Source organism: Neisseria musculi (assembly GCF_014297595.2).
GTDB classification, from domain to species: Bacteria; Pseudomonadota; Gammaproteobacteria; order Burkholderiales; family Neisseriaceae; genus Neisseria; species Neisseria musculi.
Map to the genome: position 1 here is coordinate 2,164,127 of NZ_CP060414.2, position 57,671 is coordinate 2,221,797.

At 54.3% G+C, this 57,671-nt stretch carries 57 protein-coding genes and 1 pseudogene (2 of these 58 running past the window's edge); 16 read left to right on the forward strand and 42 right to left on the reverse strand.

The features are described 5' to 3' along the window. The 28 genes from nuoN to H7A79_RS11340 form a co-directional block, all read right to left on the reverse strand. Positions 1-71 carry the start of an NADH-quinone oxidoreductase subunit NuoN gene (gene nuoN / locus H7A79_RS11205; protein WP_187000283.1) on the reverse strand. The gene continues 1,372 nt to the left of window position 1, outside the view, so 71 of the gene's 1,443 nt are visible here — the first part of the coding sequence; its start codon is at positions 69-71; its stop codon lies beyond the left edge, outside the window. A gap of 9 nt (positions 72-80) precedes the next feature. Next, complete coding sequence (locus H7A79_RS11210; RefSeq protein ID WP_187000284.1) at positions 81-1,580, reverse strand: NADH-quinone oxidoreductase subunit M; 1,500 nt, start codon at positions 1,578-1,580, stop codon at positions 81-83. A gap of 193 nt (positions 1,581-1,773) precedes the next feature. Next, the gene (locus H7A79_RS11215) at positions 1,774-2,016 is read right to left on the reverse strand and encodes an OST-HTH/LOTUS domain-containing protein (RefSeq protein WP_228068121.1); all 243 of its coding nucleotides are present in this window, start codon (positions 2,014-2,016) and stop codon (positions 1,774-1,776) included. A gap of 228 nt (positions 2,017-2,244) precedes the next feature. Next, positions 2,245-2,436 (reverse strand): PIN domain-containing protein, encoded by a 192-nt coding sequence (locus tag H7A79_RS11220; protein WP_187000285.1) that lies wholly within the window; start codon positions 2,434-2,436, stop codon positions 2,245-2,247. Then, positions 2,429-2,767 (reverse strand): AbrB/MazE/SpoVT family DNA-binding domain-containing protein, encoded by a 339-nt coding sequence (locus H7A79_RS11225; protein WP_246407904.1) that lies wholly within the window; start codon positions 2,765-2,767, stop codon positions 2,429-2,431. The genes H7A79_RS11220 and H7A79_RS11225 overlap by 8 nt, the downstream gene beginning before the upstream one ends. Before the next feature lie 135 nt (positions 2,768-2,902). After that, positions 2,903-4,933: an NADH-quinone oxidoreductase subunit L gene (nuoL, locus tag H7A79_RS11230; RefSeq protein WP_187000286.1), complete on the reverse strand. Its 2,031-nt coding sequence runs from the start codon at positions 4,931-4,933 to the stop codon at positions 2,903-2,905. Positions 4,934-5,102: 169 nt separating this feature from the next. Next, on the reverse strand, positions 5,103-5,504 hold the full coding sequence (locus tag H7A79_RS11235) for a hypothetical protein (protein ID WP_187000287.1): 402 nt from the start codon (positions 5,502-5,504) through the stop codon (positions 5,103-5,105). 170 nt (positions 5,505-5,674) lie between these two features. After that, entirely contained in the window at positions 5,675-5,980 is a 306-nt protein-coding gene (gene nuoK / locus H7A79_RS11240) for an NADH-quinone oxidoreductase subunit NuoK (RefSeq protein ID WP_085365830.1), read from the reverse strand. Then, entirely contained in the window at positions 5,977-6,633 is a 657-nt protein-coding gene (locus H7A79_RS11245; RefSeq protein WP_135033995.1) for an NADH-quinone oxidoreductase subunit J, read from the reverse strand. The genes nuoK and H7A79_RS11245 overlap by 4 nt, the downstream gene beginning before the upstream one ends. A 12-nt stretch (positions 6,634-6,645) precedes the next feature. Then, complete coding sequence (gene nuoI / locus H7A79_RS11250) at positions 6,646-7,125, reverse strand: NADH-quinone oxidoreductase subunit NuoI (protein WP_085365827.1); 480 nt, start codon at positions 7,123-7,125, stop codon at positions 6,646-6,648. A gap of 57 nt (positions 7,126-7,182) precedes the next feature. Continuing rightward, positions 7,183-7,725 carry a toxin-antitoxin system YwqK family antitoxin gene (locus tag H7A79_RS11255; protein WP_187000288.1) on the reverse strand — a complete coding sequence of 181 codons (543 nt, stop codon included), beginning with the start codon at positions 7,723-7,725 and terminating at the stop codon, positions 7,183-7,185. A gap of 122 nt (positions 7,726-7,847) precedes the next feature. Then, complete coding sequence (gene nuoH, locus H7A79_RS11260) at positions 7,848-8,924, reverse strand: NADH-quinone oxidoreductase subunit NuoH (protein WP_187000289.1); 1,077 nt, start codon at positions 8,922-8,924, stop codon at positions 7,848-7,850. A gap of 2 nt (positions 8,925-8,926) precedes the next feature. After that, entirely contained in the window at positions 8,927-11,188 is a 2,262-nt protein-coding gene (gene nuoG, locus H7A79_RS11265) for an NADH-quinone oxidoreductase subunit NuoG (protein ID WP_187000290.1), read from the reverse strand. Between the two features lie 190 nt (positions 11,189-11,378). After that, on the reverse strand, positions 11,379-12,344 hold the full coding sequence (locus tag H7A79_RS11270; RefSeq protein WP_246407906.1) for an MBL fold metallo-hydrolase: 966 nt from the start codon (positions 12,342-12,344) through the stop codon (positions 11,379-11,381). Positions 12,345-12,666: 322 nt separating this feature from the next. Next, the gene (locus tag H7A79_RS11275; protein WP_187000291.1) at positions 12,667-13,218 is read right to left on the reverse strand and encodes a hypothetical protein; all 552 of its coding nucleotides are present in this window, start codon (positions 13,216-13,218) and stop codon (positions 12,667-12,669) included. 71 nt (positions 13,219-13,289) lie between these two features. Then, a complete protein-coding gene (gene nuoF, locus H7A79_RS11280) occupies positions 13,290-14,585 on the reverse strand; it encodes an NADH-quinone oxidoreductase subunit NuoF (RefSeq protein WP_187000292.1) in 1,296 nt (431 codons plus the stop codon). 230 nt (positions 14,586-14,815) lie between these two features. Then, positions 14,816-15,289 (reverse strand): NADH-quinone oxidoreductase subunit NuoE, encoded by a 474-nt coding sequence (nuoE, locus tag H7A79_RS11285; protein ID WP_187000293.1) that lies wholly within the window; start codon positions 15,287-15,289, stop codon positions 14,816-14,818. Positions 15,290-15,371: 82 nt separating this feature from the next. Beyond that, entirely contained in the window at positions 15,372-15,689 is a 318-nt protein-coding gene (locus H7A79_RS11290; RefSeq protein ID WP_187000294.1) for a hypothetical protein, read from the reverse strand. 16 nt (positions 15,690-15,705) lie between these two features. Continuing rightward, positions 15,706-16,962, reverse strand: a complete 1,257-nt coding sequence (gene nuoD, locus H7A79_RS11295; protein WP_135034003.1) for an NADH dehydrogenase (quinone) subunit D — start codon at positions 16,960-16,962, stop codon at positions 15,706-15,708. Continuing rightward, positions 16,955-17,545 (reverse strand): NADH-quinone oxidoreductase subunit C, encoded by a 591-nt coding sequence (locus H7A79_RS11300; protein ID WP_187000295.1) that lies wholly within the window; start codon positions 17,543-17,545, stop codon positions 16,955-16,957. Before H7A79_RS11300 ends, nuoD begins: the two co-directional genes overlap by 8 nt. A gap of 9 nt (positions 17,546-17,554) precedes the next feature. Beyond that, positions 17,555-18,034 (reverse strand): NuoB/complex I 20 kDa subunit family protein, encoded by a 480-nt coding sequence (locus H7A79_RS11305; protein ID WP_085365816.1) that lies wholly within the window; start codon positions 18,032-18,034, stop codon positions 17,555-17,557. Next, positions 18,025-18,393 (reverse strand): NADH-quinone oxidoreductase subunit A, encoded by a 369-nt coding sequence (gene ndhC, locus H7A79_RS11310; RefSeq protein ID WP_085365815.1) that lies wholly within the window; start codon positions 18,391-18,393, stop codon positions 18,025-18,027. Before ndhC ends, H7A79_RS11305 begins: the two co-directional genes overlap by 10 nt. A gap of 293 nt (positions 18,394-18,686) precedes the next feature. Continuing rightward, a complete protein-coding gene (locus tag H7A79_RS11315; RefSeq protein ID WP_187000296.1) occupies positions 18,687-20,528 on the reverse strand; it encodes an ABC transporter ATP-binding protein in 1,842 nt (613 codons plus the stop codon). Between the two features lie 424 nt (positions 20,529-20,952). Further along, entirely contained in the window at positions 20,953-21,156 is a 204-nt protein-coding gene (locus tag H7A79_RS11320) for a hypothetical protein (RefSeq protein WP_187000297.1), read from the reverse strand. Positions 21,157-21,518: 362 nt separating this feature from the next. Then, the gene (gene ruvA / locus H7A79_RS11325) at positions 21,519-22,103 is read right to left on the reverse strand and encodes a Holliday junction branch migration protein RuvA (RefSeq protein WP_135034007.1); all 585 of its coding nucleotides are present in this window, start codon (positions 22,101-22,103) and stop codon (positions 21,519-21,521) included. 112 nt (positions 22,104-22,215) lie between these two features. Beyond that, positions 22,216-22,932, reverse strand: coding sequence for a septal ring lytic transglycosylase RlpA family protein (locus H7A79_RS11330; RefSeq protein WP_377057924.1), 717 nt, complete (start codon positions 22,930-22,932; stop codon positions 22,216-22,218). Between the two features lie 96 nt (positions 22,933-23,028). After that, the gene (trmL, locus tag H7A79_RS11335) at positions 23,029-23,493 is read right to left on the reverse strand and encodes a tRNA (uridine(34)/cytosine(34)/5-carboxymethylaminomethyluridine(34)-2'-O)-methyltransferase TrmL (RefSeq protein ID WP_187001706.1); all 465 of its coding nucleotides are present in this window, start codon (positions 23,491-23,493) and stop codon (positions 23,029-23,031) included. A gap of 64 nt (positions 23,494-23,557) precedes the next feature. Next, the gene (locus H7A79_RS11340; protein ID WP_246407908.1) at positions 23,558-24,271 is read right to left on the reverse strand and encodes a ComFC family protein; all 714 of its coding nucleotides are present in this window, start codon (positions 24,269-24,271) and stop codon (positions 23,558-23,560) included. Here H7A79_RS11340 and bioH point away from each other — a divergent pair. Together bioH and H7A79_RS11350 are read left to right on the forward strand one after the other, a co-directional pair. Further along, positions 24,270-25,013 carry a pimeloyl-ACP methyl ester esterase BioH gene (gene bioH / locus H7A79_RS11345; RefSeq protein WP_135034010.1) on the forward strand — a complete coding sequence of 248 codons (744 nt, stop codon included), beginning with the start codon at positions 24,270-24,272 and terminating at the stop codon, positions 25,011-25,013. The two genes, H7A79_RS11340 and bioH, sit on opposite strands and share 2 nt — an antisense overlap. Positions 25,014-25,419: 406 nt before the next feature. Further along, positions 25,420-25,839 (forward strand): META domain-containing protein, encoded by a 420-nt coding sequence (locus H7A79_RS11350; protein ID WP_187000301.1) that lies wholly within the window; start codon positions 25,420-25,422, stop codon positions 25,837-25,839. Positions 25,840-26,407: 568 nt separating this feature from the next. Here the strand turns inward: H7A79_RS11350 and pyrH are convergent. The 4 genes from pyrH to H7A79_RS11370 all read right to left on the reverse strand — a co-directional run bounded on the left by pyrH (position 26,408) and on the right by H7A79_RS11370 (position 29,681). Continuing rightward, positions 26,408-27,127 (reverse strand): UMP kinase, encoded by a 720-nt coding sequence (pyrH, locus tag H7A79_RS11355; protein ID WP_187000302.1) that lies wholly within the window; start codon positions 27,125-27,127, stop codon positions 26,408-26,410. Positions 27,128-27,478: 351 nt separating this feature from the next. Further along, positions 27,479-28,333, reverse strand: a complete 855-nt coding sequence (gene tsf / locus H7A79_RS11360) for a translation elongation factor Ts (RefSeq protein WP_135034013.1) — start codon at positions 28,331-28,333, stop codon at positions 27,479-27,481. 155 nt (positions 28,334-28,488) lie between these two features. Next, positions 28,489-29,214, reverse strand: coding sequence for a 30S ribosomal protein S2 (gene rpsB / locus H7A79_RS11365; RefSeq protein ID WP_135034014.1), 726 nt, complete (start codon positions 29,212-29,214; stop codon positions 28,489-28,491). A gap of 266 nt (positions 29,215-29,480) precedes the next feature. Further along, positions 29,481-29,681, reverse strand: a complete 201-nt coding sequence (locus tag H7A79_RS11370; protein ID WP_187000303.1) for a hypothetical protein — start codon at positions 29,679-29,681, stop codon at positions 29,481-29,483. Here H7A79_RS11370 and H7A79_RS11375 point away from each other — a divergent pair. From H7A79_RS11375 to H7A79_RS11385, 3 genes are all read left to right on the forward strand, one after another. Further along, a complete protein-coding gene (locus tag H7A79_RS11375; RefSeq protein ID WP_187000304.1) occupies positions 29,680-29,853 on the forward strand; it encodes a hypothetical protein in 174 nt (57 codons plus the stop codon). The two genes, H7A79_RS11370 and H7A79_RS11375, sit on opposite strands and share 2 nt — an antisense overlap. A gap of 276 nt (positions 29,854-30,129) precedes the next feature. Next, positions 30,130-30,702, forward strand: a complete 573-nt coding sequence (locus H7A79_RS11380) for a gamma carbonic anhydrase family protein (protein WP_187000305.1) — start codon at positions 30,130-30,132, stop codon at positions 30,700-30,702. 738 nt (positions 30,703-31,440) lie between these two features. Then, positions 31,441-32,862 (forward strand): alanine/glycine:cation symporter family protein, encoded by a 1,422-nt coding sequence (locus H7A79_RS11385; RefSeq protein ID WP_135034017.1) that lies wholly within the window; start codon positions 31,441-31,443, stop codon positions 32,860-32,862. A gap of 401 nt (positions 32,863-33,263) precedes the next feature. Here the strand turns inward: H7A79_RS11385 and H7A79_RS11390 are convergent, their stop codons facing one another. Next, a complete protein-coding gene (locus tag H7A79_RS11390; protein ID WP_187000306.1) occupies positions 33,264-34,136 on the reverse strand; it encodes a mechanosensitive ion channel family protein in 873 nt (290 codons plus the stop codon). A gap of 599 nt (positions 34,137-34,735) precedes the next feature. Between H7A79_RS11390 and H7A79_RS11395 the strand changes: the two genes are divergently transcribed. Next, positions 34,736-34,987, forward strand: a complete 252-nt coding sequence (locus tag H7A79_RS11395; protein ID WP_135034019.1) for a BolA family protein — start codon at positions 34,736-34,738, stop codon at positions 34,985-34,987. Between the two features lie 366 nt (positions 34,988-35,353). On the opposite strand, the gene sodA is transcribed toward H7A79_RS11395, so the two are convergent. Further along, positions 35,354-35,971 (reverse strand): superoxide dismutase [Mn], encoded by a 618-nt coding sequence (gene sodA / locus H7A79_RS11400; RefSeq protein WP_187000307.1) that lies wholly within the window; start codon positions 35,969-35,971, stop codon positions 35,354-35,356. A 395-nt stretch (positions 35,972-36,366) separates the two neighbouring features. On the opposite strand from sodA, the gene H7A79_RS11405 reads away from it, so the two are divergent. Continuing rightward, a complete protein-coding gene (locus tag H7A79_RS11405) occupies positions 36,367-38,217 on the forward strand; it encodes a BCCT family transporter (protein WP_246407910.1) in 1,851 nt (616 codons plus the stop codon). A gap of 172 nt (positions 38,218-38,389) precedes the next feature. On the opposite strand, the gene H7A79_RS11410 is transcribed toward H7A79_RS11405, so the two are convergent. The 4 genes from H7A79_RS11410 to H7A79_RS11425 form a co-directional block, all read right to left on the reverse strand. Next, entirely contained in the window at positions 38,390-38,638 is a 249-nt protein-coding gene (locus tag H7A79_RS11410; RefSeq protein WP_135034021.1) for a hypothetical protein, read from the reverse strand. A 589-nt stretch (positions 38,639-39,227) separates the two neighbouring features. Continuing rightward, complete coding sequence (locus tag H7A79_RS11415) at positions 39,228-39,983, reverse strand: J domain-containing protein (protein ID WP_135034024.1); 756 nt, start codon at positions 39,981-39,983, stop codon at positions 39,228-39,230. A 445-nt stretch (positions 39,984-40,428) separates the two neighbouring features. Continuing rightward, complete coding sequence (locus H7A79_RS11420) at positions 40,429-41,910, reverse strand: aldehyde dehydrogenase family protein (RefSeq protein WP_187000308.1); 1,482 nt, start codon at positions 41,908-41,910, stop codon at positions 40,429-40,431. 242 nt (positions 41,911-42,152) lie between these two features. After that, on the reverse strand, positions 42,153-43,142 hold the full coding sequence (locus H7A79_RS11425; protein ID WP_187001708.1) for an extracellular solute-binding protein: 990 nt from the start codon (positions 43,140-43,142) through the stop codon (positions 42,153-42,155). A gap of 186 nt (positions 43,143-43,328) precedes the next feature. On the opposite strand from H7A79_RS11425, the gene H7A79_RS11430 reads away from it, so the two are divergent. Next, positions 43,329-44,939 (forward strand): ABC transporter permease, encoded by a 1,611-nt coding sequence (locus H7A79_RS11430; RefSeq protein ID WP_187000309.1) that lies wholly within the window; start codon positions 43,329-43,331, stop codon positions 44,937-44,939. Then, on the forward strand, positions 44,936-45,988 hold the full coding sequence (locus tag H7A79_RS11435) for an ABC transporter ATP-binding protein (protein WP_187000310.1): 1,053 nt from the start codon (positions 44,936-44,938) through the stop codon (positions 45,986-45,988). Before H7A79_RS11430 ends, H7A79_RS11435 begins: the two co-directional genes overlap by 4 nt. A gap of 104 nt (positions 45,989-46,092) precedes the next feature. On the opposite strand, the pseudogene H7A79_RS11440 reads toward H7A79_RS11435, so the two are convergent. Then, a pseudogene (locus H7A79_RS11440) lies at positions 46,093-46,385 on the reverse strand (pseudouridine synthase); the annotation flags it as partial. A 176-nt stretch (positions 46,386-46,561) separates the two neighbouring features. Between H7A79_RS11440 and waaA the strand changes: the two are divergent. The 5 genes from waaA to H7A79_RS11465 all read left to right on the forward strand — a co-directional run bounded on the left by waaA (position 46,562) and on the right by H7A79_RS11465 (position 51,628). Next, positions 46,562-47,830, forward strand: a complete 1,269-nt coding sequence (gene waaA / locus H7A79_RS11445; RefSeq protein ID WP_187000311.1) for a lipid IV(A) 3-deoxy-D-manno-octulosonic acid transferase — start codon at positions 46,562-46,564, stop codon at positions 47,828-47,830. A 545-nt stretch (positions 47,831-48,375) separates the two neighbouring features. Further along, positions 48,376-48,567 (forward strand): hypothetical protein, encoded by a 192-nt coding sequence (locus tag H7A79_RS11450; protein WP_187000312.1) that lies wholly within the window; start codon positions 48,376-48,378, stop codon positions 48,565-48,567. Positions 48,568-48,901: 334 nt separating this feature from the next. Continuing rightward, a complete protein-coding gene (locus H7A79_RS11455) occupies positions 48,902-49,633 on the forward strand; it encodes a dienelactone hydrolase family protein (protein ID WP_187000313.1) in 732 nt (243 codons plus the stop codon). 372 nt (positions 49,634-50,005) lie between these two features. Next, complete coding sequence (locus tag H7A79_RS11460) at positions 50,006-50,164, forward strand: DUF1328 domain-containing protein (RefSeq protein ID WP_187000314.1); 159 nt, start codon at positions 50,006-50,008, stop codon at positions 50,162-50,164. Between the two features lie 891 nt (positions 50,165-51,055). Further along, the gene (locus H7A79_RS11465) at positions 51,056-51,628 is read left to right on the forward strand and encodes a hypothetical protein (RefSeq protein ID WP_135034032.1); all 573 of its coding nucleotides are present in this window, start codon (positions 51,056-51,058) and stop codon (positions 51,626-51,628) included. A 99-nt stretch (positions 51,629-51,727) separates the two neighbouring features. Here H7A79_RS11465 and H7A79_RS11470 read toward each other — a convergent pair whose 3' ends face one another. From H7A79_RS11470 to sstT, 3 genes are all read right to left on the reverse strand, one after another. Beyond that, complete coding sequence (locus H7A79_RS11470; protein WP_187000315.1) at positions 51,728-52,054, reverse strand: hypothetical protein; 327 nt, start codon at positions 52,052-52,054, stop codon at positions 51,728-51,730. A 124-nt stretch (positions 52,055-52,178) separates the two neighbouring features. Next, positions 52,179-52,505 carry a hypothetical protein gene (locus H7A79_RS11475; protein WP_187000316.1) on the reverse strand — a complete coding sequence of 109 codons (327 nt, stop codon included), beginning with the start codon at positions 52,503-52,505 and terminating at the stop codon, positions 52,179-52,181. Positions 52,506-52,709: 204 nt separating this feature from the next. Beyond that, the gene (gene sstT, locus H7A79_RS11480) at positions 52,710-53,936 is read right to left on the reverse strand and encodes a serine/threonine transporter SstT (protein WP_187000317.1); all 1,227 of its coding nucleotides are present in this window, start codon (positions 53,934-53,936) and stop codon (positions 52,710-52,712) included. A gap of 338 nt (positions 53,937-54,274) precedes the next feature. Between sstT and H7A79_RS11485 the strand changes: the two genes are divergently transcribed. Then, positions 54,275-56,101 (forward strand): autotransporter assembly complex protein TamA, encoded by a 1,827-nt coding sequence (locus tag H7A79_RS11485; protein WP_187000318.1) that lies wholly within the window; start codon positions 54,275-54,277, stop codon positions 56,099-56,101. A gap of 273 nt (positions 56,102-56,374) precedes the next feature. Continuing rightward, a protein-coding gene (locus tag H7A79_RS11490; RefSeq protein ID WP_187000319.1) for a translocation/assembly module TamB domain-containing protein crosses the window boundary here: on the forward strand, positions 56,375-57,671 show its beginning. It continues 2,603 nt past the right edge of the window; the window shows 1,297 of its 3,900 coding nt (coding positions 1-1,297); its start codon is at positions 56,375-56,377; its stop codon lies off the right edge, out of view.

The window sequence follows — 57,671 nt, forward strand, 5'->3', positions numbered from 1 at the left end:
ACCGCACACAACGCCGCAAGCAGCACGATTTCAGGCATGGCGGGGATTAAATTCAAATCGGTCCAGTTCATTCACACACCTCAAATCTTGCTTTGCGCCACTTGGCTGATTAAATCGTTGGCAGCCTGGTGGATAACTTCGATAAATGCTGCGGGATACAGACCCATGCCCAACACCGCCACCGCCAAAACCGCCAAAACCGCAAACTCGCGACAGTTGATGTCTTTCATCTCTTTCACTTCGGGATTGGTAATTTCACCGAAAATAACGCGCTTATACATCCATAAGGTATAAGAAGCACCGTAAATCAGCGTCAGCGCGGCCAGCGCGGCCACCCAGAAATTCACTTCCACCGCACCCATAATCACCATAAACTCGCCCACAAAACCCGAGGTTGCGGGCAAACCGGCATTGGCCATACCGAACAGCATCATAAAGGCGGCGAATTTCGGCATCACATTCACCACACCGCCGTAATCGGCGATATTGCGGCTGTGCAGACGGTCATACATCACGCCGATGCACATAAACATTGCGGCAGAAACAAAACCGTGCGAAATCATTTGGATAACTGCACCTTTCAACGCCCAATCGTTCAGACGGCCGTCAACAAACAAGAACATACCCAAAGTAACGAAACCCATATGGCTGATAGAAGAATACGCCACCAGCTTTTTCATATCGGTCTGAACCAATGCCACCATGCCGATATAAATCACCGCAATCAGGCTCAACACCACAATTGCAGGCGCGAAATAACGCGATGCATCAGGAAGAATCGGCAGAATAAAGCGCAAAAAGCCGTAGGCACCCACTTTCAGCGTAATCGCAGCCAGCACCATCGAGCCGCCTGTCGGCGCTTCAACGTGGGCATCGGGCAGCCAGGTATGCACCGGCCACATCGGCACCTTCACCGCAAACGACAGGAAAAACGCGATAAACAGTAACTGCTGCACGCCCAGCGGAATCTGCTTCAGGTTTTGAAAATCCGCAATCGAAAAGCTGCCGCCGGCCTGATAAGACAGATAAACCAAGCCCACCAGCATCAACAGCGACCCCATCAGCGTATAAAGAAACAACTTTACCGAAGCATACACGCGGCGCGGGCCGCCCCACATGCCGATAATCAGGTAGAGCGGAATCAGCATACCCTCAAAAAACACATAAAACAAAATCGCATCTTGGGCAGCAAACGCGCCGTTAATCAAGCCGCTCATGATCAGAAAAGCCGCCATATACTGCGCAGGGCGTTTCTGAACCACTTCCCATCCTGCCAGCACCACCATCAACGTGATAAAGGCGTTCAGAATGATGAACAGCACCGAAATACCGTCCACACCCAGCGCATAATGGATATTCAGCAGGGGAATCCATTGATGGAACTCGGCAAACTGGTAGCCGCCGCTCAAACGGTCAAACTGCACAAACAGCGGCAGCGTGACCAAAAAGCCTGCCAGCGAACCGATAAAGGCAAGAATGCGCGCCAACGGCGCACGGCGATCTGAGCCTGTGGCCAGAACCAGCACGCCGGCAATCATCGGCACCCATATTGCCAAGCTGAGTAGATGGTTGGAAAACATGGTTTTTTCCTGTGGGTTTGTAAATCAAAAGTTGTTATATTGTTGGAGGTTTCAGATAGCCTTAATGCCGTCTGAAACAGTCTTTTCATCAAAGTTTTCTGTTTTCAAGCTGCCTGAAACCGTTTCAGACGGCCTCTTGACAGTTTATTTCCAATATATTTATTTTAAGCTATCGGGTTTAGACTTATCACGCTTATTTTTCACATAAAGTTGCGAATACCCCCATCGGAAGTTTGGTTTCAAAAATATCAATTGCTCTAACTAAGTCTCCAAGTTTGGAGTACCCATAATTTTTACTGTCAAATGAGGATTGGTTTCTGATAATCTGCCCAACCCGATTTAATGGGGCCCAACCCTCATGATCACGACAATGTGCAATTGCATCACACAATAAATTCATCAATGCAGTATCACACTTCAACTCCGTACCCGTCATCTTGCGCTATCTAAAAATAAAAATCTGCTGCACGCTTCCACCAATGATTTTGGTGTCTTCTGCTCCCCGAAGCCTATGACCTGTCTGCTTTTTTCATAAATTAATAAATTACTTAATTATTCCGTTTTTTGAATTTTTCTTTTCTAAACAACCTCGATTTACCTCTATTTTTCAAACTACTTTAAGGTTCCTTCTGAAATATTTTTCAGTATTTACCAACCTATACTGTTACTTCAGCAACCGGGTTTTCATAGCCGTTTCCTGCAATATTCTTGCAGCCTGTTTGTCGAAAGTAGCAAACTGATCCGCACCGAGCATAGCACCGCAGAATGCATTAACACCATCGGCGAAATCGCCGTTGTGCGCCATCACGGAGAAACCTGCTTCGATTTCGTTTTCCTGCGCCACCAACTTAGGCACGGACGAGACGAAATCGCGCAACAGCGCCAAGATGCACGTTGGTATCAATGACAAGCTTACGCTCCATACCCGCGCCCGCCACGGCGGCTTCGGCAACGGCCTGATTTATCTCTTCCACACTCAAATGTACGCCCGCCTCGTTTTTCAGACGGCCTGCGAATTCGCGGATACTTTTGGTTTGTGCAAGCTTGGCTTTGGCCCTAATCCGTAACTCACCGTTTGGCAGTTTGTACACTTCCATTTCGTCGCCCGCACTGATGCCCAAATGGTGAAGAAATTCCTGCTTGAAAGTTACTTGGCTTTTGCTGCTCAGCCGTAAGGTGGTTGCCATGTCGTTACTCCTTTGAGAATCTATCGGTAAGGTTTAGTTTGCCTTACCAATAGACGGCAAACAAGACAGAGGCCATCTGAACTTCTATAACGGTGGCTTGCCACCCTGCCCTCTTGCAAGCCTTTTCAGACGGCCTTATTGGAACCAAATCCCCCTGAAAAACGCTGCAATCAGCACCAACACTCCAAACACCATAGCGGCGGCGTAAGTGTAGATAAAACCGGTTTGCATTTTGCGCACTTGGGCGGCCAGCGCGCCGACAACTTTGGCCGAACCGTTTACGATGCCGTTGTCGATAATGGCGGTATCGCCCACTTTCCAAAAGAAATTGCCCAACGCGCGGCTGCCTTTGGCAAACACGTTGAAGTAAATCACGTCTAAGTAGTATTTGTTGTCGAGCAGGGTATAAACCGGCTTGAAAGCGGCAGCAATCTTGGCCGGCAGATGCGGGGCTTTCACATACAGCAGCCATGCCGCTGCCACGCCGGCGATGGCGAGATAGAGCACAGGCGTGTGCAGGCTGTGCGAAACCATGGCCAGCGGGCCGTGGAAGACTTCGGCCATTTGTGCCATTACGGGATGGGCTTCATGGTTTACATAAATCACATCTTTAAAGAAATCACCGTAGAGCATGGGTTCGACAGCAATATAGCCGATAACCACTGATGGAACGGCCAGCAAAACCAGCGGCAGGGTAACCACCCACGGGCTTTCGTGGGGGGTGTCGTTTCTGCCCAAGCCGTGATGGTGTGCATCGTGGCCGTCTGAATGGTGTCCATGCTCGGCTTCACGCCATTTTTCTTTGCCGTGGAACACCATAAAGTATTGGCGGAAGGCATAGAAAGCGGTAACGAACACGCTGGCGAGCACGGCAAAATAGGCAAAACCGCTGCCGGGCAGATTGCTGAAATGCACGGCCTCGATAATGGAATCTTTCGAGTAAAAGCCTGAGAAAAACGGTGTGCCGATCAGTGCCAGATTACCGATCAGCATGGTGAGCCAGGTAACCGGCATATATTTTTTCAGGTTGCCCATATGGCGCATATCCTGATCATGGTGCATACCGATAATGGCGCTGCCCGCAGCCAAAAACAGCAGCGCTTTAAAGAAAGCATGGGTCATCACATGAAACATTGCGATCGAATAGGCCGATACGCCCAGTGCTACGGTCATATAACCCAGTTGCGACAGGGTGGAATAAGCCACCACGCGTTTGATGTCGTTTTGAATGGTACCCAAAAAGCCCATAAACAGTGCGGTAATCGCGCCCACCACCATAATCACGCTCAAGGCGGTGGTGGAAAGCTCGTAAATCGGCGACATACGCGACACCATAAACAGGCCTGCCGTTACCATGGTAGCCGCGTGAATCAGAGCCGAGATAGGTGTCGGGCCTTCCATAGAGTCGGGCAGCCAAACGTGCAGCGGAAACTGCGCCGATTTACCCATCGCGCCCACAAACAGCAACAGGCAGGTAACAGTTATCAGGCTCCATTGCACGCCGGGAAAAAGCTCGATGGTGGCCGTCTGAATATTGGGCAGATAGGCGAACACATCGGCATAACGCAGGCTGCCGCCGAAATAGGCCAACACCAGGCCGATACCCAAAATAAAGCCAAAGTCGCCCACGCGGTTCACCAAAAAGGCTTTCAAATTGGCAAAAATCGCGCTTTCGCGTTTGAAATAGAAACCGATCAGCAGATACGACACCAAGCCCACGGCTTCCCAACCGAAGAAGAGCTGGATAAAGTTGTTGCTCATCACCAGCATCAGCATCGAAAAAGTAAACAGCGAGATGTAGCTGAAAAAACGCTGGTAGCCCACTTTTTCATCGTGCATATAGCCGATGGTGTAGATATGCACCATCAGCGACACAAACGTTACCACCACCATCATCATGGCGGTCAGGCTGTCAACCAAAAAACCGACCGAGAAATCCAAGCCGCCCATGGTAAGCCAGGTATAAACATTTTCGTCAAACTTGGCGCGCGAGCCGTCAATGAAGCCCCACAGCACATAGGCCGACAACACAGTGGAAGCAGCCACCCCCAAAATAGTAGCCGTGTGTGCGCCCGCGCGGCCGATTTGTTTGCCGAACAGCCCCGCCAGCAGGCAGCCTGCCAGCGGCATGAGTGCAATGATGAGATATAAAGTCATATCGGTCATGGAAATGAACCTTTTTCAGTTTTGATTTTTCAGACGGCATCAAAAGCGGATACCGCCGTGTCGTTATCTTTTTCTGTTTGCAGATTCGGTTTCGAGGGTTTTCTCTTGCCTGCTTCCAAGCAGTTTATTCATTCTGCTGCTCGCCCTTTTTATTTTATGTTATCTGTTTTTAACAACTCACCGGCCATACGGCCATCATCAAGGGGCAACCATCGGCAACAGCAAAAACGGCAGCACCCCGCCGGCTGCATACACCGCCAGCCATAACACCGGCCGGTCGGAAAGCTTCCTGAGCAAAACAAAATAACCCCAAGCATACAGCCCTGAAATTACAGAACCGGCAATCAATATTCCCACATTTCCGCTCATGCTCCACAAAGCAGAAAACAAGGCGAATACCACTGCCCAACACCATGCCGGAAAACGGTTTTGGAAGCTGTCCTGCAACTTTCCCAGCAGTAGCAGAAATACCGTCTGCAATATTTAGCTCTCCAAGTCCGTCTTTTGAAATGTTTTCAGACGGCCTGTATGATTTTTCCCCGACCGGATACCAACCCGTTACCAACCGCAAAAAATGCACCTTTCAAGCCACAGCGTGCCGCCGCCTTGACAACAAACCAGATTAACGAAACCGGGTATCAGCAGAAAAAACGATACCGTTAAGATATATGCCGCCAATACTTCGGTCATGCTTTTCCCCCGTTATTTTCAAAGGGCAGGCAGCAGGCATTAGGCGCGCACCTATCCTTTCAACGTATCCAAATCGGCCACATTAATCGTGTTGCGGTTGCGGAACACCAGCACCATAATCGCCAAGCCGATGGCGGATTCTGCCGCAGCCACGGTTAAGATGAAAAACACGAAAATCTGCCCGGCAGTGTCGCCCAGGTATTGCGAAAACGCGATAAAGTTAAAGTTTACCGCCAACAGCATCAATTCGATGCTCATCAATAAAATCAGCACGTTTTTGCGGTTCATAAAAATGCCCATCGCGCTGATGCCGAACAAAAGCGCGGCCAAAACCAGATAATGCGTTAATGTAATCATGCTTTCCCCTCCTCTTTGCCGCCTGAATCCGTTTCACCTGCCGTTTCAGACGGCCTGACGGCTTCCATTTTCACTATGCGCAAACGGCCTTCTTTGGCACTCACTTTCACTTGGTCGGCAGGATTGACGGCTTTGGGGTTAAACGTTTTGCGGTGCACCAGCGCAATCGCCGCCACCATGCCCAACACCAGCAGCACGCCTGCCAGCTCGAACGGCAGCAGATAGGTAGTGTAGAGCTGGCTGCCCAAATCGCGCACGTTGCTGTAATCGGCGGGAATCTCTTTCATCACACCGAATGCAGCCAGATTGGTTTTCGGGTTTACCAAAATCAGAATCAGCGCCACAGACATCAACACGCCCACCAAGCCGGCCGCCGGCGCATGCCGCCAAAAGCCCGCGCGCATTTCTTCGATGTCGATGTTCAGCATCATCACCACAAACAGAAACAGCACCATCACCGCGCCCACATACACCAACACCAGCGTGATGCCCAAAAACTCGGCCTGCATCAGCATCCAAATCAGCGCACTCACGCAGAAAGTGAGCACCAAATACAGCGCCGCGTGCACGGGGTTTTTCACGGTTACGGTTTTCAGCGCGCCAAACAACACGATGGCCGCCAGAATATAAAACAGGATTGCAGTAAAAGTCATCGCTCTTATCCTTTATCGGTAGGGCGCATCGGCCGCTTTGCGTTTGGCGATTTCGTTTTCGTATTTATCGCCGATGGCCAACAGCATCGGTTTGGTGTAATACAGATCGCCGCGCTTTTCGCCGTGGTATTCGAGAATATGGGTTTCCACGATTGCGTCCACCGGGCAAGCCTCTTCGCAGAAGCCGCAGAAAATGCATTTGGTTAAGTCGATATCGTAGCGCGTGGTGCGGCGGGTGCCGTCTTCGCGCTGCTCCGACTCGATGTTGATGGCCATTGCCGGGCAAACCGCTTCGCACAGCTTGCAGGCGATACAGCGTTCTTCGCCGTTGGGATAGCGCCGCTGCGCGTGCAGCCCGCGGAAACGCACCGACTGCGGCGTTTTCTCTTCAGGAAACATAATCGTTTCTTTGCGGGCGAAGAAGTTTTTGAGCGTTACGCCCATGCCCTTTACCAGTTCGCCGAGCAGAAAGGTTTTAACTAGGTTTGCCATTGGTGTCCCTTTGAAGCAGGTTTTCGTTTTTGAAATCAGGGTGTTCAGACGGCCTTTTTAGCGGCAGGAAACCTTGCCTTTTTCAGCAACTTTTCCGTCTTCCGAATAAATCTCATACTGCCTTGCTTTGCCGTTTTGGTAGAAAAAGCGGGTACGCAGCTTGCCCGAAGGATAATAGCCCTCAGACCAACCTTGTGCTCTGCCGTCTGCAAAGCGGGTATGTGTTTCGGTTTTGCCGCTAGGATACAGCACCTTCAATTCAGGCACCGTGCCGTTGATTATGCGGTAGTGCAGCTTCAGGCCGTTGGGCAGCGTGGTTTCGATTGTACCGCTGCGCTTGCCCTGTGCCGGCGGCGCAGTGATGTCGGCACGGCACAAAAGCTCCATGTTCAATAAAGACTGATGTTGCGCGGGCTGCTCTTTCCAACCGCATTTTCCCGCCAAGCGCTGACGCTCCTGCTGCGGCAGCCTTTGGATACTGTCGGGATGGATGGCGCAGTCTTCGTAAATTTTGTCGTGAATCTGGCCGGCTATGAAACAGCCGTTGAGCAACGACAAAACCGTACTCATCAGCAATATCGTTTTTACAAGCTTTTTCACGGCTCTGTTCCTTTCATTTTCGCCGCATGGCAGCGCAGGCAGGCATCAATCCGCCTTTGGCTTCCCCGTCTGTCCAAACAGCAGATTCGTAACCGCCTCAATATTTTCAGACGGCCTTTAAGTCAATTCCACAAACTCAGCGGTGAAATCATCCACAAGCCGAGCACCACGATGCCGATAAAGCCGATGGGAATCAACACTTTCCAGCCCAAGCGCATGATTTGGTCGTAGCGGTAACGCGGGAAGGTGGCGCGTATCCACAAATAGCCGTAAAGGATAAAGGCCATTTTCACAAACATCCAAAATGCACCGGGTGTGCCGACAAAGCCCCAGCTTTGCGGAAAAGGCGAAAGCCAGCCGCCCAAAAACATCAGCGAAGTAAGCGCGGCAATCAGTATCATAAAAATATATTCGGCCAGGAAAAACAGTGCAAATGCAAAACCTGAATATTCAACGTGGAAGCCGGCTACGATTTCCGACTCGCCCTCGGCCACATCAAACGGAGCGCGGTTGGTTTCGGCCACGGCAGAAATCAGATAAACGATAAACAGCGGAAACAGCGGCAGCCAGTTCCACGAGAAAACCGAACCGCCGGCCATGCCTTTGCTCTGCCCTTCTACGATGTCGGTAAAGTTCAGGCTGCCAGAAACCATCACCACCGCCACCAAAGCCGCACCCATGGCGATTTCGTAGGAAATGGTTTGCGCCGAAGAGCGCATCGCGCCCAAAAACGAATATTTCGAGTTGGAGGCCCAGCCCGCGATAATCACACCATATACCGACAGCGAGGTAATCATCAGGATAAACAGCAGCCCGGCATCAACGTTGGTGAGCCACCATTCACTGCTGAACGGAATCACAGCCCACGCGGCAAACGCAGGGGCAAGCGAGAGCATGGGGCCGATATAAAACAAGGCTTTGTTCGACAGCTTGGGGCGGGTAACTTCTTTAAACAGCAGTTTGAACACATCGGCAAACGGCTGGATCAGGCCGAACGGCCCGGTAACGTTGGGGCCGACACGCAGCTGCATATAGCCGATAACCTTACGCTCGAAATAAGTGAGGTAGGCCACGGTGAGAATCAGCGGAATCAGGATAATCACGATTTTGACGATAACCGACACCACCAGGCCGACATCGTTGCCCGCCGCACCCATTCCGAGCTGTGTGGCAAACAAGGCTTGAAACCACTCCTGCATGATTATGCCCTTTCCAATTCAATGCGGTTCATCAGTGCACCCAGCGCGGCATTTTCGGTATGCAGCGGCAGATACACCACGTTTTCGGGCAGCCCCTTGTCGGCCGCCACGCGCACGGCAACGCGCTCACCGCTTTGCACGGCCTGCGCGCGCGCGCCGTCTTGCAGGCCGAGCGCGGCCAGCGTGTTCGGGTGTACACGGGCGGCGGGAGCCTGCGCATGGCCGGTGGCCTGCAAAGGCGCAGAGCGGCGTACCAGCGCATCGCTGTGGTAAATGCCGACACCGCCCACCCGCACCGGGGCAGAGGCCGTCTGAATGCCTGCCCTGCCCCGCCAAGTGCTTCGGTTGTTTAATTTTGCAGGCAGGCTTTCTTGACTGACCGCTTCTTTCAACACCTGCCCGCTGCTGTCGTATTCAAAACCGGCCAAGCCGAACACATTGCCCAACACGCGTAATACTTTCCACAAGGGGCGGGAATCGCCCCAGCCTTTCACCACGCCGTGAAACGATTGCAGACGGCCTTCCATATTGATAAAACTGCCCGAAGTTTCGGTAAACGGCGCAACGGGCAGCATCACATCGCACACTTCGCGCAAGGTTTCGCTTTCAAACGGGGTAAAAGCCATCACGCTTTGCGCCTGTGTCAGCGCAGCCACGGCTTTGGCGCCGTCTGCCACATCTATTTCGGGCTCCACGTTTAAAAGCAGCACCGCTTTTTTCGGCTGCGCCAGCATCTGCTGCACGGTTTGGCCGCCGTTTACGCCCAATACGTCTGCGCCCACGCTGTTGGCAGCCTGCGGCAGAATACCCAAAACGGCACCGGCAGCATCGGCCAGTTGTTGCGCGGCAGCATAAATCGCGGCGTAGTCGGGGTGGTTCTGCACTTCCGCGCCCAATATCACGGCGGCTTTTTCAGCCTGCTTGAGGCCGTCTGAAAGCGGGTTTTGCGTGTCTTGCGCCAGTTTGTTTAGAAAATCTGCCCAATCGTTGGGGTGCAGCACTTCATGGGCAAACAGCGGCATGTGCAGCTCTTCCCTGCTGCTGGCAACCACGCTTAAGGCCATATGGGATTTGGCGGCACGGCGCAGACGGGCGGTGAGCAGCGGCTGCTCTTTGCGCAGGTTGGCCCCCACCACCAATACGGCATCGGCATTACCCAATTCTTCAATGCTCTGCCCCAGCCATTGTGCGCCTTGCAGGCCGTCTGAAAGGCGGTTGTCCTGCTGCATCAGGCGGGTGTCGAAATGTCGGATGCCCAAGCCGTTAGCCAGTTTTTTCGCCAGAAACAGCTCTTCCACGGTGTTTGCCGGGTTGGCCCAGATGCCGATTTGGTCTTGGCCGTCTTCTCTGGCAATGCAGGCCAGCGTTTTTTCCACATATTCCAGCGCGGTTTGCCAGTCTGTTTCGTGCCATTGGCCGCCGTGTTTGATTTTCGGCGTTTTCAGACGGCTTTCGTGATACAGGCCGGCGTAGGAGAAACGGTCGCGATCCGCAATCCAGCATTCGTTGACGGCTTCGTTTTCCAAAGGCAGCACGCGGCGTACGGTGTGGTCTTTGGTTTGCACAATCAGGTTGCTGCCCAGCGCATCGTGTGCGGAAATAGTTTTGCGGCGGCTCAATTCCCACGAGCGGGCATCGTAACGGAACGGTTTGCTGGTGAGCGCGCCGACAGGACACAAATCAATCACATTGCCCGACAATTCGGTTTCTACCGCTTTGCCGATAAACGGCATGATTTCGGAAAACTCGCCGCGGTTGGCCATGGCGATTTCCTGCATACCGGCGATTTCTTCGGTAAAACGCACGCAGCGGGTACAGTGGATGCAGCGGCTCATTTCTGCGGCAGAAACCAGCGGCCCCATGTCTTTGCCGGTTACCGAGCGTTTTGCTTCGGTGTAGCGGCTGGCGGAATTACCGTAACCCACCGCCAAATCCTGCAACTGGCATTCGCCGCCCTGGTCGCAAATCGGGCAGTCGAGCGGGTGGTTGATCAGCAGAAACTCCATCACGCCGGCCTGCGCCTGCTTGGCTTTGGCCGAATGGGTGTGCACCACCATGCCGTCCGTTACCGGCGTGGCGCAGGCAGGCAGCGGCTTGGGGGATTTTTCCACTTCCACCAGACACATACGGCAGTTGGCGGCAATAGACAGTTTTTTGTGGTAGCAGAAGTGCGGGATATAAGTGCCCAATTCGTGCGCCGCCTCCATCACTGTCGCGCCCTGCCTGACTGCAATCTGTTTGCCGTCTATTTCGATTTGTAACATGGTGTGTTTCCTAGTTACCGATTTTTTAAAGGTTTTGGTTTGAGGCCGTCTGAAAAAATTTTTCAGGCGGGCATTATCATGGTTATGCTGCTTTCAGACGGCCTGATGTTTGCCGTACCGTTTCCGTTGCTTCATTTGAAGAACAGGCCGGGTGGTTCGGCCCGATATTTCAGACGGCCTGTATGCCTGCTTATTTTTCCGCACAGCTTCCTGTTTTCAACCCGCTTTGTACCGAATAAATATCGCAATCCTCTGCAAATGCCAGTCTGCCGCTGTAGTGTGCGCCAACGGCCTCGGCTGTTTGCGGTTTAACGTTTTCGGTGCGCCGCATAAAGTGCGACAATACCGCGCTTTTTACTCCGGCACCGGCGGCAATGCGGCCGATTTCAGACGGCGGCATATGCAGCTTCAGCGCGATACGGTCGGCGCTGCCCTCGGGAACGGCATTATGGGCGACAAACAAATCGGCGTTGCCTGCTATTTTGTCTAACGTGCGCCCCATATTGCCGGTGTCGCCGGAAAACACCACCGAGCAGCCGTCTTTTTCAATACGCCACCCCAGCGCAGGAATGATGCCGTGCGCAACCGGCACGGCGCGGAGGGTAAAGCCGCCCGCTTTAGCCGAAAACACCTGAGGCCGCTTCATATCAAACGGCACGGTAACCGGCTTGAAGCGGAATGCCTCGCTGCCGTCTAAAAAACCCGACAAATAAGCATACGCGCCATTTTCGCCGAACAGCCGCTGCAAATATTGCGGCAACGGGGGTACCGCATGATTGCCTGCAGGGCCGTAAACGGGTAAATCACGCCCGCGTTCGGAGAAAAACGCGCCTTTTACCAACGCGGGAAAATCATTCACATGATCGGCGTGTAAATGGCTCAGCAATACTGCCTGCAAGTCTTCGATCTGTGCACCGGCACGCTCGAAATTCAGCGAAGCGCCCGAACCGAAATCAACCAGAATTCTGGCTTTTTTGTTTTCGCGCAGAATATAGCCGGACGATGCGCGCTTATCGCTCAATTCAGGCCCGCCCGAGCCTAACACCACCACATCGAGATTGGGGTTGGCACACACAGCCTGCGCCGTGGCAGAAATACCCACCGCCAACACCAGGGCCACTGTTTTAATCATTTTTCTCAAATAAATCGAGTTCATATTTTGTTTCCCGCACATCTTGTGCATATCATTGTTAAATGGAACGAGTCATATTATTTTCAGACGGCCTCAACACCGGTTATGCTCCTTCATCGGCTTGCCATACCCGGCACCGTGCTCAAACTCATGGCGGCAATGCTGGTAAATCTGCCATCCATTCCGATCGGTAACATGGTGTGTTTCCCGGTTGCGGTTTTTAAAGGCTTTTGCTTGAACCGTCTGAAACTTTTTCAGGCAGGCATTTTATGTTGCGTTCAGACGGCCCGGTTTATGGTTTGGGTGTTTGCCCGACAGGGTTAAAACCCTGTTCCGCTGCCGCCCTTTACTTCGGGCGGGCGTGTTTCTTCTGTGCAGACAATAAGGCCCGCTTAACCGGTGCCGCCACAACAACCGACTGCTCCCACACGGTTTCTCTGCCTTTCACATCGCGCACGGTAAAGCGGTAAACCTGCCGGGTATCTCCGGCAGCATACAGCCAGGGGGCATCTCTTTCGTTCAGGCCCAATACAGCACTCTGCCCCATCCAAGTAAACCCGTTCGAAGTGCGTGCCAAAGAAGTGCGCGCACCTTTGGGCTGCTGCGGCTGCCATGAAAAACGGGTTGTCGGATTGGCACTATCATCAATAATCGTTTCAGACTGCCCGCCAGCAATGCGCTCGACACGCACCGAAGCAACTTTGGGCGCTGTTTTCAACAAAATAGTAAAACCGTAACGGTAATTGCTTTGCGCAAGGTTGGCCGCAACCCCTGCCAACTCCATTTTATATTCTGCGTTGCTCCAAGGCCGTGCCGGACTTTCTTTCGGCACCGAGCCGCAGGCAGCCAAAACAACCGCTGTTATCAGGCTGAAAAACACTGTTTTCATCAGTTTCATGATAGCTCCCGGGATGTAGGATTGTTTGCAAGCCCCCCGCATTGCCCTGCCTTTATATTTTTCAGACGGCCTCAACACCACTTATGCGCCTTCATCGGCTTGCCATGTTCGATATAGTGCTCAAACTCATGGCGGAAGTGTTTGGTAAAACTGCGCACGGGGAACACGGCGGCATCGGCCAGGGCGCAGATGGTGCGGCCGGCCATGTTGTTGCCGATAGAATCGAGCAGTGCCAAATCTTCGGGTTTGCCTTTGCCGCCGGCGATGCGGTGTACGATGCGGTAGAGCCAGCCTGTGCCTTCGCGGCAGGGGGTGCATTGGCCGCAGGATTCTTCGTGGTAGAAATAGCTTAAGCGTTCCAGTGCCTTCACCATGCACACATCTTCATCCATCACGATTACCGCGCCGGAACCGAGCATGGAGCCGGCTTTGGCAATGGAATCGTAATCCATATTCAAGCCCATCATGATATCGGCGGGCAGCACGGGGGCGGACGAGCCGCCGGGAATCACGGCTTTGAGTTTTTTACCGTCTTTCATGCCGCCGGCCATTTCCAGCAGCTTGGCAAACGGCGTGCCCAGCGGCACTTCGTAGTTACCGGGGCGGTTTATGTGGCCGGAAATGGAAAACAGTTTGGTGCCGCCGGCGTTTTCGATGCCCTGTTCGGCAAAGGTTTTACCGCCATCGCGGATAATAAACGGCACGGAGGCAAGGGTTTCGGTGTTGTTGATGGTGGTGGGTTTGCCGTAGAGGCCGTATGAAGCGGGAAACGGCGGCTTGAAGCGCGGCTGGCCTTTTTTACCTTCCAAACTTTCCAACAGCGCGGTTTCTTCGCCGCAGATGTAGGCACCGTAGCCGTGGGCGGCAAACAACTCGAAATCGAAACCCAATCCCATGATGTTTCTGCCCAAAAAGCCGGCTTGGCGCGCTTCGGCCAGCGCGGCTTCAAAACGTTGGTAGCCTTCGAAGATTTCGCCGTGGATATAGTTGTAGCCTGCTTCGGCACCCATGGCGTAACCGGCGATAACCATGCCTTCGATCAGGGCGTGCGGGTTGAACATGATGATATCGCGGTCTTTAAACGTGCCCGGTTCGCCTTCATCGGTATTGCAGACAACGTATTTGGAGCCGGGGAACGAGCGGGGCATAAAGCTCCATTTCAGGCCGGTGGGAAAACCTGCGCCGCCGCGGCCGCGCAAGCCTGAAGTTTTCACTTCGTCAATCACATCGGTTTGCGGGGTTTTTTCCGACAGAATCCTGCGCAGGGCTTGGTAGCCGCCGCGCTTGACGTATTCTTCCAACGTCCAGCAGTTTGGGTTTTGGGTGTCCACTCGGTTAAAAATAACACCTGATTGGTAAATAGCCATTTGTGTACCCTGTCGGTTAATTTTTGTTCAATCTATATTCGGTCTGCCCGCTCCGGCCGCTTTGGGCTGCGGTTTGCGGTTTATATCGTGCGGCTTGTGCTTTCAGACGGCCTGATGATTTGTTGCCGGATTTTCAAACCAATCCGGCTGTATTTTCCCGCCGCTCTTGAGGCCGTCTGAAACGGTTTGCCAAACTATCTTAATATTGCCGCACGGGTTTCAAACGGCCTTTACCCCAACTCTGCCAATTTCGCGTCAATTGCCTCTTCGGTCATAAAGCTGCACATTTTGTGGTTGTTCACCAGCATCACCGGAGCATCGCCGCAAGCGCCCATACATTCGCCTTCCACCAGTGTGTAGAGACCGTCTGAAGTGGTTTCACCGAAGCCGATGCCGAGTTTTTGTTTCAGATAATCTGCCGCATTCACGCCGCCGCGCAGGGCGCACGGCAGGTTGGTGCAGACGGTGAGTTTGTATTTGCCCACCGGGCGCAAGTCGTACATATTGTAGAAAGTGGCAACTTCATAGGCTGCGGCGGGGGCGATGCCGATATAACCGGCCACATATTCGATGGTTTCGGCGCTGAGCCAGCCTTTTTCGGTTTGGGCGATGCGCAATGCGCCCATAATGGCTGAGCGGCGCTGGTCGGCGGGGTATTTGGCCAACTCGTTATCAATTAGTTTCAAAGATTCTGCGGATAGCATGGTTCGTACCTGATTGATGTTGGTTTTGCGCATGGCGGCTTCATTCTGTTTATTTTCCGATCCAAGCCGCGAAACGCTGTTTTTAACGCTCTATAAATTCATGGCTTTTGAGTACGCCGTTGTTGTCAAAAAAGAATACTGCCCCTTTATTGCCGCCCGTGCAGACATATCCGTCATCCCCGGAAGGATTGGTGATTTTTTCGGTGCATCCCATATTTGAGGTAAACACACGGATTTGGCATTTTAGTGTTTGGCCGTTTTTAATTTCCAGCATACCGTTACCGTCTGTTGCGGGTTTCGGGCAATGCCCGCCCCAAGAAGGCGTGGTTTGAACAGCCCCGCAGGCGGCCAAACCGACTGCTGCGGCCGCGCACATAACCAAAAGGATTTTGTTGTTCATGCTGCACCACCTTTATTTATCTATCTACTTCACCGAATACAATATCCTGCGTTCCGATAATGGCCACCACATCGGCGAGCATATGGCCGCGCGCCATTTCATCCATGCCTTGCAGGTGGGCAAAGCCGGGAGCACGGATTTTCAGACGGTAGGGTTTGTTGGCGCCGTCTGAAATCATATAGATGCCGAACTCGCCTTTGGGGTGTTCTACTGCGGTGTAGGTTTCGCCTTCGGGCACATGCATACCTTCGGTAAACAGTTTGAAGTGGTGGATAAGGTCTTCCATGCCCATTTTCATTTCGGTGCGCTTGGGCGGGGCGATTTTGTGGTTATCGACAATCACCGGACCGGGATTGGCTTTGAGCCATTGCACGCACTGTTTGATGATGCGGTTGGATTCGCGCATCTCGTTGATTCGGCATAAATAGCGGTCGTAACAGTCGCCGTTCACGCCGACCGGGATATCGAAATCTACTTCGGCATAAGCATCATACGGGGCTTTTTTGCGGATGTCCCACTCCACGCCGGAACCGCGCAGCATCACACCGGTAAAGCCTTTTTGCAGGGCACGCTCAGGAGAAACCACACCGATGCCGACAGTACGCTGTTTCCAGATGCGGTTGTCGGTGAGCAGGCTTTCGTATTCGTCCACGCAGCCGGGAAAACGCTCGGTAAAGGCTTCGATAAAGTCGAGCATGGAGCCTTCACGCGATTCATTCAGTTTTTTCAATACTTTGGCATTGCGGAATTTGCTCGATTCGTATTTGGGCATAAAGTCGGGCAAATCACGGTACACGCCGCCGGGGCGGAAATAGGCCGCGTGCATACGTGCGCCGGATACGGCCTCGTATAAATCCATCAGCTCTTCGCGCTCGCGGAAGGCATACAGGAACACGGTCATCGCGCCGATATCGAGCGCGTGCGAACCGATGCCCATCAGGTGATTCAGGATGCGGGTAACTTCGGCAAACATCACACGGATGTATTGGGCGCGGATGGGCACTTCGATGCCGGTAAGTTTTTCCACTGCCAGGCAATAGGCCTGCTCGTTCACCATCATGGAGACATAGTCCAAGCGATCCATATAAGGCAGCGCTTGCAGATAGGTGCGGGTTTCGGCCAGCTTTTCAGTGCCGCGGTGCAGTAGGCCGATGTGGGGGTCGGCGCGGACGATGGTTTCACCATCCAATTCCAAAATCATGCGCAATACACCGTGGGCGGCAGGGTGCTGCGGACCGAAGTTGATGGTGTAGTTTCTTAGTTTATTAGCCACCGTAGTACTCCTCGCGGACGATGCGCGGGGTAATTTCGCGCGGCTCGATGGTTACAGGTTGGTAAATCACGCGTTTTTCGGCTTCATCGTAACGCATTTCGACATAGCCGGAAATCGGGAAGTCTTTGCGGAAAGGGTGGCCGACAAAACCGTAATCGGTGAGAATGCGGCGCAGGTCGGGATGGTTGTTGAACAGAATGCCGTAAAGATCGAAGGCTTCGCGCTCATACCAATCGGCGCTATTGTAGATTTCGGTTACGGAATCCACCACGGGAAAGTTATCGTCCTGACACCACACGCGCACACGGATACGCTGGTTGTTTTTCACGGAAACCAGCTGGCTCACCACGGCGAAGCGTTTGCCGTGCCACGGTTCGTTTTTATAGGTGCTGTAATCCACGCCGCACAAATCCACCAGCGATTCGAAATGCAGATTGGCATGATCGCGCAGAGCCGCCATGATTTCCAAATAGTTTTCAGACGGGCATTCAACGGTGATTTCGCCCAATGCCTCAATGATTTTGCTTACTTTGCCGCCCAACACGCGGGCAACGGTTTCATGCAGGGTTTTCACATCAGCCATCACGCCCTCCTAATCCCGCGCAATCGTTGAAGTACGTTTGATTTTCTGTTGAAGCTGAATCAAACCGTAAATCAGCGCTTCAGCGGTGGGCGGACAGCCGGGAACATAAACATCCACCGGCACAATTCGGTCGCAACCGCGCACCACCGAATAAGAATAATGGTAATAGCCGCCGCCGTTGGCGCACGAACCCATAGAAAGCACCCAGCGGGGCTCTGCCATTTGGTCATATACGCGGCGCAGCGCGGGCGCCATTTTGTTGCATAAAGTGCCGGCTACAATCATTAAATCCGACTGGCGCGGCGACGGGCGGAAAATGATACCGAAGCGGTCCAAGTCATAACGTGCCGCACCGGCCTGCATCATTTCAACCGCACAACATGCCAAACCGAACGTTACCGGCCACAATGAGCCGGTACGCATATAGTTGAGTACAGTGTCTGCACTGGTGGTTACGAAACCTTTTTTCAAAACGCCATCTATTCCCATTCCAGCGCACCTTTTTTCCATTCGTAGATAAAGCCTACCGTGAGTACCACGATAAACACGAACATCGACCAGAAAGCATATTGCCCGTGCGCAGCGGTCAGGTCTTTGAACACCACCGCCCACGGGATCATAAACGCCACTTCCAAATCAAACAGAATAAACAGAATCGCCACTAGATAATAACGCACATCGAACTTCATGCGTGCGTTTTCAAAGGCTTCGAAGCCGCACTCAAACGGCGCGTCTTTCTCGGCATAGTGGCGCTTGGGGCCGAGCAGGTTGCCCAACGCCAAGAATACGATGCCTGCTATCAGGCCGACAAGAATGAACACCAATACGGGGAAGTAGTTTGCCAACATGAGCTACGCCTGGTTTCGTTAACATAAAATACCGCTAAATATCTGATAATTGTATCCAATTTAAGACACGTTTTAAAGTTAGCCTGCTAAAAAAATGCTAGAAAAAACCAATAATTTCAATCATTTTTAGATAACGATTCTCATTAATTTATATTCTTACGAAAATACTGTTTTATTAATATAGATAATTAATAAATTTTCTACGCGGCAATTTATTCCTTATATTCAAATATTACATTAGACTACATTTTCTGCCGCCCCAGTTTTTCAGACGGCTGATTCGTGCTAAGCCGTCAGGCTTCGCTGTTTAAAAAGCCACCGCTCTGATGCGTCCACAGCTTGGCATACAAACCGTTTTTCTCCAACAATTCGGCATGGCTGCCCTCTTCAACAATGCGGCCTTTATCGAGCACAATCAGCCTATCCATTGCCGCGATAGTGGAAAGACGGTGGGCAATGGCGATGACGGTTTTGTTTTCCATCATTTTGTCGAGGCTTTCCTGAATCGCGGCTTCCACTTCCGAATCCAGCGCACTGGTGGCCTCGTCAAGCAGCAGAATCGGGGCATCTTTCAACATCACGCGGGCAATGGCGATGCGCTGGCGCTGGCCGCCTGAAAGTTTCACACCGCGCTCGCCCACATGGGCATCGTAGCCGCGGCGACCTTTGGCATCATATAAATCGGGAATAAACCCTGCGGCTTCGGCGTGTTCGGCGGCATTCGTCATGTCTTCTTCGGTGGCGTCGGGACGGCCGTAAACAATGTTGTCACGCACCGAGCGGTGCAGCAGGCCGGTATCCTGCGTAACCAACCCGATTTGGGCGCGCAGGCTTTCTTGGGACACATCGTTGATATTTTGGCCGTCAATGAAAATACTGCCGCTTTGTGGTTCGTAAAAACGCAGCAGCAAATTAACGATAGTGGATTTACCTGCGCCACTGCGCCCTATCAAACCGACTTTTTCACCGGGTTTGATATACAGATTAAAACCATTGAGCAGCGGTTTGCCGGTTTCGTAGGAAAAGTCAATGTATTCAAAACGTATTGCGCCTTCCGAAACCTTTAACGGCAGGGCATGCTGTTTATCGGTAATGGTGTGCGGCTTCGACAATGTGGCCATGCCGTCATTTACCGTGCCGATATTTTCAAACAAGCGCGCCGATTCCCACATAATATATTGGGACAAGCCGTTTACGCGCAATGCCATAGCGGTGGCGGTGGCCACGGCGCCCACGCCCACCTGGCCGTTGTGCCACAACCAGATGCCCAAAGCGGCGGTGGAAACGGTGAGCGAAGTGTTTACCAGAAAACTGCCCGTGTGGAGCAGGGTGGCAAGCCGCATTTGTGCGTGTACCGTTACCATAAACTCCTGCATCGACTGCTTGGCATAGCGGGCTTCGCGCGCGCCGTGCGAAAACAGTTTCACCGTGGTGATGTTGGAATAGGCATCGGTGATGCGCCCCGTCATAAGGCTGCGGGCATCGGCCTGGTGCTGGGCAGTTTTGCCCAGCTTGGGAATCAGCAGCGCCATCACCGTGCCGAATCCGATCATCCACCCTGCGAAAGGCAGCAGCAGCCAAGAATCCAGCGAAACCAAAATCACACCCGAAGTGATGAAATACACCACCACATACACCGCCATATCGGCGAGAGTCATCACCACATCGCGCACCGCCAGCGCGGTCTGCATCACTTTGGCCGACACGCGCCCGGCGAATTCATCCTGATAAAAACCCAAGCTCTGCCCGAGCATCAAGCGGTGGAAATTCCAGCGCAAACGCATGGGGAACACGCCCTGCAGGGTTTGCAGGCGCAAATTTGAAGCGGCAAACTGCCAAAACACCGCAAACAGCATCATCGCCAGCATGGCCGCAAGCGCCCAACCCTTTTCGGCCAGCAGCGTTTCATGGGAATATCTGCCCAGCCAATCGATGATTTTGCCCATAAACTGAAACACCATTGCTTCCATGATGCCGATGCCGGCGGTGGACACGGCCAGCGCCGCAATCCAACCGCGCATACCGCTGAGATTGCTCCAAATAAAGCGCAACAGCCCTTTATCGGGCGTTTTCGGGGCATCATCGGGATACGGCTCGATGCGCGATTCAAACCAATTGAAAATTTTGTTAACCATAGTTTAAATTATTTTAAGAAAATATAAATTGCATAATATTTTTCGTATATCGGACAATTATACTGTATTAATTGGCATGATAGAGTGGATATGATATTGGCGCTGTATAAAAATATATACAGCGCCAATATTCAAAACAACCAACATTAAATTTTATTTTTTATTACTATCCATCCTAATTTTTCTATATACTACATAAATCAATTCTGCAACCAGCAACCCTGACACCATTATTATGGTAAAACATGGTTCTTTAATACTGTAATATTTTATTATATATGAAAAGCTTATTATAAGAATGGCGTAAATAATAATAGAATCCAAACCGCGCCTTATCTTTTTTTCTTCCACGCTGCCTCCTTATCTTAAATCCCATCCTAAAAACGGAGCTGCTTCATGATATGAAACAGCTCCATACTATAGCTTAATCAGCCACATACTCTCCATTTCTCACTCGATTCTGGATATCATTTACTCTATCGTTTAATTCTTGCCGTGTCATATTAACCTGATTTTCAATATGACGGTCGAACAAATATCCACCCAATGCACCAGGAACACCAAATCTAGATCCTAAAATACCTCCTAAATCTGCAATTGTTCCAGCACCGGAAACTTTTTTCATCATTCAATGTTCTCATAAAAGACTCCTTAAATATGTTTTTAATAAAAATAAAACACAAGCATCGCTTGTGTTTTTCACATTACCCCAGATGATAAAAACCGGTCAATGTTATTGCTACAAGACGCTTAAAAACATCAACTCAAACAACATAAATGTTTGCGGTAAAGCTCATGAATGAAAAACGGGTTAACCGGCATATCCTTATTAAAATAAATATAATTTACTGTATTTACAAAAATATTTAGCATAACAATAAACGACACAGCAAGCTCTTTGTTAACTTTAAATAAATAAAGAAAAGTTTTTCAAGAATTTCAAAAAACACCATCAAATGAAAGAAATTTACTATGCCCAAATTTTTCAAACTATTTCAACAAATTCTTCAATGCCAAACGCACGCCCTCGCCTACATCGGTGCCGGCGGGAATATTTTTCACCGCCGCTTTGGCTTCGCGTTCGTTATAGCCCAGCGCCAGCAGCGTGCTCACAATATCATCGGTTTCATCGGCTGCGGCAACGGGAGCCGGCAGGCCGGCAGCGGCATTTTCCGGCACCAGTTTGCCGCGCAGCTCCAACACCATGCGCTCGGCGGTTTTTTTGCCGATGCCGGGGACGGACGAGAGGCGTTTGACATCTTCCTGCGCCACCGCCTGCGCCAATTCGTCAACACTCATGGCCGACAAAATACCCAGTGCGGTTTTGGCACCGATGCCGCCCACTTTCACCAACTGTCGGAACGCGGCGCGCTCGGCCGCGCCGGCGAAGCCGAACAGCAGATGCGCGTCTTCGCGCACCACCAGTTGCGTGTAAAGCTGAACAGTTTCGCCAAGCGGCGGCAGCAGATAGAATGTCTGCATCGACACTTCCACTTCATAACCCACACCGTTTACATCCATCACGATTTGCGGTGGATTTTTTTCAAGCAGCTTGCCGCTGAGCCTGCTGATCATGGCACTCTTTCATTATTTTTTCAGACGGCCTGCATTATAACCTTTCGCCACGCTTTCCGCCCAAAACAAAACGGCCCGCACACCGGCAGGCCGTCTGAACAAGCGCAACGGTTTAAATGGCAGCCAGCACATGCCCTTTTGCCGTGTCGGCGTGTTCCTGCTGCCTAAACGGGCCCATTCTCACCACATAGCTGCCGTTTTCTTTCACCACAGATACTTTTTGACCGATGTCGGACGATTTCAAATGGTTGCCGGTGTGTTTCAGATACTGCTGCGCTTCGGCCTTGGTATCGAAACTTTTCAGGTTCACATAAATATTGCGGGCTTCGTTTTGCGCCATGCCTTCAGCGGATTGGCTGCCTGGCACAATCTGCTCCACGCGCACTTTGGCCGTACCTTTATTGATGAAGCCGAGCTTGGCAGCAGCGGCTTTCGACACATCCATCACACGGCCGGAATGAAAGGGGCCGCGGTCGTTGATGCGCACCACCACGCTTTTGCCGTTGGCAAGATTGGTTACGCGGGCATAGCTGGGAATCGGCAGGGTTTTATGGGCGGCGGTCATCGCGTGCATATTGTAACGCTCGCCGCTGGAAGTTTTTTTGCCGTGAAACCGGCTGCCATACCAAGATGCGCTGCCGATTTGGCTGAACGATGATACTTTTTTCAGAGGGGTGTAGCGTTTGCCGGCCACTTTGTAGCTCAGGTTGGCAAAAGGGCTGAGTTTTTCGGCTTTCACAACGGCATCGGCCTGAGCCGGCGCAGCAGCAACAGCCAGCGCAAGGGCAGCAAAAGCGGTGGTAAAGAAGTTTCGTTTGGTCGGTATCAAAACAGATTTCCGTTCTTGAGTGAATAAAATGCTTTCAGACGGCCGAACCATTTCATCAATATAAACTCAAACATACATCCAATATTGGTGGAATGGTCAAACACCGCCTGTATAACCGTTTTGCCGCCACGCTTCAAACAGCATCACGGCAACGGTGTTGGAGAGGTTCATGCTTCTGCTCTCCGGCAGCATGGGCAGGCGCAGTTTCCGCGCTGCCGGCAGGCCTTGCAAAATCTCCGCAGGCAGCCCGCGGGTTTCAGGGCCGAACAAAAACACGTCTCCTGCCCGAAACGCCGCCTTATCCGGACGACCGCTGCCTTTGGTGGTCAGCGCGAATATGCGCCGGCCTGCCAGGGCGTTGAGGCAGTCTTCAAAATTTTCATGCACGGCCAGTTTGGCAAATTCGTGGTAATCCAGCCCCGCCCGTTTCATTTTGCTCGAATCCAGCGGAAAGCCGAGCGGCTTCACCAAATGCAGATCGGCACCGGTGTTGGCGCAAAGGCGGATAATATTGCCCGTGTTCGGAGGGATTTCGGGCTGGTATAACACAACGGTAAACATGGTAATTGTTTGCCCCAGCGTGCGCACTATGCCGTAAGCGGCGGCGCGCGTCAAAGAAATTTCGTTATTTTTTCAATTGCGTATGCGCGAGCGCCCAGCAGAAAACCGCTGAAGCGCCCGCCCGTTTTAGTGTTCGCGCCAATTCTTCAAACGTTGCTCCGGTTGTGGCAACATCGTCAACCAATAATATCTTACGATTTTTAACATATTGATTATTTAACACAAAAGCATTTTTTACGTTTTTACGCCGCTCGTTTTGTTTCAACGTACTCTGCGGCGCATGGTGCCGTCTGAAAACCGCCGTGTGCGGCAGCACGGGCAAACCGTAGCTTTTCCCCACCGCCCCGGCCAAACCGTCGCTCTGATTGAAACCACGAAACAGTCTCCGCTGCTTGCTCAGAGGCACGGCCAACACACAATCGACTCCTGCACTTTCCAACCACGGCGGCGGATGGCTCAACATCATGGAACACAGCGGCCGCAACATACTCCTTTCGGCACGGTGTTTGAAGGCATACAGCATATTGCTGGCAGGCGCTTCGTAATACACCGAAGCCCACAGCCGCTCAAACGGCAGCGGCGTTTGTTGGCAGCGGCCGCACACTGCGCCGTTGGTGCTGCTGCGGCCGCAACGCGGGCAGACGGCGGCGGCATCGGTGCGCAGTGCCGACAAATCTTGTGCACAGCCTGCACACAGGCCGTCTGAAACCGCAGCGCCGTGGCATAATAAGCAATCTTTGTTGCCCAAGCATCTCCGCCACCACGAAAGTACTTTCATGACGCATTCCCCGAAAAACGTTTATCTGATACACGGCTGGGCGGCCAACCGCCATATTTTTGATGACTTAATCCCGCGCCTGCCGGCAAGCTGGAATATCCATGCCCCCAACCTGCCCGGCCACGGCGGTGCGCCGTTTGACGGCAGTTTCGATGTGGCCGGCACAGCCGATGCCCTCGCCGGGCAAATCAACGGGCCCGCTTATTTGGCCGGCTGGTCGCTCGGCGGATTGGTGGCGCTGTATCTCGCACACCGCCACCCTGAAAAAGTGCGCGCACTCTGCCTGACCGCCGGTTTCGCCCGCTTTCATGCCGCCCCGGGCTACCCCGAAGGTTTGAGCAGCCCCGCGCTGGCGAAAATGGTTGCTTTGTTTGAGCAAGATTATCACAAATATATGAAACAGTTTCTCCAGTTGCAGTTTGTGTATGCCAAAGACCAACAACCAATTCTAGAAAAAGTGCTGCCCGACATCGTGAAACATGGTGCGCCCACCGCCCTGCTGGCCGCGCTCGATGCCGTTGCCGATGCCGATGCCCGCCCCTTTCTGCCGCACATCCACGCCCCCTCCCTGCTGGTTTTCGGTGCCAAAGACGCCATCACCCCGCCCCGTATGGGCGAATATCTCCACCGCCACCTGCCGCAAAGCGAGCTGCACATCATCGAAAAAGCCGCCCATGCGCCGTTTCTCACGCAGGCAGACCGGTTTGCACAACTGTTGGCAGATTTTGTGGAAGCGCATTAACCATCGGGCGGCCCAATGGAGCGCAACTGCCGGTAACAGGTGGGAAATTTCCGGCAGATTTTGCACAGATGCATCAATTTTGGCGGCTTATCCCGCCAAGCCGCGCCGAATCTTTGCAAATCTGTGCAGGCCGTCTGAAAATATCCTGCATGGTTGTTATTGGGTTATCATGTTTTGCGGATTTTATAAAAATCCCAACCTGCTATTGTGAATCTGCTTCTTTTTTTTGCTGCCGGGCCGCAAGCCGCAGCCGTGCAGTCAAACCGATTCTGTCGGCTGTCTTTCAGGCGGTTTGCCAAACGCTCTCTTTGGGTTAAAGCGCAGAAACACCACAGCGGAAACCAAGCAGGTTCGCCGCAAACCATACCGCCGTACTGCAACTTTATATTTTAAAACAGGAGTTTTTATGAAAATCTATGCCGTGTTACTCACCCCTTTGCTGCTTGGTGCCTGCGTGGTGCCGATTATACTTCCTGTCGGGCTGGACAAGCCCTTGTCCGGCTCGTGGCAGATAACCGAAGCAGCAGGAGCAGACAAAATTGCGCCCCAAACGGTGATTGCATTCAATGACGACAAACTGCAATTCGGCATTGCCACCAACTGTAACAGGCTGTTCGGCGGCTATCAAAGCACTGTGAAAAACAAAATCCTGAAATTCAGTGCCGTTGCTTCCACCCGTAAAGCCTGCCCCGATATGGAAACCGAGCAACGCCTAAGCCGCGCGCTGCCGCAGGTGCGCACATACCGTTTGCGCGGCAATACACTGGAAATGCTGGACGGGCAAGGCCAAACGCTTATCCGCAGCGAGCGGGTTGCCGATAAATAACATCTGCTTTCTGCAAAAATTTAAGGCCGTCTGAAACCGCGCGGCACCGGTTTTCAGACGGCCTTAAACATTGAAACACATACTCCTCCGGGCATTGCCCAATACTATAGTAAAAGTAAAGCCGCCTGCTCCGTTACGGCGCGGCCGTACCCTAACCCAAAAACGGTTTGGAAGCCACCCAAGCGGCAACAGAACCGGCTCTGCCCTACCTGCACGGTCTGCGGCCTGCCCTGTAACGACAATCTGTGGCGTTGCCTGATATTTTCTGCGGGCTGCCTGTTGGAATGCACCAATCCGCTATCAGACAATGCAGCAAGTCATGCCGGATTCGATTGATGCACACGGGCAGATTACCTTTCAAAACACGGCCATAAGAGCATAGGTGGTGGCACAAAGCGGTTGTCGGGAGCTACTTTTCGGCATTGGAGCGGCAAAAGCAGCGTAACCGGCCAACATACCCATCAAGCCTTGTTTTGCCATACCCGGGCGCGTTCCAAGTATGGCAAAAATGTTTGAAAACCGATAAGGGGCTGCGCAACGGTTTTGATGTGCAAGTGTTTTTCTCTGTTTAGCAATGCACCAGCGTGCCTTCGTCTTCACCGGCTATCACGCGCTTGAGGGCGCCGTCTTTAGCGATGCCGAACACAACGATGTTCAGTTTCTGTTCGCGGCAGAGGGCGAAGGCGGTGGCATCCATCACGCGCAGGTTTTTGCTGATGGCTTCATCGAAAGTGATGGTTTGGTAACGGGTGGCGGAAGGGTATTTTTTCGGGTCGGCGGTATACACGCCATCGACATTGGTGGCTTTGAGCATAATGTCGCAGTTCATCTCCGCGCCGCGCAGCGAGGCGGCGGTGTCGGTGGTGAAGAAGGGGTTGCCGGTGCCGGCGGCGAAAATCACCACTTTGCCTTCTTCAAGATATTGGATGGCTTTGGGGCGGGCATAGGTTTCGGCAATCTGCTGCATGGAGAGGGCGGATTGTACGCGGGCTTTGAGGCCGAGCGATTCGAAAGCGTCTTTCAGAGCCAGCGCGTTCATCACAGTGGCCATCATGCCCATATAGTCGGCGGTGGCGCGGTCCATGCCCTGCGCCTGGGTGGCCACGCCCCTGAAGATGTTGCCGCCGCCGATCACCACCGCCACCTGCACGCCCATATCGGCCACTTCTTTCACTTGGCCGACAATCTGCATGATGGTATCGCGGTTGATGCCGAAAGCGTCTTTGCCCATCAGGGCTTCGCCGGAAAGTTTCAATAAAACGCGTTTGTATTTGGTTTGCTGTGTCATGGGATACCTTGCTTTCTCCGGGTTGGGTGGACGGCCGTCTGAACGGGCTTCAGACGGCCTTTGGGTTTATAGCGAACCCACTTTGTTTCCGTTGCGGCATTGCTGTGTCTCAGGTCAAAGAAAACGATTGGATAAGCCGTCAAAGCGGCACCAAAATCGGTTCCACACTGTCTGCGGCTTACTTCCCTGCGCTGAAAACAAAGTGAATCCGCCATATCGGCAGCGGCATTTGCCGAAATAAAGTAATTTTAGTGTGTTCTTATTGGTTTTCAAAGCGTTGTGTAAAACGGATTTCAAAAAAAAGCACCCTGATTCTGTATGAATCGGAGTGCTTTTTTGTTGTGCTGCGGTTTACACCTTGGCTGCAGCGGCCACTTCGGCGGCGTAATCGACTTCTTTTTTCTCAATGCCGTCGCCTACTTTATAACGCACGAAACGCACAACTTCCGTGCCGTTTTCTTTCAGATACCGGGCAACGGTCTGATCGGGGTTCATCACAAATGCCTGGCCGTTGAGCGTAATTTCGGCCAGGAATTTTTTGATGCGGCCTTCGACCATTTTAGCGGCAATATCGGCAGGCTTGCCGGACTCGATGGCCTGTTGGGTGTAGATATGGCGTTCTTTTTCAACGGTTTCGGCATCAACTTCGGCTTCGCTCACGCATTGCGGTTTGGCAGCCACGATGTGCATGCCCACTTTGCGGGCGATGTCTTCCGCGCCTTTGTATTCGACCAAAACGCCTTCGGTGGCCAGCGCGCCGTGGATATAGGCGGTGAGGCTGTTTGCGGTTTCGATTACTTCAAAACGGCGCACCGACATATTTTCGCCCAGCTTGGCGATGATGGCTTTGCGCTCTTCTTCCACCAGCGCGCCCAATTCTTCCAGGGTGGCCGGTTTTTTGGCGGCGGCGGTTTGGGCTACGGAATTGGCGAAAGCCACGAAGCCGGCATCTTTGGCAACGAAGTCGGTTTCGCAGTTCACTTCCACCAGCGCGCCGGTATTGCCTTCGATGGCAAACGCCAACACGCCTTCGGCGGCGGTGCGGCCTGCCAGTTTGCCGGCTTTGGCGCCGGATTTGATGCGCAGGATTTCTTCGGCTTTTTCCATATTGCCTTCGGCTTCAACCAGCGCTTTTTTGCATTCCATCATACCTAAACCGGTGGCGGCGCGCAGGTCGGCGACCATTTTTGCAGTAATTTCTGCCATTTTTCATCTCCTAGAATTTTTGGGGCGCGGCAATATTCAGGCCGCGCTTGGGAATGATGCTTGGGAATTATTTAGAGCCGTCTGAAAAGGTTTGCGGTGTTTTCAGACGGCCTGTTTTGAAAAAAGGGGCATACCGCCCCTTTTTTCAACAAGCCTTATTCGGCTGCAGCTTGGGCGGCAGCGACCATTTCCTGCAAGGCCTGGTTTTTGCCTTCCAAAACGGCATCGGCAATGCCCCTGCAGTATAAGCGGATGGCTTTGGCGGAATCATCGTTGCCGGGGATCACGTATTTCACACCGTCCGGGCTGTTGTTGGTGTCCACCACGGCAATCACGGGGATGCCCAGCTTTTCGGCTTCGACCAGCGTGCCTTTCTGGTAGCCGGTGTCGATCACAAAAATGGCATCGGGCAGGCCCTTCATGTTTTTGATGCCGCCCAAAGAGCGTTCCAGTTTTTCAACATCGCGCTGCATTTCGAGGATTTCTTTTTTGCTGTAACCGCTTTCGGCGGCTTTTTCCAAAGCTGCGGTTTTTTCTTCAAGGCGTTTGATGGACTGTTTTACGGTTTTGTAGTTGGTGAGCATGCCGCCCAGCCAGCGGTAATCGACAAAAGGCATATCGGCGCGGGTGGCTTCTTCGCGCACGATTTCGCGGGCTTGGCGTTTGGTGCCGACAAACAGCACGGTGCCTTTGTTGGCAACCAGGCGGCGCACGGCTTCTTGAGCCTCTTGGAACAGCGGCAGGGTTTTTTCCAAATTGACGATGTGGATTTTGTTGCGCGCGCCGAAAATGTATTGCTCCATTTTCGGGTTCCAGTAGCGGGTTTGGTGGCCGAAGTGAACGCCTGCTTCGAGCATTTGGCGCATGGTAACTTGAGACATGTTTTTCCTTTAAAGGGTTAAGGCATACACTTTCACGCATAGAACCGGCCTGGCGGCGGCACCCTTTCGCGTAAAGTGCGGGCGTTGTATCGATAAAAATGATAAAAAGTTTTCATGAATGAAAACCAGCGGATTATATAAGATTGGCGGCCGTCTGAAAAGGGGTTTTGCCGGATTGCGGATTAGGATTGACAGAAACCCGATACCGCGCTGGTTTGCGCTGCCGCGCTGTATTTGTACGGCCTGCCGTCCGGTTTCTGTTTGGGTTAGTCCGCTCCGTCTTCCGCCTTATCTTCCTGCATTTTCATTAATTTGTTGCGCCGCCGCGTTTTCGCTGCCCAAAAGGCAAACAGGCAGGGCATCACCGACCAAAACAGCAGGTAAATCAGGGCGCGTGCAATGCTTGGCTGGGCGGCGGCAAACAGCACGGTAACGAATAAATAGCCGATGGCAATGATGTGCCACATGGGTTGGTTCCTTGAAATCGGCGGTCTTGCGGGTTTCAGACGGCCTGATGCCGTTATCTCGGGCAGGGCAGCGGTGGTTTTTACGCTGTTTGGCGTTACAATGCATCGGGCACTTGATTATACGCCGAAGCATTTGGGCCGTCTGAACGGCTTTTACCGCCATTCACCATAAAAAATACAGCACTGCCCCGCTCAAACCCGAAGAGCGCGGTTTTGTCTGCCGCCGAAGCGGCGGCAACCCGTTTCCGTATTTTGGCAAACCCGCTTCATTTCCGGCGCAAAGCAGCCGGCCGCAGGCAGTATGGGCAGTACGGCAAAACCAAACCGTGCCGTAACCGAAATGGCAGGGGCGATATTGATACTGCCGGCCGTCTTGTTTTTTTATTTTGAACCACTCCGCCCAATTTTTGCACACCACTTTTTTACACACCACCTTGAGGAGAACACCATGACCAACATCCGCCCTTATTTGGCGCATTATCCGAAAATCGACCCAAGCTGCTATATCGACCGGGCCGCTGCCGTTATCGGCGAAGTTTCGCTGGCCGAAAATGTGTCGGTGTGGCCGTTTGCGGTGTTGCGCGGCGATGTGAACCGCATCACCATCGGCGCGCGCAGCAATGTGCAGGATTTGAGTATGCTGCACGTTTCGCACAAAACGCCGGCCAAGCCCGCAGGCTCGCCGCTGGTTGTCGGCGAAGACGTTACCATCGGCCATAAAGGCATGCTGCACGGCTGCACCATCGGCAACCGTGTGCTGGTGGGCATGGGCACGGTTATTCTTGACGATGCGGTGGTTGAGGACGATGTGATGATAGGCGCAGGCAGCCTGGTTGCGCCGCGCAAACGGCTCGAGAGCGGTTATCTTTATGTGGGCTCGCCGGTGAAGCAGGTGCGCGCGCTCACCGATGAGGAAAAGGCGTTTTTGGTGTATTCGGCCGAACATTATATGCGGGTGTCGGCCAACTATAAAAACGCCGAATCCGGCCGGATAACGGGCTGCCGGAATGGGCGTGATTGAGATTGAGGCCGTCTGAAAACAGTTTCCGCACTTTGATGCTTTCAGACGGCCTGAAAGGCAGCAAACCCCGGCGTTGTTACCCTTTCCGTTTTTTGCTGAAACAATGGCTTTGGATTTTTGAGGGTTGCCGAGAATGCCGGAAGCCACGGCACGGCCGCATCGTTTTTGGGCATACGCAAAATTGCGAAACCCTTGTTTCAGCAAAAAACACAAGCTGTTTGGTATTTTGGTATTGGGTATTAAAAATCAAACAACCCGGCCTTATCCGACACCCCAACATTCAAAAACACCGCAAGAACTTTATTTGCCCGCACCGGCTCCGCAAGCCCGCTGCGCCGTCCCTCGCAGTCGCGAACCCCGGTGTTATCATTGGGATATTTGTTTCATCCCTGCTTCACTATTTTTTCATCACCAAGCCCCGCTTGGGCGGGAATAGCGGTATTGACGGCTTTCAGACGGCCTGAAAGTATCTGCACAACCCATGCCTCTGCCGGGATATGCCATGCCCGGGCGGAAAACCGGTATGTTTATGTTCAATCTTCGATTTTTTAACCGGTTTTCCGGCAGCACCGGGGCTGTTTATCTGCGGGCTGTTGATATAGGGCTTTCATTTTCAAAAGATTAATCAAAATCCTGCGTAAAATTTTCGCTATTTCCGCAAAGGCTATATTAGAATGCGCCTTGCTTTCAGACGGCCTCTTGCCGTTTGGGAAAACATCAAAAGAAAGAAGAGCTTTTATGAATATTCAATCGTTTCATGATTTGGTCAATGCCGTCAGCGGCCCTTTGTGGGAAGGGTTGATTTTTCTGTTGGTCGGCACCGGCCTGTTTTTCACGCTGGCTACGGGTTTTGTGCAGTTTCGGCTGTTCGGCCATAGCATCAGGGAAATGCTGGGCGGCCGCAAAAAAGATACGCCGGACGGCATCACGCCGTTTCAGGCCTTTGTTACCGGCCTGGCCAGCCGCGTGGGGGTGGGCAATATTGCCGGTGTGGCGATTGCGATTTCGCTGGGCGGCCCCGGCGCGGTGTTTTGGATGTGGGTAACCGCGCTGATCGGCATGAGCTCGGCTTTTGCCGAGTCTTCGCTGGCGCAGCTGTTTAAAATCCGCGACCATAAAAGCGGCCATTTCCGCGGCGGCCCGGCATATTACATCTCGCAGGGCATGGGGCAGAAGTGGCTGGGCGTTTTGTTTGCCTTGAGCCTGATTTTCTGTTTCGGTTTGGTTTATGAAGCGGTTCAGGCCAATTCTATTGTGGCGGCAGCCGAAGTGGCCTGGGGTTGGAACAAACACGCCGTGGGTGTGGGGCTGGTGATTCTGACCGCGCCGATTATTTTCGGCGGCATCCGCCGCGTAGCGCATGTTGCCGAGGCAGTGGTGCCCATTATGGCAGTGCTTTATCTGTTGATGGCGCTTTATATCATGGCGGTGAATATCAGCGAAGTGCCGCGCGTGTTCGGCCTGATTTTCAGCACCGCGTTTGATTTCAAAGCGGCCGGCGGCGGCCTGCTCGGCTCGATGATTTCTGCGGCCATGATGAACGGCATCAAACGCGGCCTGTATTCCAACGAGGCCGGCCAGGGTTCCGCCCCGAATGCGGCGGCGGCGGCTGATGTGAAACACCCGGTGTCGCAGGGTATGATTCAGATGCTGGGCGTGTTTATCGACACATTAATCGTGTGTTCGTGCACGGCGTTTATCCTGCTGCTCTCCGATGTGCATACCGCCGGCTCCACGCTCACCGGCGTGCAGCTCACCCAGGCCGCGCTGGTTTACCACGTTGGCGCATGGGGTGCGGATTTTCTGGCGGTTGTGCTGTTTCTGTTTGCGTTTTCAACCATTATCGGCAACTACGCCTATGCCGAGTCGAATATCCAATATCTCAACAACCATTGGCTGCTGATGGCGGTGTTTCGTATGGCGGTGTTGGGCATGGTGTATTTCGGCGCGGTAAACAGCGTGCCGCTGGTGTGGGATATGGCCGACCTGACAATGGGCACGATGGCATTAATCAACCTGATTGCGATTCTGGCACTCAGCCCGCTGGTGTTCCTGCTGTTGAAAGATTATTCGGCCAAGCTGAAACTGGGCAGAGAACCTGAATTCAAGCTCTCCGAACACCCCGGCCTGAAACGCCGCATTAAATCCGATATTTGGTAAGCGGCATCTGCCTGCAAAAACCGCCCGCAATACACTGCGTTTGAAGGCAGTTGGTTGCGGGCGGTTGTCTTGCCGAATCTGCTGTCAAGCACTCAAGCGGGTTCAAACCCGGGCAGAGTCTGTGAGGCCGTCTGAAATATCCGGATACCGTGATGCCCTCTCAAAAGCCACGGAAAGAATGCTTTGGAAAGCAACGCCTTGCGGATTTTGCAAGCTGTTGCGCATCCACTTGATTGACGTTAGGCATGGCTGCGGCCTGCGCCTTGCGGCGGAGCTGGAGCGGATTCGCTATAGGCCGTCTGAAACATTCGGACGGCCGTGGTTCCCGCTCTCTCAAAACCACAAAAATAATTTAAAAACAGATAATTATAATCTTTGCAGACAGCTTGGTTTATTGGCTTTCATGAAGATTCCGACCCGCCGCTGCCGGCGGGATTGAGCAGGCGGTATTGCACGCGGATAAATTCGTCCAACACCGACTGCTGTATTTCCAGCCGCCGCTGCACCGGCGAGGCAAAGCGCACCACAATATTGTAAACCTTGTCATCGCGCGGCACGCGGGTGATGCGCGGCTCGGCGGCGGGCGTGATAAACAGCTTTTGCGTCTGCACCGCCTCCAAATGCCGGTCGATTGCCTTGATATAAGGCGCGCACAAGCGTTCGAGCTGCTTCTCGAGCGCGGGAACAATGGCATCGGAATCCAAATGAATCGGCACCGGAATTTCAAACGTGTGAATCACATAAATATCCAGCACGTTGTCGCGCTGCACCGAATACGACAGCAGCAGGCTGTTGGGAAACGACACGGTTTTGCCGCTCAACTGCCCCACCAGCGGATTGGGACCTATCTGCATCATCAGCGTGTTGAGCAGGTTGATATCGACCACCCGCCCGCGCAGGCCGTTGACTTCGATATAGTCGCCCACCGAATATTGTTTGGTCGATGCCCTCAGCAGGCTGCCCGACAAACACATAATCAGCTCTTTGGTGGCCAGCACGATGGCGGCGGCCACGGCAAACATCGACAACGCCAGCGTTTGAATCTGCGCCGCCCAGATAATCGCCAGCCCGAACACCGCCATAATCAGGGTAATGTTGCGGCTGGTTACCACCCAGCGGCGTTTTTCTTCGATTTCCATCGAGGGGTTTCTGCGGAAATGCGCCTGAAGCACCACGCCGCGCAGCAGCAGTATGCCGACAATCATAACGGCCGATTCCAGCACCTCTGCCTTCACCGGGCCGTTTTGAATATATTGGTTGAATGTTTCCCACATTGTTGTTTGGTGCCCCCCAAATGATGTTTTCAAACGGACCGGCGGCCTTTGCAAAACATCTTCAGGCCGTCTGAAAAGCTTAAATACCGTTTGCCCGCGTAAGCAGAATCCGGATAATAAAAAATATCGAAATATCGATTAAACCCACCCCCGCGCCAAACGCCCGGCTGCGCCGAAACGGCGGCAGGTAAAATCCTTACAGCGTTTTTGCATGCTGCAAAAATTCCGGCCTTTATTATAAGGCCGAGACCTTTGCAAAAATACCCTTCATGCCGTCTGAAATGCTCAAGCCCTCATTCCCGCGCCGGCGGGAATCCGGCCTCAAAACCGTTAAGTATTTTATTTCAATAACTTGCAAAAAACAGCCGGGTGCCGCAGGCGGAAATGGCGATAGTGGAAGATTTCAGACGGCCTGAATGGATTTTCAAAGACCCCGTGCCGTCTGAAAAATAATGAAGCGGCAAACCGGCAACTGTTGCAGATTCACCCTGCTTTTGCGGCGGCGGCCTGCCGCCCTGTGTTGAAAATGCGCCAATCCGCTATATAATGCCCGCATTTTACAGGCACCCCGTGCCGCCAAAAATTTCAAAGGAACCGCCATGCTCAGCCCCGAACAAGTAAAAACCATGATTGAAACCGTGGTGCCGTGCGAATATGTGGAGGTGGAAGGCGACGGCCACCATTTTTTCGCCCGCATCGTTTCCTCTGCATTTGAAGGCAAACCCCGCCTCGCCCGCCACCGCCTGATTAAAGACGGCCTGGCGGAACAGCTCGCCAGCAACGAGCTGCACGCGCTCTCGATTGCCGCAGCCGCCACCCCCGCCGAATGGGCGCAAAAGCAGCCCGGTTGAGGCTTGGCATATCGGGCATTGTTTGCACTTTTCATTTTTGCCCGCCCCCCACTTCCCGAATCCCTGTTTGGAGATTTTTTAGGGCAGCCGCAAATGTCGAAAGCGCGGTAACGCCGCATCATTTCGGGCATACGCCAAACCGCCGGCGCCGGCAAAACAAAAACCTTGCGGTAGCGCAGGTGAAAGCAGACCGGCCTTTTCCGGCAGGCAAAATGTCCGAAAGCCGTCTGAAAGGGTGCAATGCCGCCACCGTGCCGTCAGATAAATTTCCGTGGTGTTTTTTGATTATTGCAAAAGTTGGGGTTGGATTGTCGAAAGGCCGTCTGAAATATTTTTTCAGACGGCCTTCTGCATGGGTGCGGCAGGTTATTGGGATTCGAAACGTTTGGCGGCTTCGTCCCAGTTTACCACGTTCCAAAATTCTTTGATGTAGTCGGGGCGGCGGTTTTGGAATTTCAAATAGTAGGCGTGTTCCCACACGTCCAAACCGATAATCGGATAACCTTTGCAGCCGGCAACGGCTTCGCCCATCAGCGGGGAGTCTTGGTTGGGGGTGGACACCACTTTCAGGCGGCCTCCGTCTGACACCAGCCATGCCCAGCCCGAGCCGAAACGGCTTGCGGCGGCCTTTTCAAATTCGGCCTTGAATGCATCAACCGAGCCGAAATCGCGCTCGATGGCTGTTTTCAGCGCGCCTTTCAGTTCGGTGCCTTTTTTCAGGTTTTTCCAGAAAAAGGTGTGGTTTACGTGGCCGCCGGCATTGTTGCGCAACACGGTTTGTTTGTCGGCGGGCAGCTCGCTCAGGCGTGAAACCAGCTCTTCGGGGCTGAGTGCGGCAAATTCGGGCAGCGATTCCAGCGCGGCATTGGCGTTGTTCACATAAGCCTGATGGTGTTTGCTGTGGTGGATATTCATGGTTGCTTCGTCAAAATGCGGCTCGAGCGCATCGTAGGCATAGCCGAGTTCGGGCAGGGTGTAGGCCATGGTGTTCTCCTTAACATGGGATTCAAAACGGTAAGCTCGAAAACGTGCGGGCACGCTCCGGCAGATTGCTGATACTAGCCAATTATCGGGCGGTGCTGCAAGCGGGAAAGCCCTTATGGTTTGCGGGGTTTTTGATTCTGATTCGGTGATGGTTCAGACGGCCTGCCAGATCCGGGCAAGTTTTTAATAAATTTGTTATTTTTGTTTAAATTCAAAACACTATGGTTTAAATATGATGGCGGCACGTTGATTTTTGTTTACAAACTGTTCATTTTATTATAAAAAACATTCTTACCTTTCCGGCTTCCGCATGAAAATAACGATATCCTGCACCAGGAAGCCCTCAGCGAAAACCGACATTGCACTCACGACATAACCAAATTAAGGAGCCAACATTGTCTGTTCACAAGCAAAATCCCAACCCGTCCGACCCCAAGCGCATCGAGTTCCGCTATAAGCCCGCACGCCGCCAGATGTCTTACCGGCATTTGGGCATGTTTGATGCCGATAAAAATTTCCGCCCGCACGGCGCAACAGCCACACCCGACACCCGCATCGACACATTCACGTTTTTCGGTGTGTTGGTGATTCTGTTTGCCATTACCGTGCCGCTGGTGGTGTTTCCGCAGCAGGGTGCCGACTGGGTGGCGGTTACCAAATCTTTCGTTACCGGCAAGCTCGGTGTGGGCTATTTGGCCTTCGGCGTGCTGGCGTTTATTTTTGTAGTTTATATTTCGTTTTCCGACATCGGCAACATCAAACTGGGCAAGCCCGAAGACGAGGTGGAGTTTAAAACCGGCTCTTGGGCGGCGATGATGTTTTGCGGCGGCATCGGCTCGGGCGTGATGTATTGGGGCATCGTGGAATGGGTGTATTACTGGCAAGGGCCGCCGTTCGGGCTGGAGCCGGGCTCGCCCGATGCCGTGCGCTGGGCCAGCACCTACGGCCTGTTTCACTGGGGACCTGTGGCTTGGGCAATTTATCTGGTGCCTTCGGTGGCCATCGCCTATTTCGCCCATGTGCGCAATTCGCCTGTGTTGAAAGTGAGCCAAAGCCTGATGCCGCTCTTGGGCGAACGCTTTACCAAAAGCAACTGGGGCAAGCTGATAGACGTGTTTTTCGTGTTCGGCATGATAGGCGGCGGCGCCACTTCGCTGGGGCTGGCCTCGCCGATGATAGGCGAAGGGCTCTATGAGCTGTTCGGCATCGCCAACAGCCTCGGCACCCAGCTGGTGGTGCTGCTGGTTACCACTTCCATCTTTGCCTATAGCGCCTACCAGGGCTTGCGCGGCGGCATTCAAAAGCTCTCCAACATCAATTTTTATCTCGCCATTGCCTTTTTGGTGTTTGTGCTGTGTGTGGGGCCTACGGTATTTATTTTAAATGTGGGGCTGGAGAGCCTCGGCCGTTCACTCACCCAAATGGCAGCCATGATGACTTGGACAGAATCGTTTGCCGGGTTTGAGCAGCAGGGTTTCAAAAATACCGGCTTTCCCAAAGACTGGACGATTTTCTACTGGGCGTGGTGGCTGGTGTTTGCCCCCACCATCGGCCTGTTTATCGCCAAAATCTCCAAAGGCCGCACCATCCGCCAGATGACCGTAGGCTCGATGTTTTACGGCTCGCTCGGCTGCGCGGTGTTTTTCATTATTTTGGGCAACTACGGCATGTATCTGCAATTAACCGGCGCGCTTGATGTGGTGTCGGTGTTGAACGACAAAGGCGCCACCGCCGCCATCTTTGCCGTGTTGAACACCCTGCCTGCGGCCAAATTTGTAATCGGCGTGTTTATCGTGCTGGCCGTGCTTTTTACTGCCACCACTTTCGACAGCATTTCCTACATTCTCGCCTCAGTGGTGCAAAACGAAGTGGACGGCGAACCGCACCGCTGGAATCGTCTGTTTTGGGCATTTACCCTGTGCATACTGCCTGCCGCACTGATGTTTATCGGCGGCCTTGCCACCCTTCAGACGGCCTCTATCTTTGCCGGCGCACCCTTGCTGGTGATCATGAGTATGCAGATGCTGGCCGTGATTAAAGCCGCAAAATACGATCTGCACTACCAACCCGATTATTCGCTGAGAACCATCCACATCGAAGAAATTCCCGCCAACGCCCCGTGGGAACGCGGCGAAACCACCCAGGCTCCCGAAGGCTCGGTGTTGGCGCAGCAGGCGGTGTATGAAGAACTGCGCCAAAGCAGCGGCGAAGAAGAAGCCTCTAAAGACAAAAACAGCCGAATCTGAAAAGAGGCCGTCTGAAAAAACCTCCCCAAGCAGCAGAAACAGCATATTGCCGCTTGGGGATGATTGCGGATTAAATCAAACAAAAGCAAGGCGGCCGCCCTGCCCCATAGTTGCTGCAAACGGCTATGGTTCGGCAAAGCAGGCCGATGCCCCATATTTTAAAGCCGTTTTTTCATATTTCGTTTCCGACTCCGTCTATCAGCCATTTTCCCTTTGATTTGATTAATCTCAGTTTCACTTCGATATTGACGGGTTTGCCGTCTGCGTGCACGGCAAATTCAGGTTTTACATTATCCCGCAACACCATGATTCCGGTTTTCCCATTCCGGTTTTTTACTTTGAAATCAAAATGTTCGGGAGAAACATCCAATAATGCCGCGCCCAGTAACGCATCATATTCAATGCCTCTGTATTGATTCAAAAGCTTTCTTTCCGATTTGGAAAGTTTTTTGTTTTCAAGAGCTTGTTCTGCCAATTCCAACGCCCTGCTTCTTTCCTGATAAGTTTTGCGGAAATTTTCCGTAACAGGTAAAGACAGCCGGTGCTTTTCATGGATACGGCCTTTTATAATCATTGATAAATTTTTCGGCTATTGTTGCCGCTTCGTTTTTCTGCCTGATGCTGATGCTTTTACCATCATTTTTTTCCCATCGGTTTTTGCGCCGGAATTTCCGCACCCGCCACCGTTATCCATCCGAATATCAGGCATAAGCCCATGCCGGTTTTCAGCTTGTTCATTTGCTGCTCCTGTGTTTTATGATCGGCATTCATGCCGTTCAACATTAAAAAATTATTTCAAAGCAAACGCCTGACCTCCCAACGCCAACCGGCCATATTGCCCGGCCGCCTTTCAGACGGCCGGCAAACCGTTTTTTTCAATCCCAAACCCGGCAACGCCGCAGCGGTTCACGCTGTCTGAAAGATCCTGCAATCACTGCATAAATCTGAAATCACGGGAGCTTTCTAATCCATCATTGCACCCATTGCACCCGAGCGGCTTTCAGACGGCCTCACGGCACATCGGCACGGCTGTTTTCCAGCCGCACCGCCGCCGCTTGGTTTTGGCCGTCTGAAAGCGTGAAAGCGGCATTTTTCCAACTGCCGCCCTCCGGCGGGCGGTAGCGGACGCGGTAGCTGCCCGGGGGCAGTTTGAATGCGGTAAAGTCTGCTCGCGGGGGGATATAGATAGTGCGGACGGCACTGTTGCCGCGTTCGTGATAAACCTGCACCAACACCGCAGAGCGGTTGGCGCGGTTGTCGATTTTCACCATGCCGTTGCCCGTTTCGGCCAACACGGGGTAGCCGGCCATATATTGCGCAAATTCGGGATAACCGGCCGGAGCGGTGTCGGCGCGTACAACGGGCATATCGGCGGCGGCTTCGCGCTGCCGGCCGGCCAGCAGGAACAGTCCGCCGATTAAGGCGGCAAAAACCAGCAGCCCCAGCCACAAACGCCGCGCACGAAGGGCTTGGGCAAACAGGCCGGGGTTAGGGGGGCGGTTTGGCGGCATCGGTGAAGAAACCGGCTGCCCGCGCTCTGTGTGTGCGGCAATCCACTCATCGTGGGCGCGCCGCTGCCCGGGGTCGGACAGCACGGCATACGAGCGGTTCACCAAACTCATGATGCGGCCGGCATCGGGATTGTCGCGGTTTTGGTCGGGGTGGTATTTTTTGCACAGCGAACGGTAGGCGGCACGAATCACCTCAATCGGCGCATCTTGCGCCACCTTGAGGTTGTCGTAATGGGTGCGTATGCGCTTCGACATCCTGCCCGCCGTATGGAGATGGAAAGCCGTGATTATATTCAATTTTCGGCCAAAACAGGTGGTATATCGGATAAAAGGCCGATGCCTTTGTCAAAATGCCTTCAGGCCGTCTGAAAACGGTTTCAGACGGCCTTGTTGCAACATAGATGCTTCTCAAATGCCCGGGAAGCAAATTTAATACACGCCCCGCGCCCTTCGCTGTGCAGAGGGAATCGGGATGAAAAAATATTAAAATCTCAGTTAAACAATTGCTGATAAACCAAACGTTTGATTTTTCGTCTGTACGCGGGGCAGCTCAGCAGGCTTGCGAAAACAATGGCGGCAGATAAGCGTTTTGCCAAGTTTGTCTTGCCGTGCTTTTTGGATTTTCCAACGATTCAGGCCGTCTGAAAACGGTTTCAGACGGCCTTGTTGCGGGCTGATACTTCACATGCGGAAAACGGCCTTAATACATGCCCTCGCGCTCTTCGCGGGTGCTGATGTAGATGTTTTTCACCTGGGTATAGGCGGCCAGCATCATTTTGTGGGTTTCTCGGCCGATGCCGGAGGTTTTATAGCCACCGAACGGTGCGCCTGCGGGCAGGCGGTTGTAGCAGTTTACCCAAACGCGGCCGGTTTCCAGCGCGCGCGATACGCGCAGGCAGCGGTTGATGTCTTTGCTCCATACCGCGCCACCCAAGCCGTATTCGGATTCGTTGGCCATTTTCACCACTTCCTCTTCGGTTTTAAACTTAATCACAGTGGCCACCGGGCCGAAGATTTCTTCTTGCGACACGCGCGCATCGTTGCTGTCAGCGGCAATCAGCGTGGGTTCGACAAACTCGCCTTTGGCCAGGCTGCCTTCCACTTTTTTGCCGCCGGTGATGATGCGGCAGCCTTCCTGTTGGCCGATTTTCACATAGTTCAGAATGGTTTCCACCTGGTTGGCGTTTACTTGCGCGCCCATTTGGGTGTCGTCTTCCCACGGCAGGCCGACTTTCACTTTTTTAAATTCTTCGGCAAGGGCGGCAACGAATTTATCGTAAATGCCTTCCTGCACGAAAATGCGCGAGCCGGCGCAGCACACTTGGCCCTGGTTGAACAAAATGCCTTTTTGCGCGCCTTCGAGGGCTTTGTCGAAAGGCATGTCGTCAAAGAAGATATTGGCCGATTTGCCGCCCAATTCGAGCGTGGCGGGAATCAGCATTTCGGCAGCGGCGATACCGATGCGGCGGCCTACGGCGGTGGAGCCGGTGAACGCCAGCTTGTTGAAGCCCTTGTGGTGCAGCATATATTCGCCGGATTTCGAGCCTTTGCCGGTGATGATGTTGAGCACGCCTTTGGGCAGCAGGTGGTTCACTTTTTGGGCAAACGAGAGCAGGCTCAGCGAAGTGCTCGAAGAGGGGTGGATAACGATGGTGCAGCCGGCGGCCAGCGCGGGGGCGATTTTCCAGGCGGCCATCAGGAAGGGGAAGTTCCACGGGATAATCTGGCCGACCACGCCGATAGGCTCGCGCAACACGATAGAAAAATCTTCTTCATCAAGCTGGTTGCAGGTGCCCTCTTCGCCTCGTATCACGCCGGCGAAATAACGGAAGTGGTCGGCAGCCAGCGGAATATCGGCGGCACGCGTTTCTCGTATGGGTTTGCCGTTGTCCAGCGTTTCCTGCAGGGCAAACAGCTCGGCGTTTTCATCGATAACATCGGCGATTTTGTTGAGAATGGCGGCGCGCTCGGCAGCGGTGGTTTTGCGCCAGGTTTTGAATGCCTGCTGTGCGGCGGCCACAGCGGCATCCACATCTTCATCGGCAGCATCGATAAACTTGGCCAACGCCCCGCCGTTGGCGGGGTTGTATGAAACCATGGTTTCGCCTTTGCTGCCTTTGGTCCATTCACCGTTGATCAGCAGACCGTATTCTTGATCAAACACATTCAGATTTTTTGCCATGATATTTCTCCTGGTTTTTTGGGGATAAGCCTAGGTCTTGGGGTGCAGAATAATATTTTTTGCGGTCGGATTCAAGCGTTGCCGCCCATAATGTTTTGAAGTGCTTGCACCAAGATGGTTATGGATCGTTGTGTTTTATTGTGTGTTTGGCTGACAAGGTGAAAAGCAAGGCCGGGTAAAAGGCCGTCTGGAAGCCTTTCAGACGGCCTGTCATCAAAACATGCCCGGTTTGAAAGCAAACCTTATTTATATCCGGCCTGCTTCATCAGCATCACGGCTTTTTTCTGGTTGCTGCCGGCCACGGATACATTAATGATGTCTTGTTTGAATCTGCCCCATTTGGCTACTTTCGGGTCGGGGCTGATTTTCGGATTGGCGGGATATTCGTGGTTGAGGTCGGCAAACAGGTTTTGCGCCTCGCTGCCGCTGAGCCATTCGATAAATTTCTGCGCTTGGGCAGCTTTTTTGCTGTGTTTGGCCACGCCTGCACCGGATACGTTTACATGGGTGCCTTTACTCTGTTGGTCGGCAAAAAATACGCCGATGGGCAGATTGGGCTTTTTATCCGACAAACGGCCGAAATAATAAGTGTTGGCAATGCCCACATCACAGCGGCCTTCGCCGATGGCCTCCAGCAGGGAGGTGTCGTCCGGGAAGGGTTGGGCAGCGAGGTTGGCCACCCAGCCTTTAACGGTTTGCATGGTTTTGCCCTGGCCTTGGTTGGCAATCATGGTGCCGACCAAAGATTGGTTATACACATTGTTGGAGGTGCGCAGGCACAGGCGGCCTTTCCATTTGGGGTCGGCCAGCGCGGCATAGGTGGAAAGCTCGGCCGGCTTCACTTTGGCGGTGTTGTAGAAAATGGTGCGGGCGCGCACGGAAAGGCCGTACCAATGGTTTTTGGGATCGCGCAGGTTGGCAGGAATATTGCCTTTGAGCACGGCAGAATCAATTGGCCGCAGCAACCCCATCTGGGTGGCCTGCCACAGGTTGCCGCCATCAACGGTGATAAACACATCGGCAGGGCTGTTGCTGCCTTCGGCTTTGAGCTTTTCCATCAAGGGGCCGGCTTTATCGTTTACCAGCTTGATGTTTACGCCGGTTTTTTTCTGATAGGCTTCGGCCACGGGGCGCAGCAGGTTGTCGGCGCGCGAAGAATACACCACCAGCTCCTCGGCAAACGCAGGCGCGGCTGCCAGCAGGGCAACAGAAACGGCAAGGGCTTTTTTCATCATGATTTTCTCTTTCTATATAGTTACTTAAAATATTTTTATACTGCAGGGGCTATTCTAAATGACATTCCGCATCATAACAATATAAATTATCATTTATTGCTGTATTTGCTTGTTTGGTTTGCATTCTGAAGCAGCGGCAACGATAATACGCGCTGTTTTTTAGCTGAGGCCGTCTGAAAAGTTATGAGTAGCCCTGCATTCAAACTGCTGCCGCGTTTGTGGCTGGCGGCCTGCATTGCGTTTGTTGTGATCCCTCTGGCTGTGATTGTGGCGGCCTTGGGAGAATTTGACGCTGAAATTTGGGCATTTCTGCTCGAATACCAACTGCCCGAGCTGCTGAAAAACACGCTGTGGCTGGTGGCGGGTGTGGGTGCCGGCACGGCAGTGTTGGGCACCACAGCGGCATGGCTGACCGCGATGTATGATTTTCCGCTGCGGCGTTTTTTCTTTTGGGCGATGATGCTGCCGCTGGCCGTGCCGGCTTATGTGTTGGCGTTTACCCAAATCGGTTTGTTTGACTACAGCGGCCCGCTCAACAGCTGGATGCGCACGCATTACGGCATCGTGCAGCTTTTTCCCGACATCCGCAACGGCACCGGGCTGGCTGCGGTGATGAGCCTCACCTTTTATCCCTATGTTTACCTGCTGGCGCGCAATGCTTTTTCCAGCATGGGGCAGCGCGCACTCGAAGCCGGTGCATCGTTGGGGCTTTCGCCCGCGCACGCATTTTTCAGGCTGGCGCTGCCGATGGCGCGGCCGTGGATTGCCGGCGGCGTGATTTTGGCGCTGATGGAAGTGTTGGCCGATTTCGGCACCGTTTCCGTGTTTGGCTATGACACCTTCACCACCGCCGTTTATCAGGCCTGGTTCGATTTTTACTCGCTCGAAACCGCCAAACAGCTCGCCGCCCTGCTGATTGCGCTGGTGTTCGTGTTGCTGGCGCTCGAGCAGCTCGGCCGCGGCAACCGCCGTTTCAGCCAACCGGGCAAGGCGCAGCAACACCGCTGCAGACCGCTTTCAGACGGCCGCAAATGGCTGGCAACACTCTATTGCAGCCTGATTCTGACTTTTGCCTTTCTGATTCCGCTGGTGCAGCTGGGCTTTTGGGCATACGAAACCCGCAACGACGGCTTTAATACCACCCTGTGGCTCAACGCCTGGCATTCGTTTGCCGCCGGCCTGGCCGCCGCCCTGCTCACCGCCGCTGCCGCCCTGCTGCTGGCATTGGCCAAACGCGCCGACAAAAGCCGCTTTGCCGCCGTGGCCGCCCGCATTGCCACGCTGGGTTACGGCATTCCCGGCACCGTGCTGGCAGTGGGCGTGTTTGTGCCGGTGGCGTGGTTCGACAATGTATTGATTAGCTATCTCAAACTACCCGAAGGCACCACTGCCGTTTTCAAAGGCACCCTGGCCGTGATGCTGGCCGCCTACCTGATTCGTTTTCTGGCGGTGGCTTATGCAGCGGTGGAAGCCGGTTTGGAACGCATCAGCCCCTCGCAGGCCGAAGCAGCGCGCTCGCTGGGCTGCACCGGAGCCGGCGTGTTGCGGCGGATTTATCTGCCGCTGCTCAAAGGCTCGCTCGGAACAGCAGTGTTGATGGCATTTGTCGATATCATGAAAGAAATGCCGATAACGCTGATGACGCGCCCCTATGATTGGGACACCCTGGCCGTGCGCGTTTACATGTTTACCATCGAAGGGCAATACGCCAACGCCGCGCTGCCGGCACTGCTGATTGTTTTAACCGGCCTGGTTCCCGTTATCCTGTTTTCGCGCACGGAGCAAAACCCATGATTTTAAACGTTTCGCAACTGAGCCTCTCATTCGGCGCCAAGCCCGTGCTGCAGGATTTCGGATTTAAGCTGGCAGAAGGCGAAATCGCCTGCCTGCTGGGCCACTCCGGCTGCGGCAAAACCACCGCCCTGCGCGCGATAGCCGGCTTCGAGCAGCCAAACAGCGGCAGCATCACCCTCAAAGGGCAAACCCTTTCAGACGGCCGCAGCTTCACGCCGCCGCACCAACGCCGCATCGGCATGGTATTTCAAGACTACGCCCTGTTCCCCCATCTCACCGTAGCGCAGAATATCGCCTTCGGGCTGAGCGGGCAGAGCGCCGCCGCACAAGCGCAGCGCGTTAACGGGCTGCTGGCGCTCACCGGCCTGCCCGAATACGGCAACCACTATCCCCACCAACTCTCCGGCGGCCAGCAGCAGCGCGTTGCACTCGCACGCGCACTCGCGCCCAAGCCCGGCCTGATTCTGCTGGACGAACCGTTTTCCAACCTCGATGCCGATTTGCGCGCCCGCCTGTCCAAAGAAGTGCGCCAACTGCTCAAGCAGGAACAAACCAGTGCCGTTTTGGTTACCCACGACCAGCAGGAAGCCTTCGCCATGGCCGACAAAATCGGCATCATGCACGAAGGCCGTCTGAAACAGTGGGATACCCCCTACAACCTCTACCACCGCCCCGCCGATGCCCACACCGCCCGCTTTATCGGCACCAGCGTGATGCTGCGCGGCCGGGTAAGCGGCACAAACTGCGTGAAGCTGACCGTAGGCGAATTCTGCGGCACCGTGCCTTTGGGCTGCCAAAGCTGCACCGAAGTAGATGTATTAATCCGCCCCGACGACATCGTACACGACCACCACAGCCCCATCACCGCCGAAGTGCTCGACAAAGACTTCAAAGGCAGCCACTTTATCTACACGCTCAAGCTCGACAGCGGCGAAACCGTGCCCGCACACATCGGCGGCCACCACGACCACCCTATCGGCAGCCGCATCGGCATCCGCATGGAAATCCAAGACCTCATCGCCTTCCCCGCAGAAAATCAGGCCGTCTGAACACCCCTGCGCAGCCCGGCGTGCATTCCAAACCCTGCAGAATTTCCGGCCGCAACAGTCAATCCGCAAGCCGTCCAACATTTTGAAACCGGCAAGAGCGTTTTCAGACGGCCCACCCCCAGCGCGAGATAGATTTTTTTCGGGTGGTTGTTGCGGATAGCTTCGTGCAGCTTCACCAGCGCGCTGCGTTTTTTGGCAACCATCAACAGGCCGCTGGTGTCTTTTCGAGGCGGTGGACGAGTTCGAGATATTCGGCTTCGGGGCGGGAGCGGCGGAGTTGTTCGATAACGCCGAAGCTCACGCCGCTGCCGCCGTGCACTGCCGTGCCTGCGGGCTTGTTGATAACCAGCACGGCATCGTCTTCATACACTGTCTCAAACCTGCGCGCGGTTGCTGCGGGGCAGCCCTTATCTGCCGTGTGCAAATCCGCTACAATCAATCCTGCTTTTGCCTGAAACCCCGATGCTGCCGCGTGCACTCGGCATCTTGGCGCGCTGCCCAGCGGCGCAGTTTCAGTTTTGTGGATAACGGATGCCGCCGCAGCGGGCGGCACCCTAACCGTTAGGAGCTTTGATGGACGCTGCACGCCGGCTTTACACGCTGCTTTGGCAGCCTGCCCCGTTTTTTATCCGCCGCTATCTGAAAAAGCGCGCGCAGGCCGCTCCTGCTTATTTGGCGCACTGGGGCGAACGTTTCGGCGGGGCGCAGGCCGATCCCGTGCAGGAGCCGCTGTGGGTACACGCCGTGTCGGTGGGCGAAACCCGCGCGGCCGAGCCGCTGATACGCGGACTGCGCCGCTATTTTCCCGATGCGCCGCTGCTGCTCACCCAAATGACGCCCACCGGCCGTGCCGCCGCACAAGCGCTGTATCCCAATGCCCAATGCCGTTATCTGCCTTATGACAAGCCCGAGTGGGTCGGGCAGTTTCTGCGGGAGCACCGCCCGCGCTTGGGCATTCTGATGGAAACCGAAATCTGGCCCAATCTGATGCACGGCTGTGCCCAAGAGGGCGTGCCGCTGTTTTTGGCCAATGCGCGGCTGTCGGAAAAATCGCAAAACGGCTATTTGAAAGTGCGCCGCCTGGTGGAGCCGGCGATGCAGACGCTGCGGGGCTGCTATGCGCAAACTGCCGCCGATGCCGAGCGGCTGCATTTAATCGGCGCGTCCAATGTGCATGTGTGCGGCAACACCAAATACGACATCACCCCCACCGCCGGTATGCGTGAATTGGCGGCGGTATTGCGCAACCGCACCGGCAACCGCCCGGTGCTGGTGTGCGGCAGCACGCGCGAACATAAGGGCGTGGACGAAGCCGAACTGCTGCTGCGGGCATGGCGCGCCTATCACGGCGATGCGCTGCTGGTTATCGTGCCGCGCCACCCCGAACGTTTTCAGACGGCCTTCGACACGGCGGTGCGGCTGGGTTTTACCGCCCAAAAGCGCAGCGACAATGCTGCAGTCGCCGCCGGCACCCAAGTGTGGATAGGCGACAGCATGGGCGAGTTGATGGCTTATTATCTGGCCGCCGATGTGGCGTTTGTGGGCGGCAGTTTGGTGGATACAGGCTGTCAAAACCTGATTGAGCCTGTGGCCTGCGGCGTGCCGACACTGTTTGGCCCCTCCACCTATAATTTTGACGCCGCCGCCCGCGGCGCGGTGGAAGCGGGCGCGGCCGGGCAGGTGTTCAGCGCGCAGGAATGGCAGTACACCGCCGCGCAATGGCTCTCCGATGCCGCGCTGCGCAGCCGCTATGCCGCCTGCGCCGAAGCGTTTGTGGGCAAACACCGGGGTGCCAGCCGCAGAATGGCCGAGCGGATTGCAGAAACCGTGCAGCAGGCATAGTTTGGCGGTGCAGCCCGTTGCGCGGGCGGCAAACGGCTCGAACCAAGCCTGCATGATGGTGAATCACTTTATTTTCCGCACCGGGCGGCAGCAAGCCGCAGACCATACCAAACCGATTCTGCTGCCGTTTCGGAGGCCGGTAAAACCGTTGTCTGTTAGCCAAGATGCGGCAACGCCGTAACGGAAATAGAAGCAGACTCACTCTGTATCAAGCGGAACCGGCGGCGCAAATGGGCAGAATACCCTGCAACAGCCTGCCTCAGCCCTAAACCCCGTTTCCAAAGCTACAAAGGCCGTCTGAATGTTCAGACGGCCTTTCTACACGGGAGAAAGTGGCCCTATTCCCACACCGGCGCGGCAGAGCGGCTGGAGGGGCGTGCGGAAAAAGCAGGCAGCGGCCGGAAACTGCCGGCCATGGGTTTACGGCTGCGGGGTTTGCGGCTGCGGAGCATTTGCGGCGAACGGGGTTGTGAAAGAGGCCGTCTGAAACATGGTTTTCAGACGGCTCGGGATTCGCGGGCAGGACGGTTTGATTTTCGGAACCGGTGCGGCGGGCTGCTGAAAACGGCAACAATGGCGGCAGGCGGGTGGGTGGGTGCGGCCGTCTGAAACGGCCTGCCGTTATCGGGCGTTTACCGTGGCGCAACGAGCCGCCCCGCTGCCAACATCTGTTTCAGGCCGTCTGTATGCCTGACCCTGCCCAAGCGCGTATAGCGGTAAGCATGGAAAAAGTTTGATCAAACACCACCGGCAGCACTACCCTGCCACGGCGGGACCGCCCGCTGCAATGCTGCCGGCCTTATTCTGTGCCGCCCCAATTTGAAACCGCTGCCGCGCGGCCATTCAGCCATTCAGATATACCGTTTTTTTGTTCTGCCGCGCGCGGCGCACAGGCGGGCGGCAACAGCCGGTGTTTGACTGCCTGCCCCGTTTGTTTGCGGCTATGCGGCGTATCAAGTGATGAGCGAAGCCGCGCAAAACCATGCCGTGCATTTTCCGGCAACCCTTGAATGCCTGCGTTTCATCATTTAAGCTAGAGGCCGTCTGAAACCCAACACAGAGGAGCCTGATATGCCGATTACTGCCCGCACCGTGGAATACACCACCGCCGAGGGTCTTACCCTGCAAAGTTACCTGTGCCTGCCCCAACAGCCCGAAAGCGGTTTGGCCGGCGTGCTGGTGGCCCCTGAGTGGTGGGGGTTGAGCGGACACGCCAAACGCGCCGCCGAACGCCTGGCCGAACAAGGCTATGCCGCAATGGCGATGGATTTATACGGCGGGGCGCGCCTCACCGATGATGCCGCCCAAGCCAACGAATGGATGAGCGCGGCTCTGGCCGACCCTGCCACGCTGGTCGGGCGCACCCGCCTCGGCCTGCAGGCCCTGGCCGCGCAGCCCGAAGTGGACGGCAGCCGCATCGGCGCCATCGGCTTCTGCTTCGGTGGCCGCGTGGTGCTCGATATGGCGCGCCGTGGCGAAGATTTGAAAGCCGTGGCCAGTTTCCACGGCATTCTCGCCACGCCCGAGCCCGCGCGTAAAGGCAGCGTCAAAGGCGAGCTGCTGATAGAGCACGCGGGGCTGGACAGCATGGTGCCGATGGAGGCGGTCGAGGCGTTCCGTCAAGAAATGGATCATGCCCAAGCGCGTTACCATATTGATGTTTTCCCCCATGCCAAACACGGCTTCACCAACCCGCAGGCCACCCGCAACGGTGAAAAAAACGGTGTGGACTTGGCCTACAACGAAGCCGATGCCGAAGCGGCCTGGCAGAATATGCTGGGTTTGCTGGAACGCGCTTTGTGATTTCGCTGCCCAAGCACGGCAACGTTGGCATGGCCTGTGCTGTCGCCGGGGTTTGGGCGTGCAGGCAATATCGGAAAGCATAACGCATCCGCATGATGTTCATACGGCACTGAACATCACGAAACCGCTGCTCGGCAAAACCCGCCCGAACCGCATATCAAAGTGTAGGCCGCCCGGCCGGTGCCGATATGCGGGCGGCAACCGGCGCATTGCCCGGCATATTGAATCACGGGTATTGCCCGAATGCCGATTTCCGTGAAAGTCAGTTTTCAATATATCAATCTGCCGTTTTGTATTATTTTTAAACCCATGCCGAAAGCAGCAGGTTCGGCCTAGATACCGACATTCGAAAAACCACTCAAGGAGAACATCATGCTTCATTACGCTGTAGTGTTTTTTGTTATTGCCATTATTGCTGCCGTTTTCGGTTTCGGAGGCATTGCAAACAGCGCGGCAGGCATCGCAAAAATTTTATTTTTCGGTTTTGTGGTTCTCGGTGTGCTTTCGCTGATTTTCGGCAGAAAACGCTGATGCTCCGCAAACATAACCGGCATATCGGGCACACAACGCCTGTTTCTTAATGCCGCGTAGCCCATCCATCCAAACATCAGGCCGTCTGAAAGAACGTTTGCCCGTTTTTCAGACGGCCTGATGCTTCCCTGCGGTTTTGCGCTTTTCAGGCAACGGCCGCCCTTGCGGCCTGACTGCAGTTGCCGGCCCGTTTTCAAACAACAATCATGGCAGCATCGGCCGGCCGCGCGGCACGGCAATGTATCCGCCCCGTTCCCGCTGCCGCAGGGTGCCGGCAATAAAGAGCCAGCTCTGCTGCCGTTTTAAGCAACCCGCAAAACAAGCCAAACAACGCAAACAAAAAAGGGGTGCTTGGCACTGCCGCCTGCGCCGCGCCGCCTTATGCTTCTTTGAGGTTCGGCTGTCAGTGTTTCAGACGGCCTCCGGCGTAGTTGCCGGGGCTCCGGTGCGCTTGCGCAGGCGGGCTTTTTTCCGTATCCGCCCTTCGCCCGAACTGAAACTTTATTACCCGCGTCCAACCCTGCCGCCGTATGCGTGCCGGCAGGCCATCGGCTTCTCCATGTTTGTCAAACCATTAATACTGATTTTTAACCTTTTTTCAGAAAATTCTCTTTGATTCATACGGCCATTTTAATATCGCACATTCATTACCCGTTACCGTTCCTTTCAGCGCAAGCTCCGTCTTTCAACGCAGGCAGGGCTTGATTTTGACCGCCGGCAGCCTCTCCGGGGCGGGGAAACACACCGGGCTGTGCCCGATATGCACTTCGGGCATGAAAATCTATTACGAAGTTTTCCTACAGAAAACCGCCGCCTGCCCTGAGGCAGGCTCATGCAGACACGCGGAAACACCGTCTCACAAGATTTTTGTTTCAAATTTTTAAGGGAATCATGATGGAAATATATTTCAAAACCGCCCTGGTGTTCACCCATTTCATTCTGGCGGGCATCGTATTGACCAAAGTGCTGCACACCGATTTTCTGTTGTTGAAAAACTATACCTCTCCCCTGGATAAGGATTTGATCCAACAAATCAAACAGGCCAAGCAGGTGGCATTGTGGGGGCTGTTGGGGCTGGCGGCCACAGGCATTGCGCTGGTGGTTTACGGCATACTCACCAGCCCGGGTTATTTAAACAACCCCAAGCTGTGGGTGAAATTTATCTGCGTGGGCGTGTTGGCAGCCAACGGTTTTCTGGTGCACCGGCTCGCCCGTCATGTGCAGGAAAAAACCGTGCTGGCCGACTTCCCCTACGGGCTTTCGGTGCAGATTTCGATTGTGGGCGCAATCAGTTCGGCAAGCTGGATTTTCGCCTGCTGGCTGGGCATTGCCCGCTCTTGGAACAGGGTGCTGCCGTTTTCAGAAGTGTTGGGGCATTACGGCCTGGTGTTGCTGGCGGCCGTGTGCGCCAGCATGCTGGTGAATATCCGCTTTGTGCAACAGCGGCAATATCATGAAGGCTGACCCGTTTTCAGACGGCCTGCATATTGCCCGCAACCGCTGCAAAACACCTTAAGGCCGTCTGAAAGGCCTTGATGCCGCCACTCCCGCGCGGGCGGAAACTCAGATAAAAAATATTGGAGTATGGATGAAAAAATTCTGAAATGCTGAATATCCGGCTTCCCGCGCAGGCGGGCGCAGCGGCAAATAAAACTTCTTGTGGTGTTTTTTTGAATTTTGCAAAGGTTTCGGCGGCCGCCTCTGAATAGGCGTCTGCCCCGATAACGGCGGCAGGTTCCCGCCCTTAGTTTGCATTTGTGGCCGGTGTGCATTGAAACGGCGCTGCCGCACCGCTGCAAACAGCGTCTCCAAGCCGCAGCCTCGCAGTTTTCCGCCCGGCTTTTCAGAATGGCTTTTCAGACGGCCTAGAGCCGGAGCAAGCCGATTCAAGGTTTGTGCTGCCGCGCCGGTGCTGCGGTTGGTTGTCTGAATGTGCCATTGCCGCCGGCGCACAGCATATGGGCGGCCGCCCTGCCCCGCTCTGCCCGCTGCGGCAGATGCTGTTTCAGACGGCCTACGGCTGCTTGCGCGCATCGCGCGAAGCCTGCCAGGCGGCATCCAGGCGTTGGCCTGCTGCCTGCAATGTAGTGTCGGCCTGTGCTTTTTTGGCGGTTTCTTCCTGCAACTCTCCCTGCATTTTCTCTATATCGGCCTGCGCCTGTTTGATGCGCCGCTGAGCGGATGCAATATCCGATTGCAGCGAGGCAATGCGGCGGCTGCTGCCGTTTTGCACCTTTAAGGCAGCCTGATAGGCAGCGCGTGCGCTGAACAACTCATCGGCAACCGTGTCGGCCAGCGCCGGCGGCGCAAGCAGCAAAACGGCAAGAGCGGCTTTTTTCATTGGAATTTCCTTATGCTTGAAACGCTGCCGCCGGATGGCGGCAAAGCGGGTTGGATGGGCAATCCACTAAAATCAATATTCACGCTTGATTTGCGGGTATGCTTCGAGGCCGTCTGAAAAGCTGCTTCTGAAACACTGCTCATGATGAAACAGCGGCGCAGATGCAGCGGAAACGGCGCAAACGGGCAAGTTGCAAAGCAAGGTTCACAAGCTCTCTCTGCGCTTTCGGCCGATGTCGGCCGCAGCAGTAAACAACACATCGGTGGAAGAATTCAGCGCGGTTTCGGCAGAATCCTGCACCACGCCGATAATAAAGCCTACTGCCACCACCTGCATGGCCACATCGTGGGAAATGCCGAACAGGCTGCACGCCAGCGGTATCAGCAACAATGAACCGCCCGCCACGCCGGAAGCACCGGCCGCACTCACGGTGGCAACCAGGCTCAACAGCAGCGCGGTGGCAAAGTCGATTTGGATGCCTTGAGTGTGCGCAGCGGCCATGGCCAGCACGGTAATGGTGATTGCCGCGCCCGCCATGTTTACCGTGGCACCCAGCGGAATCGAAATCGAATAAGTGTCTTCATGCAGGCCGAGCTTTTTCGCCAGCGCCATATTCACGGGAATATTGGCGGCGGAAGAGCGGGTGAAAAATGCAGTAACACCGCTCTCGCGCAGGCAGGTGAACACCAGCGGGTAAGGATTACTGCGGATTTGCGTCCACACAATCACCGGGTTTACCACCAGCGCGATAAACAGCATACAGCCCAGCAGCACGGCCAACAGGCGTGCGTAGCCGACCAATGCTCCGAAACCCGTTTCGGCAACGGTGGCCGCCACCAAACCGAAAATACCCAAAGGCGCAAAGCGGATAACCCATTTCACTATCCTCGACACCGATTCGGCCAAATCGGCAACCATGATACGGGTGTTTTCCGAGGCATGGCGCAACGCAAAACCGAGCACAACCGCCCAAGCCAGAATGCCGATATAGTTGGCATTGGCAACCGCAGCCACAGGGTTGGCCACCAAATTCATCAATAGGGTTTTCAACACTTCCACAATGCCGGAGGGCGGTGCGGTATCCACATTGCCAGCATTGACCAACGCGATTTCGGTGGGAAACACAAAACCGGCAACCACGGCACTCAATGCCGCCAAAAACGTTCCTACCGCATAAAGCAGGATAATCGGCTTGATATGCGCTTCACTGCCTTTTTGATGCTGGGAAATGGCCGCCGTTACCAACACAAATACCAGCACCGGCGCCACCGCCTTGAGCGCGCCCACAAACAAACTGCCCAACAGGCCGGCCGCCATGCCCGCCGAAGGCGACAGCCACGCCAGCAACATACCCAAAACCAGCCCTGCCACAATCTGCTGCACCAAACTGATGCGGTTTACGGCATCTATCACGGGATTTCCGCTTGCCATGATTCGTCCTCTTAATAAACGTTCAGAAAGGCAGATATTCTAAAATAAAACCCTTTCACAAACTATGCCCGTAAAAATACGGCATAAAAACCTGTAAATATGCTTATTTTAAAAATAAAATTTTAATTTCTTGAGAAATATTCCATTTAAACCGATATTCTGAAAGCCAAAGTAAAACAAAACGCCAAACCCAACCGCCTGCACAATGCAGGCAACCATACGGCAATCAATTCAATTTTCAGCGTTATCCGGCAGGGATGCCTTCTGTCGACAACAGTGGAAACAATGCTAAAATTGCAGCCCGGCCACAGGCTCGTTTTCCAACCTGCGCGAACCTTATGAAAAAATACACCGCCACCCTGCTGCTTTCCACGCTTTCACTTGCCTGCACACAGGCATTTGCAGCCTACCCTGCGCCCGAAGATTATGTGCCGATAAAAAAAACCGAGAAAAAAACCGCCGAGGCGGCCGGCGGAAAACTGCCGGTGAAATATCCGGTGGAAATCCGCACCGACAATAAAGAAGTGAAAACCATGCTCGAAGAATACCTGCCGCTGATTGTCCAGCAGCAGGAAGAGGAACTCGACAGTGAGCAGGCCGGCTTTTTGGCCGAAGAAGCGCCCGGCAACGTGCAAACCATGCTCCAAACCAAAGGCTATTTCAACGGCAGAGTAACGGTTGCCCCCCAAGGCAGCGGTTACACGGTGGATGTCAGCCCCGGAATACGCACCCGAATCGACAATGTGGGCGTAGCCATTGTGGGCGATGTGCTGCAAGATGCCGATTTGGCGCAATACTACAAAAACGCGATGGAAAACTGGCAGCTCCCCGTGGGCAGCCATTTCGACCAAAGCCTGTGGAGCAGCAGCAAAACTTCGGTGCTCTCAGCGGTTACCCGCAAAAAATACCCGCTGGCCAAGCTCTCGCAAACCCAAGCCACCATCAACCCCGACACCCACACCGCCGATTTAAACGTGCTGGTGGAAAGCGAGCGGCCCATTTATTTCGGCGATATCCACATCAGCGGCACCCAACGCTATCCCGAAAGCGTGGTGCGCGGCATGGCGCAGTTCCAACCCGGCTCGCCCTATGATTTGGACCAGCTGCTCGACTACCAGCAGGCGCTCGAGCAAGACGGCCACTATTCAGGCGCATCGGTGCAGGCCGATTTCGGCAATATGCAGGGCGACCGCGTGCCGGTGATGGTGTCGGTAGAAGAAATGAAACGGCACAAATTCGAAGCCGGCCTGCGCTATGATTCCGAATACGGCTTCGGCGGCCGCCTCGGCTACGATTACTACAATCTCTTCAACCGCGGCTATGTCGGCTCGCTGGTGGTCGATGCCGACAAATACGAAACCACATTGGCCGCCGGCATCAGCCAGCCGCGCAAGAGCAACGGCCATTATCTCACCAGCAACGTATCCTACACCCGCTCCACCACCCAAAACCTTGAGAAACACGCCGTAAGCAGCGGCATTTGGCGGGTGCGCGACCGCAACCACATTGAATCGCGCATCGGCATCGAATTTCTCACCGAAAGCAGCCGCGTGCCCGAAACCGATTACGATTTGGGCCGCAGCCACGCCACCATGCTCACCGCCTCGTGGAAGCGGCAGGAAATCGAAACCGCCCTGCGCCCTGAAAACGGCTATTATTTGGACGGCAAAATCGGCGCCACTTTAGGCTCTCTGCTTTCTTCCACCGCCATTGCGCGCGCGCGCGCCGGCGCGGGCTATTATTTCACGCCCGAAAACAAAAAAATCGGCACTTTTATCGCACGCGGCCAAATCGGCTATGTGTATGCCAAAGAAAACAAACAAGTGCCCTCTTCGCTGCAGTTCCGCACCGGCGGCGCCACTTCCATCCGCGGCTACGAGCTCGACAGCATCGGCTTGGCCGGCCCCAACGGCTCCGTGCTGCCCGAACGTGCATTAGCCGTGGTCAGCCTCGAATACCAATATCCGATTAATCGCAGCTTTTCTGCCGCCGTGTTTCACGATATGGGCGATGCCGCGCCCAACTTCAAAAAGATGACGATCAAACACGGCACGGGTGTCGGCGTCCGCTGGTTCAGCCCCGTGGCTCCTTTTTCATTCGATATTGCCTACGGCCACCACGATAAAAAACTGCGCTGGCACATCAGCCTGGGCACACGTTTCTGAAATATCTCCCGGCACACAGCCAGGCCGTCTGAAAACAAAAAGGCCGTCTGAAAAACCCGCCGCATACTTTTCAGACGGCCTTGTGCCCGAACATACGCCGCACCGGCAACCCGAAAAACTGCGGGCGGCAAGCAGTATGCAATACGGCAAAACAGACTGATGCCGCCATTATTTTAAAGCGGGGCAGCCGCGCCGCCGTGATTTCGTTTTACCGTAAAGCGGCACCAGCGCGCGCGGCAAACGCTGCGCCGCCAACATGAAGGAAGTTTTTTGATGAACCGACCCTCCGACAGCCCCGCGCTTTCCGAAACGGCAGCCGCTCCCGAAACAGGCAAACCGCCCGAACACGGGCCGTCTGAAAAAAAACCTGAAAAAAGCCTGTGGCGGCGGATGCTGCGGGCGTTTTTTCTGGTTTTACTGCTGTCGTTTGCAGCCGTTGCCGGCGCGGCGGTGTGGCTGGCCGGCACCGAATCGGGGCTGCGTTACGGCCTGTATAACATTCCCTCGTGGTTCGGCGCGAACATCAGCTCGAAAACCCTGCAAGGCACGCTGTGGAGCGGTTTTCACGGCGAGGGCTGGCGCGTGGAAACCGAAGGTGCCGACATCGGCATCAGCCGCTTTTCTTTCAGCTGGAATCCGCGCCAACTCGCGCAACGCAAACTGCACATCCGCCACCTGATTGCGGGCGACATTCAAATCGTTACCAAACCCGTGCCGCCGTCTGAAAAAAAACCGGCATCCGGCCTGCCCGAAAGCGTGAGCCTGCCCGTTGCAGTGGCGCTCGACAAACTCGAAACGGGCAAAATCAGCATCGGCTCCCGCGCCGACCGCCAAACCGTTTACCTCAACCGGCTCAGCGCATCGTATGTTTACAACCACCAACTGCACAGCCTGAAACTGGCCGATCTGCAAACCCCGTGGAACAACGCCTCGGGCAGTGCCACCCTCGGCGTAAAAAGCCCGTTTTCCCTCAATGCCGCCATTTACGGGCAGGGCGAACTGGATGGGCAGTATATCGATGCCCAAACCCACCTGTGGGGCAGCCTGCGCGATGTGGAAACCGATATCCGCATCGATGGCGGAAAAATACGCCTGCACGCCGAATCGGTGCTGCATCCGTTTGCCGCCAAACTCAACGACAAAATCAAACTGGTGCAGATAAAAGGCTTCAACATCAACCCGCAGGCATTTTTATCTTCCCTGCCCAAATCGCTGCTCGAATTCGATGCCACCGTTGTGCCTTCGTTTGAGAAAGGGCTCTCGCTCGAAGGCTCCATCGATCTGGCCAACCACAACGCAGCCGCTGCCGACGCCGGCGGTATTCCCGTGCGCGAGCTGGCAGGCCGCTTCACCATCAACGAAAACGGCCTGATTGATATTCAGGATATCGCCGTGAAGCTGATGCACAAAGGCACGGTAAACATTGCCGGCAACATCGACACCGCCAAACAGCAGCTCGCGCTGGCCGCCGCCCTGCGCAATATCCGCGCCGCTGATGCCGTAGAGCAGCAGCTGAGCGGCAGCCTCAACGGTACCCTCACCCTCGGCGGTGCGTTCAGCAATCTGGAAA

Coding starts and splice junctions, on each gene's coding strand:
- sodA (WP_187000307.1), bottom strand. CDS start 35,971: ATGGCCTACACCCTGCCCGAACTCGGCTATGCCTACGATGCGCTCGAG.
- ruvA (WP_135034007.1), bottom strand. CDS start 22,103: ATGATCAGCAGGCTCAGCGGCAAGCTGCTTGAAAAAAATCCACCGCAA.
- H7A79_RS11210 (WP_187000284.1), bottom strand. CDS start 1,580: ATGTTTTCCAACCATCTACTCAGCTTGGCAATATGGGTGCCGATGATT.
- H7A79_RS11320 (WP_187000297.1), bottom strand. CDS start 21,156: ATGATGAAAAAAGTTTCCGGTGCTGGAACAATTGCAGATTTAGGAGGT.
- H7A79_RS11385 (WP_135034017.1), top strand. CDS start 31,441: ATGAATATTCAATCGTTTCATGATTTGGTCAATGCCGTCAGCGGCCCT.
- H7A79_RS11370 (WP_187000303.1), bottom strand. CDS start 29,681: ATGTGGCACATCATTGCCATCGGCTATTTATTCGTTACCGTGCTGTTT.
- nuoL (WP_187000286.1), bottom strand. CDS start 4,933: ATGACCGATATGACTTTATATCTCATCATTGCACTCATGCCGCTGGCA.
- H7A79_RS11390 (WP_187000306.1), bottom strand. CDS start 34,136: ATGTGGGAAACATTCAACCAATATATTCAAAACGGCCCGGTGAAGGCA.
- nuoI (WP_085365827.1), bottom strand. CDS start 7,125: ATGGCAAACCTAGTTAAAACCTTTCTGCTCGGCGAACTGGTAAAGGGC.
- bioH (WP_135034010.1), top strand. CDS start 24,270: ATGACGCATTCCCCGAAAAACGTTTATCTGATACACGGCTGGGCGGCC.
- trmL (WP_187001706.1), bottom strand. CDS start 23,493: ATGTTTACCGTTGTGTTATACCAGCCCGAAATCCCTCCGAACACGGGC.
- H7A79_RS11430 (WP_187000309.1), top strand. CDS start 43,329: ATGAGTAGCCCTGCATTCAAACTGCTGCCGCGTTTGTGGCTGGCGGCC.
- rpsB (WP_135034014.1), bottom strand. CDS start 29,214: ATGTCTCAAGTTACCATGCGCCAAATGCTCGAAGCAGGCGTTCACTTC.
- H7A79_RS11225 (WP_246407904.1), bottom strand. CDS start 2,767: ATGGCAACCACCTTACGGCTGAGCAGCAAAAGCCAAGTAACTTTCAAG.
- nuoG (WP_187000290.1), bottom strand. CDS start 11,188: ATGTTACAAATCGAAATAGACGGCAAACAGATTGCAGTCAGGCAGGGC.
- H7A79_RS11315 (WP_187000296.1), bottom strand. CDS start 20,528: ATGGTTAACAAAATTTTCAATTGGTTTGAATCGCGCATCGAGCCGTAT.
- H7A79_RS11415 (WP_135034024.1), bottom strand. CDS start 39,983: ATGTCGAAGCGCATACGCACCCATTACGACAACCTCAAGGTGGCGCAA.
- waaA (WP_187000311.1), top strand. CDS start 46,562: ATGGACGCTGCACGCCGGCTTTACACGCTGCTTTGGCAGCCTGCCCCG.
- H7A79_RS11375 (WP_187000304.1), top strand. CDS start 29,680: ATGGGTTGGTTCCTTGAAATCGGCGGTCTTGCGGGTTTCAGACGGCCT.
- H7A79_RS11350 (WP_187000301.1), top strand. CDS start 25,420: ATGAAAATCTATGCCGTGTTACTCACCCCTTTGCTGCTTGGTGCCTGC.
- H7A79_RS11420 (WP_187000308.1), bottom strand. CDS start 41,910: ATGGCAAAAAATCTGAATGTGTTTGATCAAGAATACGGTCTGCTGATC.
- H7A79_RS11425 (WP_187001708.1), bottom strand. CDS start 43,142: ATGAAAAAAGCCCTTGCCGTTTCTGTTGCCCTGCTGGCAGCCGCGCCT.
- H7A79_RS11340 (WP_246407908.1), bottom strand. CDS start 24,271: ATGAAAGTACTTTCGTGGTGGCGGAGATGCTTGGGCAACAAAGATTGC.
- H7A79_RS11485 (WP_187000318.1), top strand. CDS start 54,275: ATGAAAAAATACACCGCCACCCTGCTGCTTTCCACGCTTTCACTTGCC.
- H7A79_RS11455 (WP_187000313.1), top strand. CDS start 48,902: ATGCCGATTACTGCCCGCACCGTGGAATACACCACCGCCGAGGGTCTT.
- pyrH (WP_187000302.1), bottom strand. CDS start 27,127: ATGACACAGCAAACCAAATACAAACGCGTTTTATTGAAACTTTCCGGC.
- H7A79_RS11275 (WP_187000291.1), bottom strand. CDS start 13,218: ATGAAACTGATGAAAACAGTGTTTTTCAGCCTGATAACAGCGGTTGTT.
- H7A79_RS11245 (WP_135033995.1), bottom strand. CDS start 6,633: ATGACTTTTACTGCAATCCTGTTTTATATTCTGGCGGCCATCGTGTTG.
- H7A79_RS11270 (WP_246407906.1), bottom strand. CDS start 12,344: ATGAACTCGATTTATTTGAGAAAAATGATTAAAACAGTGGCCCTGGTG.
- H7A79_RS11475 (WP_187000316.1), bottom strand. CDS start 52,505: ATGAAAAAAGCCGCTCTTGCCGTTTTGCTGCTTGCGCCGCCGGCGCTG.
- nuoH (WP_187000289.1), bottom strand. CDS start 8,924: ATGCAGGAGTGGTTTCAAGCCTTGTTTGCCACACAGCTCGGAATGGGT.
- H7A79_RS11465 (WP_135034032.1), top strand. CDS start 51,056: ATGATGGAAATATATTTCAAAACCGCCCTGGTGTTCACCCATTTCATT.
- H7A79_RS11435 (WP_187000310.1), top strand. CDS start 44,936: ATGATTTTAAACGTTTCGCAACTGAGCCTCTCATTCGGCGCCAAGCCC.
- H7A79_RS11300 (WP_187000295.1), bottom strand. CDS start 17,545: ATGGCTGATGTGAAAACCCTGCATGAAACCGTTGCCCGCGTGTTGGGC.
- nuoK (WP_085365830.1), bottom strand. CDS start 5,980: ATGATTACATTAACGCATTATCTGGTTTTGGCCGCGCTTTTGTTCGGC.
- ndhC (WP_085365815.1), bottom strand. CDS start 18,393: ATGTTGGCAAACTACTTCCCCGTATTGGTGTTCATTCTTGTCGGCCTG.
- H7A79_RS11395 (WP_135034019.1), top strand. CDS start 34,736: ATGCTCAGCCCCGAACAAGTAAAAACCATGATTGAAACCGTGGTGCCG.
- sstT (WP_187000317.1), bottom strand. CDS start 53,936: ATGGCAAGCGGAAATCCCGTGATAGATGCCGTAAACCGCATCAGTTTG.
- tsf (WP_135034013.1), bottom strand. CDS start 28,333: ATGGCAGAAATTACTGCAAAAATGGTCGCCGACCTGCGCGCCGCCACC.
- H7A79_RS11215 (WP_228068121.1), bottom strand. CDS start 2,016: ATGACGGGTACGGAGTTGAAGTGTGATACTGCATTGATGAATTTATTG.
- nuoF (WP_187000292.1), bottom strand. CDS start 14,585: ATGGCTATTTACCAATCAGGTGTTATTTTTAACCGAGTGGACACCCAA.
- H7A79_RS11305 (WP_085365816.1), bottom strand. CDS start 18,034: ATGGGAATAGATGGCGTTTTGAAAAAAGGTTTCGTAACCACCAGTGCA.
- H7A79_RS11460 (WP_187000314.1), top strand. CDS start 50,006: ATGCTTCATTACGCTGTAGTGTTTTTTGTTATTGCCATTATTGCTGCC.
- H7A79_RS11290 (WP_187000294.1), bottom strand. CDS start 15,689: ATGAACAACAAAATCCTTTTGGTTATGTGCGCGGCCGCAGCAGTCGGT.
- H7A79_RS11380 (WP_187000305.1), top strand. CDS start 30,130: ATGACCAACATCCGCCCTTATTTGGCGCATTATCCGAAAATCGACCCA.
- nuoE (WP_187000293.1), bottom strand. CDS start 15,289: ATGCTATCCGCAGAATCTTTGAAACTAATTGATAACGAGTTGGCCAAA.